Raw genomic sequence first — 57,212 nt, 5'->3', positions numbered from 1 at the left:
GCGCCATTGCTGCCGACCGTGGGCCAGACAGGCGTGCGGCCCTGAGGCGGCAGCCCGAGGCGGAAATGGATCGCAGCCGCGCCAAAGCGCGAGACGTCGCCCGCCAGCGTCACGCGCAGAAAGCCGCAGTCGAGCGGCTCGACGCGCTCGACCCGCATCAGCCGGGCGTTGGCGGGCAGGCCGCTTCGTTCACGGTCCTGCCAGCGCAGCGCCTGTGCGGCCTCCGGGGCGAAGGCGGCGGCATGGTAGATCACGCTGTCGCGCAGGGTCTGGAGGTGATCCTCGCGCTCGGCGCTCAGGGTGATGATACAGCCCTCGGGATCGGCAGCGAAGGCCATCTCGCCGTAGACCGTGCCCAGACGCAGCGCGCAGGGATCGTCGGACCGCAGGGTCAGCCCGTGCTCTTCGGCTTGGTCAAGGATCGCGCGGCGCAGCGCATCCAGAGCGACGCCGGGCAGACGGGCGGTGTCCTGTCGGGTCATGTCAGTCTCCTCTGGCGGGGGTATGGCCGTGGCGCCCCACGGGGATCATCATCGGCTTGCCTGTCACCGGATCGGGCACCACGCGGGCCGTGAGCCCGAACACCGCTTGCAGCATGTCCTCGGTGAGTATCTCCTGAGGCGGACCGGCGGCGTGGATGCGCCCCGAGGCCACCGCGATCAGACGGTCGGCGTAGCGGGCCGCGAGATTGAGATCGTGCAGCACCATGATGACGCTCGTCTGCCTCTTGCGGTTAAGGTCGGTCAGCAGGTCGAGCACCTCGATCTGGTGGTTGATGTCGAGAAAGGTCGTCGGCTCGTCGAGCAGCAGGATGTCGGTTCGCTGCGCCAGCGCCATCGCGATCCAGACCCGCTGGCGCTGGCCACCCGAGAGGTCCTCGACCATCCGCTCCGCCAGCGCGGTCGTGGCTGTCATCACCAGCGCCTCTGTCACGGCGGCCTGATCCTGCGGCGTCCAGCGCCCGAACATCCCTTGATGCGGATGCCGCCCGCGCGAGACCAGCTCCAGAACGGTGATGCCTTCCGGCGCAATGGGGCTTTGCGGCAGCAGCCCGAGCCGTTGCGCCAGCAGGCGCGGGGGCAGGCGGTGAATGTCATCGCCGTCTAGCAGCACCTTGCCGGCGCGTGGGGGGAGCAGGCGCGACAGGGCGCGAAGCAGGGTGGATTTGCCGCAGGCATTGGCGCCAACGATGGCGGTGATCCGCCCTTGCGGGAGCGACAGGCTCAGCCCGTCGAGCACGGCGGCCTCGCCGTACCCTACGGTAAGTCCTTGGGCTTGAAGGGATTTGGTCAAAGAGAGCCTCCGGCGCGGTTGTCGCGGATGATGAGCAGAAGAAGGTAAGGCGCGCCAAGCACGCCTGTGACGATGCCCACGGGGTAGCGTGCGGGCAACAGCACCTGCCCGGCGAAATCCGCCACCAGCACCAGCGCGGCCCCGGTCAGCGCGGCGGGGATCAGCAGGCCGCCGTCCCGGCGCAGCAACCGCGCGGCGATGGGGCCGGAGAGGAAGGCGACAAAGGCCACCGGCCCCGCGGCCGCCGTGGCGAAGGCGACAAGCGCCACAGCCGCGCAGACCGTGACAAGCCGCGTGACGCCCGTCCGCACGCCAAGCCCTGCGGCCATGTCGTCGCCCATGCGCAGCGCTTCGAGGTCGCGCTGGACCAGCAGCAGCGCCCCGCCGCAGATCAGCAGGGCGATGGCCAGCGGCAGGGCTGCGCCAAGCTGCGCCCCGTTGAGAGATCCCGTCATCCAGCGCAGCGCCTCCTGCAGGGACCAGCTCGGCGCCTGCGTCAGCAGATAGGCCACAACGCTCTGCAGCATGGCCGAGACGCCGATCCCGACGAGGATCAGCCTTGCCCCCGCAACGCCCCCACGCCACGCCAGCGCGTAGATGAGCAGGGCCACGCCCAGCCCCGCGAGGACGGCAACGAGCGAGACTGCGGCGCCAGACATGCCCAGCATCACGATGCAGAAGACCGCCGCCGCCGAGGCGCCGGAGCTGATGCCGATGATGTCGGGGCTGGCAAGCGGATTGCGCAGCAGGGTCTGAAAGGCTACGCCGCCCATCCCGAAGCAGGCCCCCGCCAGCGCCCCGAGCACCGCCCGCGGCAGGCGCAGCACCGAGACGGTGAAATCCTGCGCCGCTCCGGTGAGCGCGGCAAACACGCGGGGCAGGGGCGTCACGCTCTGCCCGACGCTCAGGGTCAGCAGCGCAAGCGCAAGCCCCAGTAGCGTCAGCAGGCCAACGCGGAGGCGGCGGGCGCGGCGACTGCGCAGACGGATCGCGGCGAGGCTCATAGCGCGGCCACCCGGCGGCGGCGCACGATCCAGATGAACACGGGCGCGCCGACAAAGGCGGTGACGATGCCCACATCCAGCTCGCCGGGGCGCGCCACCACCCGCCCCGCGACATCCGCCAGCAGCAGGAGCGCCGCGCCCATGAGCATCGAGGCGGGCAGGATGCGCCGGTAGTCGACGCCGAAGACCAGCCGCGCTAGGTGCGGCACCACGAGCCCGACAAAGCCGATCGGTCCGCAGACAGCGGTTGCCCCGCCGCAGAGCGTCACCGCCCCGAGCGCGGCGATGCTACGCGCCTTCCAGACCGTCGTGCCAAGGCTTGTCGCCGTGTCCTCGCCAAGCGCCAGCAGGTTGAGATTCTGCGCCGAGGCCAGCGCCAGAAGCGCCCCTGCGCCGAGAAAGGGCAGAACCGGGGTGATGCGATCCCACGTGGCACCGCCGACGCCGCCCACCAGCCAGCTTTGCACCAATCCCGCGATGTCACCGCGCGGCAGCACCACCGCTGTCGTCAGAGAGGCCAGCGCCGCCGAGAGGGCCGCGCCTGCCAGAGCCAGCTTGAGCGGCGTCGCCCCGCCCGCGCCCAGCGAGGCGATGATCCAGACCGCCACTGCGGACACGGAGGCGCCAAGGATCGACGCGACGATATAGCCCTGCGCACTGTCCATGCCGATCGTCGCCAGCGCCACCACGACCGCCAGCGCCGCGCCGGCATTGACGCCCAGGATCCCCGGATCGGCCAGCGGATTGCGGGTCAGACCTTGCATCACCGCACCCGCCAGCCCCAGCGCTGCGCCCGCCAGCGCCGCCAGCGCGCTGCGCGGAATGCGGCTGGCCACCGCTGCCTGCCCCATCGTCTCGACGGTGCCGGTCAGGGCGCGCAGATCGTCCAGCCCGGTCAGGCGTGCCCCGACCCCAAGCGACAGCAGCCCGGCCAGCGCCAGCAGCAACAGCAGACCCAGCAGGCGCATCAGGAGGCCTTTGCCGCCGCCTCGGCCAACAGCGCGACGTAGTCTTCAAGCACATAGGGAATGCCAAGCGGCGTCGGGTGCGCCGCCGTGCCCAGCGGATCGTTGCGCAGCAAAACCACCGAGCCGCGCGCGATCGCGGGCATCCGCTCCGTCAGCACGTAGCTTTCCAGCTGGCCCAGCAGCGCGTCGGTCCCATAGGTGATCACGATGTCCACATCGTCGAGCAGGTCGATCTGTTCGGCGCTGACCTCGCCGGCAAAGCGCCCGGACTGCGAAAGCTCGGTGACAATGCGGGGCGATTGCAGCCCCAGATCCTTCAGAAAGGCAACGCGGGTGTCGTTGTCGGTGTAGAACGGAACCCGGCTGAGATCAGTCGGGTCGAGATGGGTGACGAAGATCGCCCGTTTTCCCTTGAGGACCGGATACTTGCTGACCTCGCGGGCGATCTGCGTCTCGAGATCTGCGATCAATGCCTCGCCTTCGGCCTCCATGCCCATCCCGGCGCTGTTCATGCGGATGTTCTCGCGCCAGCCGGTGGTCCAGGGCAGGTGCGGGAAGGCGACGGTGGGCGCGATCTGGCTGAGGATGGCGAAGTCGTCCGCCGAAAGCCCCGAATGCGCCGCAAGGATCACATCCGGCCGTGTCGACGCCACGGCCTCGAAGTCGATGCCGTCACCCTCGTCGAAGAGCACGGGGCGCGGGCCACCGAGTGCGTCGAGCCGCGCCGAAACCCACGGCAGCAGCCCGTCGCCGTCGTCATCGCCGAAATTCGCGGCCGCCATGCCGACCGGCACCACGCCGAGCGCCAGAGGCACCTCGTGGTTGGACCAGTTCACCGTCGCGACCCGCTCGGGAGGGCGCTCGATGACCGTCGTGCCAAGCGCGTGTTCGATCCGGATCGGATAGCCGCCCTGTGCCCGCGCGGCAGGGGCAAGCAGCGCGCCAAGCGCAAGCGTCAAGGCATAGCGGCGTGTGAACATGCTGTTTCCTTCATTGTTGGGTCTGCAAGGGGCCTAAGCGCGCCGCGCCGGGGCGGTCAACCGGGGGTGCGGGGGCAGGGGCGTCATGTTCTGACGGTTTTCATCAGGAATAGACAAAAACCGCAGAATTGTTCAAGACGCAGAAAGCCGCCTGTTGCTAAGCGCCCCGGGACAAGGGCGTCGCCGCCGCGCGCCAGTCGGGTCCTTTTGCGGTCCGACACGCGGTGGCGATCCCTTTCGCGAGCCATCCGCCCTTGCCGGAAAGCCAACACGCCGGGCCTTGCCCGGCCTCATGTCATGCAGGGAGCACGCATCACCGTGACCGCACCTATCGCCGCGCCATCGCGCCTTTCCATCCTTCTGACCGGCTGCGCCTCCATCGCGCTTCTGTCGCTGCCGGCCCATGCGCAGGAGAGTGTCTCGCTCGGAACGATCTTCCTCGAAACCGCCAGCGACGGCAGCGACGACGACGAGACCATCGTGGCCGACCAGATCTCGAGCGGCAGCGGCCTGCCGAGCGATGTTTTGGACAGCTCGGCCAGCGTGTCGGTGATCACCTCGAAAGAAATCGAGCGGCGCGGCGCCACCAGCACCGAGCAGGTGCTGCAATATACCGCCGGCGTGTCGACCGATTTCTATGGCCGGGATGACCGTTACGACTTCTTCAAGATCCGGGCCTACGACGCCACCACCTATCGCGATGGCATGCTGATCGGCGATGCGTTCGGTGGCATTCGCGAAGAGGTCTATGCCTTTGATCGCGTGGAGGTTCTGAAAGGGGCCAATTCGACCGCCTTCGGCCTTGCCGATCCCGGCGGCGCGGTGAACTTCATCACCAAGACCCCGACAGGCGAGCGTCTGCGCGAAATCTACGGCGCGGTGGGCAGCTTCGAGCACAGGGAGCTTGGCTTCGACCTGGGCGACACCTTCGCGCAGAACAGCGATTTCTCGTGGCGGCTGACCGGCAAGATCCAGGACAGCGCCGCCGAGACGGACGACTCCAATGATGACGAGAGCTTCCTCATGGGCGGGCTTTCCTGGCGCCCGACCGACCGTACCACGGTCAGCCTGGTCTACGATCACCTCTATCGAGACGGCTACCCGAACTCCTCGGGCTATCCCGCGACGGGCGACGATTTCGACCGCGATCTGTTCCTCGGTGAGCCGGACTTCAACTATCTCGACACCGACCGCGATACGCTCACCCTGAAGGCCGAGCATGATTTCGGAGGCGGGTTGGAGCTCGGCGCGTCGCTGCGCTTTGCCGAAGGCACGGGCGGGTTTGGCTACGTCTTTCTGGGCGATGTGACCTCGCTGCCCGACACCACCGTATCGCGCTACTACTTCGCCAATGACGCCGACTTCGCCAATTTCGTGGGTGATGCGCACCTGATGTACGAGACAAGCTTCGGCACCGTGTCGAGCCGGACAATGGGCGGCGTGGAATACCGCGACAACCATCGTCACAACACCCTGTGGTATACTCGGGCCGCGGATATCGACTGGGAAGATCCGGTCTATACCGGCGGGCTGGATCTGGACAGCACCGATCCCTATCAGGAGACCACCACCAACACCAAGGTCAAGTCGGTCTATCTTCAGCAGGAGTTCACCCGCGACCAGTTCATTCTGCAGGCCGGTCTGCGTCGCGACTGGATCGATCAGGAGGTGCGCGACCATCTGAGCGGTGTGACGACATCCGGCGAGAGCATGGAAGACACCATGCGCCTTGGGCTGACCTACAAAATCACGCCGAACCTCTCGGTCTTCGGCTCCTACGCCGAGTCCGTCGTGCCTGCCGGGCTCGGGGTCGAGCCCGAACGTGGCGAGCAATACGAGCTGGGTGTGAAATACCGCCCCGAGGGCTTCCGAGGGCTGCTTTCGGCGTCGATCTACGACCTGAGCAAATACAACGAGACGATCACCAACGCCGACACACTGCTGCAGGAAGTGCGGGGCGAGTCGCGTGTGCAGGGGATCGACCTCGAAGCCAAGGCCGAGATCACCGAGCGCCTGTCGATGACCGCCGCGTACAGCTACATCGAGTCCGAGATCGTCGAGTCGAACCTCGGCGACAACGACGGCAACGAGCTGGCCTCGACGCCGAAGCGTTCCGGATCTGTCTGGGTCGACTATCTGGTGCCGGGGCAGGGGTCCTTCGGGGATCTGAGCCTTGGGCTGGGTACGCGCTACACCGGCGAATACTGGCGCTCGGATGCCAATAGCTCGAAGACGGACTCGGCGTGGATCTGGGATGCCGCCATCGGCTACGAAATCGCGGAAGGCACCGAGATGCAGCTGAACGTGAGCAACCTGTTCGATGAAAAGCACATCGCCCAGGGCGGCTTTTCGACCGATTACTACAATGCCGGTCGCGAGATTTCCCTGACCCTGCGCCATAGCTGGTAAGGTCCTCAAGAGAGCAAGGCCCGTCTGCCAGCTGCGTGCGGGCCTTACGGTTCGGCAGGGCTATGCCTGCCAGACTGCCTCGTGATCGACGACCACGAAAGCGGGGTTTACCGGGCCAGGGCCTCGCGCCGCCACGCGGACGGCGTCGTCCCGGCGTGGCGCCGGAACACGCGGGTCAGGTGGCCCTGATCGGCGAAGTCGAAGCGCGCGGCAATCTCCGCAATCGTCAGATCCTCTCGCATGAGGCATTCCTTCACCGCAGAAATGCGCTGTTCCTGCTGCCATTGCAGCGGGGTCTTGCCGGTGGTGCGTTTGAACGCGTGGCTGAACCAGCCTTCCGAAAGCCCGACCTCCTGCGCCAGCTCGGCATTGCTCGCCTTGCCGCCACGCCTTTCAAGGAAGGCGCGCAGGCGGCGCATCTGCCAAGGCGTCAGTCCGCCCTGACGGCCCGTCTCCTCCTCTGCATCGACAGCCGGGGCCACCAGCCCCGTGACAAGCGCAACCGCAAGGCTTTCGGCGAAGGCGGGCGCGCGGGAGGGCGAACCGATCTCGCCCGCCAGCGCCTGCGCCAGTGCCGCCAGAGGCCCCACATCCTGAACCTCGGCTTGCCGCTGCAGCGCCTCAGCGGCCACGTCATGGCCCAGCAGCGGCGACAGCCGGTCAAGCAGCCAGCGCCCGTCGAGGTGCAGATCCAGATGGGAAAAACTGTGCGCCGCGTTGAAGCTTGTCCACATCGGAACGCCAGCGGGAACGTAGAGCGCCCTCAGCATCGGGCGCCATGCCGCCGGGTCGATCTCGCTTTGCTCTGCCAAACGGATGATGCCCGAAACGTCATTGAAAAACAGCATTACGCGCGGATCCGGGGCGCGGTAGTAGCCCGTGGCGCCTGATGTCGCGCGGGCCTCCCAATGAACCGCGCACATGCGCTCGAACGACCGCCAGCGAACCGGCGCCGTGCGCGAGATGCCGTCGGTCCGGCAGATCATTGAATGCATGAAGCCCAAGAGACCACACCTGATGTCGCTCGACAGAAGATCGCTTCGCAGGCTGCGTGGCTGGAGGCGGAGCTTATAACGCTCCGCCGGTGCCCACAAGCCGGCCATCTCCCGACGGGCCGGCAGGACGTTGCCCGAGGCGCTCGGCAAGGCCTCTCGCGCGGGTCTGCGGCTGCCGCCTCCGCGCACGTCACGTAGCTGACTGCGAAACCCATATTCATACGGCGCAGACACCCGCCCAGCGGAGGGTTGATCGGTGTTGGAGCCAAACCACCCAAGACCTCGCATTCATCGTGTGACAATCAGACGGAAGCAGCCCCTCGTGCGCCCGGCGGGTCTGAGCTGACACGACTTGGCTGGCTACTCGGCGCTCTGGCCGGTCAGCCAACGGGAGAACGTGCTCATCGCTGGCGTGGATGGGCGGTCGGACGGCCAGGCAAGGTAGTAACGTCCGACCGAAACGGCGACCCCGAACGGCTGTGCCAAGCGACCTTGGGCGATGTAGCTCTCGAACATCGAGATCGGCAGCAGCGCCACGCCTGCGCCCGAGGCGGCCAGTTCCGCCAGTGCGATCGAGCTGTCGAAGACCGGCCCGGTGACGGGCGGGCAGGGCACGCCCGCGGCCTCGAACCAGCCCGGCCATTCGGCGCTTCGGTAGCTGCGCAGGAGCGTGACCTGCCCGAGGTCCGAAGGATGCAGGAGACGTGACGCGAGGCGCGGCGCGCAGAGTGGCGCCATCGGTGCGTCTGCCAGCGGGATCGCCTCGTGTCCGGTCCAGCCTCCGGTGCCGAAGCGGATCGCCATGTCGAGCCCTTCGCGCAGGATCTCCACGCGGTTGTTGTTGGTCGAGATCCTGAGGTCGATCTCGGGATGGGCCTGCCGGAACGCCTCGAGCCGCGGCATCAGCCAGCCCATCGCGAAGGTCGTGTTGACGCCGACCTTCAGCACCTCGATGTCGCGCCGCCCGCCGAGACGGTCGAGCACCCGCGCCATCGCGTCGAAGCCATGCTCGAGCACGGGGAAGAGCAGGCGGCCCTCGTCGGTCGGCACCAGCCCCTGCGAGGTTCTCAGGAACAGGGTCGCGCCAAGCAGGTCCTCGAGCCGCGCGATCTGGTGGCTGACGGCAGCCTGGGTGACGCGCAGTTCGATCGCCGCCTTGGTAAAGCTGCCCTGGCGCATGGCGACTTCGAACACGCGCAGGGCATTGAGCGGCAGGTCGGGGCGGTCCATGGCAATACTTCAGTTAATGGCTGGCCATAAGATTTGTCGTTTGATGGCTTATATCAAGCCGAAATATACAGTCCGCATGACATCATGTGATGTCGCATCCCCAGCGCCACTGGCGCAGATCCTGAAAGGAATGGTCCCATGCGGTTCCCCGCTTTCGTCCTGTCGCGTGTCGCGACAGGGCTCACTCTCGGCCTGTTCATGGCCACGGCCTCCCTCGCCGAAACGCCTGTCGAGGCGCTCTCAAACACCGTCGCGCGGATCGAGGAGCAGCTCGGCGCCCGCGTCGGCGTCTCGCTTGTGGAGACTGGCTCGGGGTGGTCCTGGTCGCACCGCGAGGACGAGCGTTTCCTCATGAACAGCACGGTCAAGGTGCCGGTCTGCGGCGCCATCCTGGCGCGGTGGGACGCGGGCACGCTGTCGCTCTCCGATGCGCTGCCGGTGCGCGAGGCCGACCTCGTGCCCTATGCGCCGGTCACAGAGACGCGGGTCGGTGGCAGCATGACCCTCGACGCGCTGTGCCGCGCGGCGATCGACCAAAGCGACAACGTGGCGGCGAACCTCCTGATCGGGCATCTCGGCGGGCCGGAGGCGGTGACGCAGTTCTTCCGCAGCGTCGGCGATATTACCAGTCGCGTTGACCGCATCGAGCCCAAGCTGAACGACTTCGCCCCGGGAGACGAACGGGACACCACCAGCCCGGCCGCCATGTCCGACACGCTGCGGGTGCTGCTGCTGGGCGATGCGCTGTCTCCGGAGGCGCGCGGGCAGCTGGCGGAGTGGATGCGTCATGGCGGCGTGACCGGCGCATTGCTGCGCGCCGAGGCCGAGGACGACTGGCTGATCCTCGACAAGTCGGGCAGCGGAAGCCACACGCGCAACCTCGTCGCGGTGATCCAGCCTGACGGCGAGGCGCCTTGGATCGCGACGATGTTCATCTCGGATACGGACGCGGCCTTCGAGCTCCGCAACGACGCGCTGAAGGATCTGGGCCGGGCGGTGGCCGCTGTCATTCGCGAGTGACGTCTCTCAGGCGTGGCGTTCGCTCCGACACTTGGTGAGCGTCGGGGCATGCGCGGCGCGAGATCACGCGCTTGCGTAGCCGACAGCGCCGGTGGAGTGGCTAGCGATGCCGGGTCTGCCGGGGCCGCTCCATCACCTTTCCCAGAGCGACGCTGGAAGTCTGCACCATCGCGTTGGCGCTGGTCTTCAGGCAGCACCGGTCGGACCATCGCGCCAGGTGCTGCATCACAGCTAGGGCCAGAACGAAAGGCCTTCGCTGCGCTGGCCATGCGATCACACAGCCAAGATGGAAGCCGACAATCAGGGCGGGCCAAGATTGAGGGTTGTTCTGCATCGACAAATGACGGAACCGAGCCCTTTTGCGACACTCGCGGCGCCATTGGCGAGTGTCACCCGTCGGAAGAAGATGGGACGCAGCCCATGGTCTATGGGCTGCGTCGGGCGCCTTACTGCATCGCGCTGTCGAGGAAATCCGCCACGACGTTTGACATGTCGAAGGACGCCCCACCCTGCACCGGCGGGTATTCCGCAAGCGTCTGCAGGTGCTGGCCCATGAGCACGCTCATCGGCTGCATCATCCAGGACACCTTCTGCATCAGGTGACCGTAGGCGTCGGTGCTGCTGTAGCTCTCGAAGGGGTCCATGCGGATGTTGAACACCAGCGGCGCGGTGCGCGCCTGCAGGCTGTCGTAATAGTCCTCCTTGGTGGAGAAGTGGAACTTCCACGGACCCATGCGGACAGCGGTCAGCTTGCTCTCGTAGTAGTGGAAGATGTGCGTGCGGCGCGAGGCCTCCTCTTCGCCCATCCAGTACGGCAGATTGTTCACCCCGTCGATATACTGCTGCTTCTCTTCCATGACCTCGGCAGCCACGTCCTCGATCCCGGCGGCGGCAGCCAGCGAGGTGAACATGTCCTGGTGGCCCTGGATGCCGTTGCGGATCTCACCCTCGGGCAGATGCCCGGGCCAGCGGATCATCGACGGCACGCGCACGCCGCCCTCGTAGGTGGTCATCTTCTCGCCGCGGAACGGCGTTGTGCCACCATGTGGCCAGGAATTGTGCTCGGGCCCGTTGTCGGTCGAGTACCAGACGATGGTGTTGTCGGCGAGGCCCTGCTCGTCGAGCCAATCGAGGACCATGCCGATGTCGTGGTCGTGTTGCAGCATTCCCGAGCCGTAGAGGTCGGCCTCCGAGGTGTATTCCTCGGCGGCATAGCGCCATTCGTCGTTGAGCCGTGTGTAAAGGTGCATCCGGCTGGTGTTGAGCCAGACGAAGAAGGGCTCACCCGCTTCCTTGGCCGCGGACATGAAGTCGATCGCCAGCGGCAGCACCTCTTCCTCGTCGAACATCTTCATCCGCTCTTGGGTGAGCGGGCCGGTGTCCTCGATGGTCTGCATGCCGACCTTGCCGAAGCGCGGCTGCTCGGTAGGATCGTCGGTTTCGGACGCGAAGGAGTGGATCACACCGCGCGTGCCGAACTGGGCTTCATACTCCTCCAGAGAGCCCGAGAACGCCTCACCGAAACGCTGGTAGTCGCGCTGCTCGGCCTCTTCCTGGGTGTTGAGGTGGTAAAGGTTGCCGAAGAACTCGTCGAAGCCATGTACCGTCGGCAGGTGCTCGTTGCGGTCACCAAGGTGGTTCTTGCCGAAATGCCCGGTGCGGTAGCCGATCTGCTTGAGCTCTTCTGCGAGCGTGGGCGAGGCGGCCTGCAGGCCAAGGGCCGAGCCCGGCTGACCCACCGTCGTCATGCCCGACCGGATCGGGTATTGCCCGGTGATGAATGCGGCGCGGCCTGCGGTGCAGCTCGGCTGCGCGTAGTGATCGGTAAAGCGGATGCCCTCCATGGCGATCCGGTCGATATTGGGCGTGGTGTAGCCCATGGTGCCCATGCCGTAGGACGACAGGTTCGACCAGCCAATGTCATCGCCCCAGATCACCAGGATATTGGGTTTCTCGGGCTGGTCCTGCGCGACGACCGGGCCCGCAAGGCCCAGAACCGCCAGCGGAATCGCCAGAAGATATGATCGAGACATCACTTCTCTCCAATTCTTTAATTGCTTGGAATCAAACTTGTGTCCCGAGGGTAGCACAATTTTGGCGTGTGTCGCTCGGGCCAATCTTATAAGGGGAATTTTTGGCATCGTCCGCCGAAGTCCATCCAAGAACATTGGAAATGCGCTGCAAGGGAAAGGCCGGCGGGGATTTCTGAATCAGCAGCGTGCGCGGACCATGATGCGATAGTCCTTGCCGTTCTGGAACATTTCGATCCTGCGCAGCCCGTCTACCACCATGCGATGCGTGGCCTCTCGGGCGAGGAGCAAGGTGTCGCATGTCATGCTGTTGTGGTCGTCCATGACTTCGATCCTTCCGCCATCGACGCAGGTAGTTCGCTCTGATGTTTTGGCGGTCATTCAAGCCTCCCGGCGTTTACTGGACTGGAGCTGTTCGACCGTTCGCTGCGGTCTGCGACCCCTCGGTCGAAGCGCAGCGGATGTCCGGTTCGAGCCCTCAATCGTCATTGAAGCTGGTGGCACTGCGGCTTACTCTCATCCCGTCACAGACGGAGATTTATGCACAGAGGCTTGGATTGACCCGCATCTAGCGGCATCGCTCGGCACGCGGATGCCGACCCTTTTTGCATGATTTCTTTGGAGTTCTCATGAAGAACGCAAATGTGGTGATCCGGCCCTTCGACGCGGCAACGGATCTGGAAAGACTGTCGACCATATGGTTCGCCGCCTCGCTGAAGGCGCACCCCTTCATCGGTGAAACAAGGCTGACGGAACAGCGCAGGCTGATCGAGGAGACGTATCTGCCAGAGGCGGAGACCTCCGTGGCTTGCCTTGACGGAGACGCTGTTGGCTTCATCAGCCTTTTGGACTGTTTCATCGGCGGGATCTTCATCGCGCCGGGCTGGCAAGGCCACGGGATCGGGCGCAGGCTTATCGCCGACGCCCTGGCCCGGAAGGGCGAACTGTCCCTCGAGGTCTATACCGCGAATGAGCAAGCCGTCCGCTTCTACAGGAGGCTCGGATTTCAGGAGGTGTCCCGGCGCGCGGTCGATGATTTTGGCTTCCCGTTCCCGAATGCCTCCCTCCGGATCAAGGCCTGAGACTAGGGCTGGCAGGGCCATTCCCTGCCAGCCCACCTGCGCGACGGTCGGGATCGCGCGCGTCTTGGCCCCTCAGAGCCGGTCCAGCGCGGTCGTGACCGTATCGGCGAGCACGTCAGCAGGCTGTGTGCCGTCAAGCCTTAGAACCGGAGCGGTTTGCGCTTCAAGCCAGCGCTCATGCTGCGCGAGATTGCGCCCTGTGAACGACGGATCATCGTAGCGAGAGGCCCAGTCACGAAATGCCAGATGGCCTTCATGCATGTCGCCACCCGGCAGGATCCGATCACCATGTCTTTGTGCCTCCCGGTGCTCCAGACGGCGCATCCGTATCGTCGTCGGAGTATACAGAAAGGCGATGATCTCGACATGCTCGATCAGGCGATCCCCCCAGCCGATGAAGGAGCCTGACAGAACCCAGCCGTCGGTCCGGGATTGCCTCTCCTGGATCAGGCGGACCCGATCTTCCGGTGGGCGCTTCGTCGTGAATGGGGGATCTGTCGGCAGCCAGTAGAAGCCGTCGACATCCAGCAGCGGCACGCGCAGGCGCGCCGACAGCGTGGCCCCGAGCGTCGAGACGCCCGAGCAGGATGCTCCTATCAGATATAGTCTTGGCATGTCAGATCGCTGTTCCTATTCACACCCGAGAGCGCAATGGCGGTGCGCGTCGCCGTCTACAATATCCGCGTCGTCCCGCTGTGCTGCCACTCAGACGCGCCGCGATTGGCGGTTCCGAGTGGTCAACAGACGTAGATCAAGCGCTAGGCTGCAGCTCGACCGGGTTGGTGGCTCAAAAGAAGAAGCAGCCCAAAGACAATCATACCGCTTCCGGATGCGCGCTGAAACCAATGGAGCTTCGTTGAAGCGAAGGCCACCGCAAAGCGCCCGACCGTCGCATAGATCAGGATTGCGATGGCTTCGAGTGCTATTGGGGGCTGTATGCTGTCCTCCGGAAGAGCGCCCCGGCGCACCTTTGGGCGTTTGCCTGTTTCTCGAGGCAGGCAGCGCGCTCCGGTGTCCGATTGCAAAAGGAGATGCGTCAGAAGCCCTGGACCCGCGTCTTAAAGACTGGCGTGTCCGAGGCGGCTGGCGCGCCGCTTGCGCTTGAGAGCGGTGCCACACCCCGGGCGCCGCGTCTTGATGTTCTGAGAGCATTTCGAGCGCGCCTCACCTTTGGAAGGGGGGATGCGATTGATTCAGAAGCACGCTTCCGCCTTCCTCGCGGGCAGTTGATCTGGGCGAGATTTCGGCGACGGTCGCCGCAGGCGCTCTTCGTCCTATTTGGCAGAGAAAGCCGCCGCCCCCCCCTACCATCGCGCGGGTGGCGCCTCACCTGACGACCAAATGCGGGAGAATACCCATGTCCACCACCGGCCAACAGCTTTTCACGACACTCGACCCCGATGGCACGCTGACCGTTGCGCTCGAGGAGGTCACCACCCCCGATCCTACCGGCGCCCAAGTGCTGGTGAAGATGGAGGCCGCGCCGATCAACCCCTCCGACCTCGCCATCCTCGTGGGCGCCGCGGATATCGAGACGGCGGAGTTCACGCCGGGCAAGTTCGTGGCGAAGGTGCCCGAGCCTGCCAATGCCGGCTCGAAAGCGCGGCACGGGCTGAAGCTGCCTGCCGGGAACGAAGGGGCGGGCACGGTCATTGCCGCCGGCGACGACCCGGCCGCGCAGGCGCTGATCGGTCAGCGCGTTTCCTGCGTGCCGGGCAATGCCTACAGCCAGTATTGCCTTGCCGACGCCGCCATGTGCCTGCCGCTGGGGGAGCACTCGGCGGAGGAGGGCGCCAGCGCCTTCGTCAATCCGATGACCGCGCTCGGGTTCGTGGAGACGGCCAAGCGCGAGGGGCAGGAGTCGATCCTGCACACGGTCGGGGCCTCGAACCTCGGGCAGATGCTGACGCGCATCTGCCTCGAGGACGGCATGGGGCTGGTGAACATCGTGCGGAAAGCCGATCAGGCCGAACTGCTGCGCGACATCGGGTCGACCCACGTCGTGAACTCCGCCGACGACGACTTCATGGCGCAGCTCACCAAGGCGATCGACGACACCGGGGCCTTCTGCGGCTTCGACCCGATCGGCGGGGGCAAGTCGGTCGACACGGCCTTCCGCGCGATGGAGCAGGTCGCGGTCAGCCGCATGGACGAATACTCGCGCTACGGCTCGAACCAGCCCAAGCGGATGTACATCTACGGCCGCCTCGACACCAACGAGACGGTGCTGACGCCCGCCTACGGGTTCGGCTGGACCCTGTCGGGCTGGCTGCTGTTCCCGTTCCTGCAATCTGCCGGCAGCGAGACGGTCGCCCGCATGCGCGCGCGGGTGCGCGACAACCTGACCACGACCTTTGCCAGCCACTACAAGACACGGGTCACTCTCGAAGAGATGCTCACCCGCGAGGCGGTCAGCGACTTTAGCCAGATGAAGACCGGCGAGAAGTACCTCGTGACGCCATGGGGGTGAGGGGCGCCTGAAGACGCGCCGTCGATCGACCCAACGCGACGGTCGTTTTTGGATGGCGTTCGAAACGGGGGCAGGAACGGGGGGCAGGGCTGATTGCGACCGATCCGCCGGTTTGGTCCGGCGCCCTGTCTGTCGCCGTGTCTGATCTTCGAGCTGACCTGACCGATTGAAGTCTGCCTTCAGGCCATGTGGTTGGCGGTCGTCCGGCGGCTCGGAGAGGTCCTGAGGCAGCTCAGAGCCGGCACTGGCAAAACCACCGCCAAGTCTGGGGCCCATAGCTGCGCGTCACGCGCAGCTATGGGCTGCAACGGGTTCGCGCTGGCGCAGCCCTAGCGTCCGACGATCAGGGTAGCCGTGCAAGGGACGTGTCCCAGACAGAGAGAAAGTCCCTCTTCTTCAAAACATCCAGAAACGTCAGCAAAGCTGGCGTCAGCTTTATCGGGAGGAAGGTGCCGCGCTTCTCCGCGATCATTCGCTCGATTTCCTTATGGGCTGGGGCGCTGGGCCGGATCGGAATGAGCGGCGTCTGCTCCGCGATGGCGCTTTGCCCCGTTTCGGAGAGAAGATAGGTGACAAAGCTTGCTGCAAGCTCCGGCTGCCTCGATGCGGCCGGAACAAATGCCGTGCGTGTCATCACGAGATTGTAGTCCTCGAAGAAATGCAGACCGAGCTGCGGCATGTCCGCGATGAGGCTGCTGGCATAGGACCCGATCGTATTCACCGCAAACGCCAACTCGCCTCTCGCCACCGCGTCCACCATTCGCGACGTGCAGCAATAGATGCGCAGACCGGCGCGCCCGAGAACCTCGATCAATCGTTGCGCCTGTGGCCCTTGCAGGCTGTCTTGTGAGGCATAGAGATATCCCACGCCCGACGCTCGCAGATCGTAGCTGCCGATCCGCCCTCTCAGACGGCTTTCATTGGCGCGCACGAACGTTGCGAGATCGCGATGGTTTGCGGGGAGCTCGCTCGCCGAAATCGCCCGCCTGTCATAGACCACGGCGGCCGGCTCGAAGGTGAAGCCAAAGAGTTCCGAGCGCCATGTGCCCCATTCCGGCGGCATGGCGTCTGCCGGGAGGAAAACCCGTTGCGCGAGGCCGCGGTTCACAAGATCCACTTGCAGGTCCATCGCCGAGGATATCACGACATCCGGCATCTCTTCGGGCGTGCTGTCGAGTATTCTCTCGTAGAGGTCGATGGTTTGAAATTCGACATACTCGACCGTGGCGCCGGGGGTGGTGGCAATGAAAGCGTCGATCAGAGGCTGCATGGCCGGGGTGTCGGTGGCGCTGTAGATGCGCAGGGTCTGCGCCTGGGCCTCTGGCCCGGTGAAACCCAGCCCAAGGATCAGCAGGAGGGCCACCGCGAGGCGCCTGAAAATCAGCGTGACGTTCAACCCGCCAAGCGACGACCGCCCGAGGCGCAGCTCCGCGTCGTGGCCCTCGGCGACCGCTTTGACGATGGACAGGCCGAGACCCGACCCTCTGGTCTTGGTCGACAGGGATGTGAAACGCTCGGTGGCCTGCGCCAAGTCCTCGTCGGCAATACCCGGTCCGGCGTCATCGACACTCAGGCGCACCTGTTCGTCGGCCTCGTCCAGCGTGATCGTCACGGTGTTGTCCGTAGGGCCATGTCGCACGGCGTTCTCGATCAGATTGCGCAGCGCCTCGCGGATCGACAAGGCATCGCCGTGGATCACGTCCCGTCCCGGCGCGATGCCTTCGTCCTCGAAGGACAGGGCGATCTTGCGCATCCGGCTGTCCTTGAGACTTTCGGCGAGGGTGTCCCGGACCAGCGCCCGCAGCGCCACCGGGTGCATACTGGCCTGGTCCGATCGGTGGATCACCATCGCATTTGCCAAGAGCTGGTTGGTCAGCCGCACCGTGCGCGCGGCCTGTCTGTCAGCCCTGTCGACCCGGGCGCGCATCGCGTCGAAATCCTCGGCATCGACCGCCAGCGCCAGGTGTCCTTGCAGCGCGGAAAGCGAGGTGCGGGTCTGATGGGCAACGTCGGCGATAAAGGTCTCGGTGAGGGAGCGGCTCTGATCGAGCCGGGTGATGAAACCGTTGATCGCGTCGAAAAGCCCGCGAATTTCGCGCGGCGGTGCGCCTTCGACCGGTGAGAGATCATTCGGGGCGCGCAGCCTCAGGTCGCCCGCGATCTGCCGCAGGGGGGACAGTGACGTGCGGATTGCGACCCAAACGAAGCCGAGCCCGATCAGAGACAGCGCCCCCAGCCCGATCAGGCCGCTGAGAAAGAAGGACCATTGTTGCGAGGCGCGCTCCTCGACCGTCTGTCCAACCTTCACCGCCACCCATTCCGCCCCCGTCGGGGCATTCAGACGTCTGCCCTGCATGACGAAGCGAAACGCGGCGCCTTGGTAATCGGAATCGTAGAACACAGGCTCGGCGGACAATTCGTCATTCGTCGGAAAGGGGAGGTCTTCGTTGCCGGTGATGTCCGCCTTTCCGGGGACGAACACCCGGTACTGAACGCGGTCGACAGGGTTCAATGAAAGGATTTCCAATGCCGAATAGGGCATGTCCACCGTCGGTCCGTCTGGTCCGATCGAGACCCGTTCCAGGATCGACAGCGCTGCGCCCGCGAGCAGGAGGTCGTGCGTCCGGTTCGCCGCCGAGCGGGCATAGGTCCAGAGCAGGATCGAGATCAGGATGAGCAGGATCGCGAACCCCGCAGCCATGCTGAACAGCAGTCGTCGTTGCAGCGAATGGCCGGGCCGTTCAGTCATCGTCCGAGACATAGGCCATATAGCCCAGACCCCGCGCGGTCTTGATCACCAGATGGGTGCCCTCCAGCTTTTTCCGCAGCCGCGTCACGAGCTGCTCGACGGCGTTCATGCTCGGCGTTTCTTCGAAGGTATAGAGGCGGTCGGCCACTTCTTCCTTGGTCAGCATACGGCCAAGGTTGTCGATCATGATCTCCAGCAACTGCACTTCCCGCGCGCGCAGTTGCGCGTCCTGACCGTTGATCTTCGCGAGTTTGGCGGCGCGGTCGAAACTGAAGGCACCGACGGTAAAAAGGTTGCTGGCGCTGCCCGAACGCCGCCGTGCCAGAACGCGGCAGCGGGCGGACAATTCACGGAAATCAACCGGCTTGATCATGTAGTCATCCGCGCCCGCATCGAGGCCGAGCACGCGGTCGTCGATCTGGCTGCGCGCCGTGAGGATGATCACGGGGGTCTGGTCGGACCGCGCCCGAAGCGAGCGCAGCACGTCATAGCCGCTGCGTCCGGGCAGGTTCACGTCCAGCAGAATGATATCGAAATTGATGTGGCGCAGCAGCTCGTTGGCTTCGTTGCCGTCGCTTTCGCGATCAACGGAATGTCCCTCGGCCCGAAGACGATCCACGATCGTCTCGGCCAGTTCGTCATTATCTTCCACCAGAAGAATGCGCATTGCCCACAGATATCAGAGCGGCAATGAGCCGGGAAGATGGAGAAACGGCGCCACACCTCAGGTCAGCGTCCTGTCAGCTTCGCGTCAGGGTTGGATCAGCAAGCCTCTCTATAGATGTCTGACCCCGGGGGGACCCGGAGACATTGTTCAGGGAGGAACACCAATGAAATTCACTCGCTTTGGCGCGGCCATCATCGTGGCCGCCGGTTTTGCGGCATCCGCATCCGCGCAGGTCCAGATCGACAATCCCGAATGCGTGGCCCCGGCAAACCCCGGTGGTGGCTTCGATCTGACTTGCCGTGTGGCGCAGACCGGTCTCGACCCGCATATCGATGCGCCGGTTCAGGTCACCTTCATGCCCGGCGGCATCGGGGCAGTGGCCTACAACCTCTTCAATTCGACCCGCACCGATGACGGCTCCGCCATCGTCGCGTTCTCGACGGGCTCGCTGCTGAACATCGTCACCGGCAAATACGGCGCCTTCACCGAGAAGGACGTCCGCTGGGTCGGCACTGCTGGCGCCGATTTCGGTGCCGTGGTGGTGCGTGCCGACAGCGACTATACCGATCTGTCGCAGCTGATGAGCGACTTTTCCGCCGATCCCGCTTCGGTCGTCGTGGGCGCGGGCGGTTCCGTCGGCTCGCAGGACTGGATGAAGGGCGCGCTCTTGCTGCGCGAAGCCGGAGCAAAGCCGATGGACATGCGCTATGTCGCGTTCGATGGTGGCGGCGATGCGATTGCGGCCCTGCTGGGCGGTTCGATCGAGGTCTACATGGGCGATGTGGGTGAAATGGTGCCGCACATTGAATCCGGCCAGATGCGCATCCTCGCCGTGATGTCGCCCGACCGTCTGGAGGCCCCGTTTGCCGAGATCCCGACCGCGATCGAACAAGGCTTCGACGTGGAATGGACCATCCTGCGCGGCTTCTACATGGGCGGCGAGGTGTCCGACGAAGACTACCAGAAGTGGGTCGATGCCTTCGAGGCCGCCTATGCAACGCCGGAGTTCGCCGCGATCCAGAAAGAGCGTGGCCTGCTGCCGATGAACCTTGCCGGTGAAGCCCTTCAGAGCTCCATCGAAGAGCGGGTCGAGAACCTTCGCACCATCGCCAAAGAGGCCGGGCTGATCAACTGATCGCCACTCCTGCTACGGCCCGCACCTATCATCGGTGCGGGCCGTCTTTCTTCATGCCACGCCCCAGACGTTGAGGAGGCCACAATGGTCGACCGAATTTTTGCCGGGGTCCTGCTGGTCGTAACGCTTGCCTATGCGGTCATCGCGTTCACCGCCATCAGCGCGCCCTTCCAGTATGACCCGCTTGGCCCCGAAAGCTGGCCGCGCATCCTGTCGCTTGTCGCGATTGCCTGCCTGCTGGTGATCCTGTGGAAACCCGACACCGAAGAGATGGGCGTCACCCGTCAGACCTGGTTTCGTCTGGGCGCCACGGTGATCATGCTGGTTGCCTATTCCGAACTCTACGAGCCGCTCGGCTTCATCCTTGCCACGATCCTCTTTGGCACCACGCTCTGCGCGATGCTGGGAGCGGGCATCTGGCGCTCGGCGCTCTTCGGCGTCGCCGCCGGGGTGCTGGGCTATCTGCTCTGCGCCACGCTGCTCGAGCTCAACCTGCCCGACGGTGAGCTCTACGAGGCGATCGTCGACACGTTTCAAGAGGAAAGCTCCTGATGGAAACCGTTCTTACCGGCCTTGCCACGGGCTTTGGCGTGGCGCTCGACCCGTTCAACCTCTTTCTCGTTCTTGCGGGCTGTTTCGCCGGCACCCTGATTGGCGCCCTTCCGGGGCTTGGTCCGATCAACGGCGTGGCCATCCTGCTGCCCATCGCCTACGGGCTGGGGTTCGGTCCTGAATCGGCGCTGATCCTGCTGGCCGGCATCTACTATGGCGCGGAGTACGGCGGGCGGATCTCCTCGATCCTGCTCAATGTTCCGGGCGATGCGGGCGCGGTGATGACCACGCTTGACGGCAATCCAATGGCCCGTGCCGGGCTGGCTGGGCGTGCTCTCGCGCTGTCTGCCATCGCCTCGTTCATCGGCGGCACCTTCGCGGTGATCCTGATGTCGCTGTTCGCGCCGACCCTGGCGTCCTTCGCGGTAACATTCTCGCCCGCCGACTATGTGGCACTGATGGTCTTTGCCTTCGCCTCGCTGGCCTCTCTGGTCGGCAAAAGCACGGTCAAGACGCTGCTCGGGGCCACCATTGGCCTGATGCTGGCGACCATCGGGATCGATGCCAATACCGGCGTGCCGCGCTATACGTTCGGACTGCCGGACATTCTGGCGGGGATCGACTTCCTGATCGTGGTGGTGGGGCTGTTCGGCATGGCCGAGTTGCTGACACTCGTCGAGCATCAGGTTTCGGGCAAGCTCAAGGCCCTTCCGGTGGACAAGAGCTTCGTGCGCATGGCCGATCTGGCGAAATGCAAGTGGACCATCGTGCGGGCCTCGGTCATCGGCTTCTTCATCGGCATCCTGCCCGGCACCGGCGCCTCCGTGGCCTCTGCCGTCGCCTATGGCACCGAGAAGAGGATTTCGGACACCGACAAGACCTTCGGCACCGGCGATGTGCGCGGGCTGGCAGCGCCCGAAGCCGCCAACAACGCGGCCGCCGGCGGTGCGATGGTGCCGATGCTGACCCTCGGCATTCCGGGGTCCGGCACCACGGCCATCCTGCTTGGCGCGCTGTTGATGTTCAACATTCAACCCGGTCCGATGATGTTCGTGCAGCGTCCCGAGGTCGCATGGGGTCTGATCGCCTCGATGTATATCGGCAACGTGGCACTGCTGGTCATCAACCTGCCGCTCGTGGGGCTGTTTGCGCGGATGTTGACGATCCCGCAGCATTACCTGACACCGCTGATCGCCATCCTCGCCTTCATCGGCATCTACACCATCGTGGGCAACCCCTTTGACCTGCTTCTGATCACCGGCCTTGGCGTGTTCGGCTGGTTCCTGCGAAAGCTCGACTTCTCGCTGGCGCCGGTCATCCTTGGCTTCGTGCTTGGCAGCCTGTTCGAGAACAACCTGCGCCGGGCGCTGTCGATCTCGGGCGGGGACTGGTCGATCCTGGTCGCGGACTACAAGAGCATCGTGCTTTATGTCCTCGCGCTTCTGGTGGTGATTGCCCCGATCTGGCTGTCCCGGCGGGCGCGCAAAATGGAAGGCGATGGCAATTCGAAAGCGATCTGACGACGTGTTGCTCGATCTGAAATCCTACCTGCCGACCATTCTGGCAGGACTTGCGGGGGCGGCCTTGGCCGCCCTCGCGGGCATTCCGGCAGGGGCGTTGATCGGCAGCACCCTTGCCGTCGCCGGTGTCTCTGCCCTTGGCCTCAAGGTCGGCCTGCCGAACGGGCTGCGCGACCTTGCCTTTGCGACGATTGGCGTGTCGCTCGGATCAAGCGTGACCGAAGACGTCTTTGGCCAGATCAGCACATGGGGCATCAGCCTGTCGATCCTCATCCTGTCGCTGGTGGTCACGGTCCTCACCGGACGACTCCTCCTGACCCGGATCTTCGGGCTGGACGCGCAGACGGCAACGCTGGCCAGTTCGCCCGGCACCATGTCAAACGCCGTGGCGATTGCCGCAGAAGGCACCGGGGACGCGACAGCGGTGATGTTTCTCCAGCTGATGCGTCTTCTCGCGCTGGTCATCCTCGTTCCCCCACTGGCCGTGGCGTTTGACACGTCGGAGGTCGCTTCGGCGCTGACCCCGGCCAACATGGACCTTCTGGCGCTCGTCAGCTTGCTGGCCGCCGCTGTGCTGCTGGGACTGATCGGGAGCCGGCTGGGCCTGCCCGCGGCGAGCTTGCTCTCGGGCATGGCTGTCAGCGCCGCCGCCCACGCTGGAGGGCTCGTGCAGGGGGCGACACCGCCATGGGTCATTTTCATCGCCTTTGCCCTCACCGGTGCGGTGCTGGGATCGCGGATGAGCCGCGTGACCCTCGGTCAAATCCGGAGCTACTTTCTTGCTGGCCTGTCCACGGTGGCGACGGCTCTCATTGTTTCGCTCGTCTTCGCCCTGATCGCGGTCGAGCTTACGGCGCTCTCCTTCAGCCAGATCTGGATTGCCTATGCGCCCGGCGGGGTCGAGGCCATGGCCGCGATTGGCCTGTCTCTGGGGTTAGACCCGGCCTACGTGGCCGTGCATCACCTCGTGCGGATTTTTGCCTTGATCCTCATCGTCCCGGTCGCTCTGAAACTGTAGGATCGCAGCGCTCCACGGCGTCGCCGCGGAGCGCGCTCCGACCCGCGCAGATGGCCGTTCCCCTGTCGCGAGCCGCCGCGACCCACCAGAAAGGCGCGCGCGTGCGTCTCCTTGCCCGCGATGCTGCCTCCGGCTCACCCGTCGGAGCCGCCCTTCTCAGAGCGGGTCACTCGGTACCTGACCGCATCTCAATGATTGTGCCGGGGCGGCTTCGTGGCGATGCGGTGGAAGCCCTTGGCCGAGCGCATCACCGCCCCTTCGCTGAGCTGCGTCGTCTCGCGCCGGTAGATCTTCTGCCACGGTGTCTGCTCGCTGGGGATGGCCGGGGGCGTCTCGCGCCGGCGCCGGGCGATCTCGTCCTCGTCGACCATCATGTCGCAGCGCCCGGTGTTGAGGTCGATCCGGATCGTGTCGCCGCTGCGCAGCCACGCGAGGCCGCCGCCCTCGGCGCTTTCCGGCGAGGCGTGCACGATCGAGGGGCTGTCCGCGGTGCCCGACTGACGCCCGTCGCCGATGGTCGGCAGGCTGGTGATGCCCGCCCGGATCAACCGGTCGGGCGGCTGCATGTTCACCACCTCCGCAGAGCCGGGCCAGCCGAGCGGACCGGCGCCGCGGATCACGAGGATCGAGCGTTCGTCGATGTCGAGCGCCGGGTCGTTGATCCGGGCGTGGTAGTCCTCGGACCCATCGAACACCACTGCGCGGCCCTCGAAGCAGTTCTCGTGGCCCGGGTCCGACAGGAACCGCCGCCGGAAGTCTTCCGAAATCACCGAGGTCTTCATGATCGCGAAGTCGAAAAGGTTGCCGGCAAGGACACGGAAGCCCGCACGCTCCATCAACGGCGAACCATAGGGGCGGATGACGTCGCGGTCCTTCGCCTCGCGGCCCGCGAGGTTCTCGCCGATGGTCCCTCCCGTGACGGTCCTGCAGTCGGTCTGAAGTTCGCCGGCCTGCATAAGCTCCCACATGATCGCAGGCACGCCGCCCGCGCGGTGGAAACGCTCCGACAGGAATCGTCCGGCGGGCTGCACGTCGGCGAGCAGGGGGATATCGTAGCCGTAGGTCTGCCAGTCATCCGGGTCAAGCTCCACGCCTGCAGCATCGGCGATGGCGGCGAGGTGGGGCTGCGCGTTGGTCGAGCCCCCGATGGCCGCGTTCACCCGCACCGCGTTCAGCATCGCCTCGCGGGTGAGGATCTGCGAGGGGCGCAGGTCCTCGTCCACCAGTTCGACGGCGCGCTTGCCGGTGCGATAGGCCATCTGGCCGCGCTCGCGGTAGGCGGCCGGGATGGAGGCGCACCCGGTGAGCGACAGGCCCATGGCCTCGGCGAGGGCATTCAACGTCGATGCCGTGCCCATCGTGTTGCAGTGTCCGATGGAGGGCGCGGAGTCGAGCGCGGCCTCCAGAAACTCCGCGCGGTCGATCTCTCCCGCGGCGTAGCGCCGCCGGGATTGCCAGATCACCGTGCCGGAGCCCGCCAGCCGCCCTTCATGCACGGAATCGAGCATCGCCCCGCCAGAGAGGACGATGGCGGGGATATCGACCGTGGCCGCGGCCATGATCGCCGCGGGGGTGGTCTTGTCGCAGCCGGTGGTCAGCACGACGCCGTCGATGGGATAGCCGTGCAGAAGCTCGACCAGCCCGAGATAGGCGAGGTTGCGGTCGAGCGCCGCCGTGGGGCGGCGGCAGTTCTCGAAGATCGGATGGGTGGGAAACTCGATGGGAATGCCGCCGGCATCGCGGATGCCGTCGCGCACCCGCTTGGCCAGTTCGATATGGTGGCGGTTGCACGGCGAGAGATCGCTGCCCGATTGCGCGATGCCGATGATCGGCCGGCCCTCGGAGAGCTCCTCGGGGGTGAGCCCGCTGTTCATGAAGCGCTCGAGATAGAGCGCTGTCATATCGGCGTGGTCGGGATTGTCGAACCAGTCCTGGCTCCGCAGGCGGCGTTTGGTCATTGCAGGATCCCCCGTGCCGCGAGATTGCCCATCAAGGCGCGCGTGCCGAAGGTCCAGGGCGCGACGGCATCGCACGGGCGGACCCGGTTGATCAGGCGGCCGAGCTGGGGCGAGGAGACCGAGACCACGTCGTCCGTCTTGTGCGTGAAGCCCATGCCTGCGTCTCCCCGGTTCTTGGTGGGCGCGAACATCGTGCCGAGGTAGAGCATCGCGCCGTCTGGGTACTGGTGTGTCGCATTCAGCAGCTGCGCCGCGAGATCGGCGGGCTGGCGGGAGATCTGGCTCATGTCGGAGTGGTCCGACAGCGTGAAGCCGTCGTCGCCGGTGATCTCGAGGCCGACCCGCAGGCTGCCCAGATCGTCCAGACCGAACCCACCGTCGAAGAGCCGGATGAAGGGACCGATGGCGGCGGCGGCGTTGTTGTCCTTGGCCTTGCCGAGCAGCAGGGCGGAGCGGCCCTCGAAATCGCGCAGATTCACATCGTTGCCGAGCGTCGCGCCGCGGATCTCGCCGCGCGAGTCGATCGCCAGCACCACCTCGGGCTCGGGGTTGTTCCAGTGCGAGCCGGGATGCACGCCGATCTCGGCGCCGCAGCCCACGGCCGACATCGGCTGCGCCTTGGTGAAGATCTCGGCATCGGGGCCGATGCCAACCTCGAGATATTGCGACCAGAGACCGGCCTTCTTGAGATGCGCCTTCACCTCCGCTGCCTTGTCCGATCCCGGGACCAGCCCGCGCAGGTTGCCGCCGAGAAGGTCGGCCAGCTCGGTGCGGATCGCGTCGGCCTGGGCCGGGTCACCCTTGGCGCGCTCCTCGATCACCCGTTCGATCATCGAGCCTGCAAAGGTCACGCCCGCCGCCTTGACCGCCTGCAGGTCGCAGGGGGCCAGCAGCCGCCCCGCGGTTCCAGTGCCGTCGCCCCGATCGAGGAAGCTGTCGAGCGGGCCGAGAGAGGGGCCGCCCTCCTGAAGAGCCTCGGCAAGATCGTCGATCTCCAGCAGGTCGGCCATGGTCGGGGCGATGTGGCTGAGGTCCAGCACCTCGCCTGCGCGCACCAGCACGGGGCAGGGGCCGCTCGCCGTCTTCGACCAGACCCGACCGACGAGGAGGGCACCGTCGCCCTCGGGCAGGATGTCGTGCGCGCTCAGCGCGAGTGGCGTGTTCTGTGTCATTCCGTGACCTTTCTTCCGCGTCCGTAATTCAGCAACAGTCCGATGAGGGCCGTGCCGTCATGATCCACCACAGCGCCTTGGGCGTCTGCGTGATCGACCGCACGGAATTGCGCAGCACGATCAGCACGGTGCCCGGGACCGTGCCTGAGCGAGTTCCCGGTCGTCCGAGGTGCCGCCAGGGCCGCGCAGCGTGGCGCCGTCGTCGCCCATGGCCCTCAGCCCGGAGAAGATGACCCCGCCCCGTCGCTGGCCCATGTCACGCTGGCCCTCGTCCCACGAAGGAAAGCGCTCGGGCGCGGCGCCGGGGCTCGACACGACCTCTGGGCCGGCGTGTAGCGCGCTGCTGCCCGGGGAGGTCGCTGTCGCGAGCAACGTCTTCAGGGTCATGTTCTCCTCCCAGAAAATCTGGATCTCCGATGTCCGGCCGGCTCTCCTCCGGCGCGCGCCCCGTGGTGGTGGTGCGTCAGGTCTTGCCGTCCGGGGCGGGGGCCTCTTCGGTAAAGGTCGCGAGACCTCTCCGGAGATGCGTCCGCATGAGGTACTGGTAGGCAAGGTGGTCCGCCTCCTCGATCGCGTGCAGGATGCCTTCGTGTTCCCGGTAGGTTTCGCCCTCGATGATGCGGCGCGTCTTGCCGCGCTGCATGATCCGCAGGATCACCGGCTTCATGATGCCGTAAACGTCGAGGATCGACCGGTTGCCGGTCAGCGAGATCAGCTCGATATGGAACTGGTAATCGAACTCCGACGCCTCGACGACGCTGCGGGCCTGCACCATCTGCCGGTTGATCTCCCGCAGCTTTGCAAGGACCTCCGGCGTGACCGCGTCGAAGATCGCCAGCGCCGTGCCGATCTCGATCAGCTCGCGGAAGCCCTGGATGTCGTCGAAGGTCCGGCGCGAGATCTCGGCCACGTTGAACGAGAAAATGTCGAGCGCACGGTTCATCCGTTCGTCGATGATCGTCGCGCCGACCTTGGGGCGCACGTCGACGATGCCGTAGGCCTTCAGCATCCGCATCGCCTCGCGCACCGTGTTGCGGCTGGTGGCGAAGCGGTCGCAGAGCTCGCGCTCGGTCGGGAGCTTGTCGCCGACCGTCAGCCCGTCGGTGTCGATCAGCTCCCGGATCTGGGCCACGACCTGATCTACCGCCGATCCCTGTCCGGGTATGTCGAAAGTGTCGTCCAACTGTTTCGCCTCATGTGGTTCCGCCAATGTCCTCATATCAACCACGTTGCGATGGGCGGAAAGAACAGGATCGTTGCCAGCACCACCAGTTGCAGCGCGATAAAGGGCAGAAGCGCGGTGTAGATGTGCTTGAGCGTGATCTCCTTCGGCGCCACGCTCTTGAGATAGAATGCGGCTGGGCCGAAGGGCGGCGTCAGGTACGAGACCTGCATGTTCACCGCGAAGAGGATGCCGAACCAGATCGGGTCGTAGCCAAGCTGCACCACGATGGGTACGAAGATCGGCAGGGTGAGCAGGGCGATGCCGATCCAGTCGAGGAACATGCCCAGCACCAGCAGGATCAGCATCATCACCATGATGATGACCACCGGCGCGGCGTCGATCCCGAGGATGGCCTGCGCGACGAAGCGGTTGCCGCCCATCAGGTTGTAGACCCCGACCAGCACCGCCGCGGCGATGCCGATCCAGATGATCATGCCGCAGGTCTCGAGCGTGTGCACGAGACTGTCCTGAATAATCTTCGCCGTCAGCTCGCGCCGCATCAGGGCGATGATCATCACCGCCGACACGCCCATCGCCGCGGCCTCGGTGATCGAGGCGATGCCGCCATAGATCGACCCCAACACCACGAAGACGATGAAGAGCGGGGCCGCGAGCGAACGAAGGGCCGAGAAAAGCGACTCCTGCGCCGCGTCTTCGCGCGACATCGGCGGGCCGAGATCGGGGTTCCTCCAGCAGAGGAACAGGACGTAGGCCACGTAGAAGCCCAGAAGCAGCAGGGCCGGGGTGATCGCCGCGACGAACAGGTCGGCGATCGAGGTGTTGGCCACCAGCCCGTAGATGATCAGCACGATCGAGGGCGGCATCATGGTGCCCAGGGACCCGCCGGCGCAGACCACCCCGATGGAGAGGTTGCGGTCATAGCCGAGCCGCAGCATCTGGGGCAGCGCGAGGATGCCGAGCAGGACGATTTCGCCGCCGATCACGCCCGACATCGCGGCCATCAGGATCGCCACGATCAGGGTCTGCACGGCCACGCCGCCGGGCAGCCGTCCGGCGAGGATGCGCATCCCGTTGAACAGCGAGCGGGCGATGCCTGAGCGGTCGAGCAGCGCGGCCATCAGGATGAACATCGGGATCGCGACGAGCGAGTATTCGGTAATGAAGCCGAAGATGCGGGCCGTCACCAGCGGCAAGGCCATCGGGCCGAACCAGCCGAAGGTGAAGACCAGTGCCACGAGCCCCGTGACCCATGCGAGCGGCTGGCCGGTCAGCAGCAGGACGAAGATCGCGATGACGAGGAGATAGGAGCCGGCCTCGATGCCGAGTGCGCTGAGATCCATGCTCATTCCCCTCCGCCCGGTGTCGAGGAGGTGTCGCGGCGGATCGCGCCGATCAGATGGCCCACCGTCTGCACGAACATCGTCACCACGCAGATCAGCACCAGCAGCTTCAGCAGGGCCGGCGTCGGCGGGTTCCACGACGTGCCGGTGCCCTCGAGATGCAGCGCGCCGGCGGGGGTGAACCACGACTTCCCGACCATCACCCAGCTCGCGTAGGCGAGGCCTGCGAAGAACACGAGCGCGATCACGGAGTTGACGATGTCCAGAACCCGCCGCTTGCGGGGGGCGACCGCGTCGTAGATCATCCTCACCCGGATGTGCTTGTCACGTGCGAGGGCGACCGGGCCACCGATCAGGAAGACGGCGGCGATCAGGAAGGTGGTGGTCTCGTGCGCCCAGAAGGTCGGGCTGTCGAAGGCGTAGCGGGCGATCACTTCGATCACGGTGATGAGGAACGCCGCGAAGATGGCCCAGGCGAGCACCTTCGAGGAGGTCGTGATGGCCCGGTCCAGTCCCGTGCGGATTTCGGCGTCGTCCTGCTCGGTCTCGTTTATGATGTCGCGCTCATCGGCCATTTTCGGCTCTCCCGCTGCCTGTCAGTGCTGCGCCCGGCGACGGATCCGCCGGGCGCAGTGGGTTCGGATGTGGGGGCTCAGAGCAGGTTGCGGCCCTGCAGATAGGCGATGACCGCGTCGTAATAGCGCTGGGTCATCTCGGTCTTGGGCGCCCAGTTCTGCCATTCCTGCTGCGCGATGCGACGGAACTTCGCACGCTCGTCTCCGGACCAGTTGATGATCTCGATATCCGGGTTTTCCTTCGCCTCCTTCACCGCGGCGGCATCGAGCTCGCGCACCGAGAAGATGTGGTTGAAGCTGAACTGCTTGACCGAAGCGGTGAGGATCTCCTGCAGGTCCTCGGGCAGCTCGTCCCAGACCGACTTGTTCATCGACACGTCGATCATCGGCAGGGAGTGGAAGCCGGGGTAGAGCGGGTAGTTCGCGATGTCGTTCATCCCGAGCGACTGGTTGGTGGCGAAGACGGTGTTGTCCGCCGCGTCCACCACGCCCTTGTCGAGCGCCGAGAAGATCTCGGAGCCGGGCAGCGACACCGGGGCCGCGCCGGCCTTCGAGAAGATCTCGTAAACCATGCCTTCGGGCGCCCGCAGCTTGACGCCCTTCAAGTCCTCCACCGTGCGGATCGGAACGCGTGAGACGAAGGCCTCGGGCTCTGTTGCCGCGGCGCCGATGAACTTGACGCCATAGGGTTCGACCAGCTCGGCATAGAGCTCGTTGCCGCCGCCGCTTTCCATGAAGCCGAGGAACTCGAACGGATCGCTCCACGCACCGACGAGGTTGCCCATCATCGCAAAGGCCGGATCCTTGCCCGAGAAGTAGCTGGGGTCGGTCAGGTGCCCCTGCAGGATGCCCGCGCCGACGGCGTCTAGCGTATCGGTGTGCGGGACGACCGAGCCGATCGGCAGGATCTCGATCTCGATCCGACCGCCGGACAGCTTGCCGACCTCGTCCGCCCATTTCTGCTTGTTCACGTAGCCCGGTTCGCCTGCCGTTTCAGAGGTCTGGAACGTCCAGTTGTAATCGGCCGCCATGGCCGCTCCGGCGAGGCTGATGGCCGAAACGGTCAGCGCCGCCAGCGCGGAAAGCCGCTTTGCAAAAGTCATGTTGTCCTCCCTAGGAACGATGCCCGGTCCATCTCCTCCAGAGAACCGGGAGAGGCGCTTCGGCCTCTTTGGTTGGACAAATAGCGCATAGGATGCGTTAAAGATCAACATTCACTTTTCGGGGGCGTTGCGGAATCTGTGCTTCTTATTGGACTAATTGGAGGAATTCTGCAGGTGGAGCGTGAATAGGTGCGATTTTACGGACGAAACTCCGTGTCGCTGTCCTTCTTGGTATGACAAATTGCCTCCGTTGTCGTTGCGGGTACTCAGCCGCCTCCGCCTCATTTGTCGCCCGAGCCGTCTGGGCTTTGACGAGGGCGTTGAGCGCGCCTGACAGAAGGGTCCCGCTCGTGATGACACTCGCCGCAAGTGGGAGGCGGGCCATCTGCGACCGCGCGTCTCCGCTCTCCTGACGCGCCCGGTATTGAGCGGGCCTCGCGCCGGCGCGCCGTCCGTCTTTATGCGTTTCTAATGCCAAGACGCCGAGTTCCGCATGGCGCCATTACGGGCTCCGGATCCAGATACAGCGGGACAATTCTGTCTCTGGAGGGTCCAAGACATGGGCTTCGAACTCGTCCTCGGCGGCCTCGTCGCCATGGCGCTTCTCGTCTATCTGCTGGCCGTGCTGATGCGGCCCGAGCGGTTCTGAGGGCGCATCATGGCAAGGCAACCGACACAATCCATCTTCGCCGCCGAACTCGTCGGCCCGGCATTGCGGCAGAGCGTCGCGAAGCTGCATCCCCGCGTACTCGTCCGCAACCCGGTGATGTTCACGACGGCGGCGGTCGCGCTCCTCGCGACGGTGCTGCTCCTGCGCACGGTGCTCACCCGTGGCGACGTCCTCTTCGAGGTGCAGATCGCCTTCTGGCTCTGGCTCACGGTGCTCTTCGGCAACTTCGCCGAGGCGCTGGCCGAGGGGCGCGGCAAGGCGCAGGCGGCGGCGCTTCGGTCGACGAAGGCCGAACTGCGCGGCAAGCGCGTCCGGGGCGATAGCACGAAGGAGGTGGCGGCCAGCGAGCTGCGCAAGGACGACATCGTGCTCGTCGAAACGGGCGACCTGATCCCCGCCGACGGGGAGGTGATCGAGGGCGTGGCGTCGGTGAACGAGGCGGCGATCACCGGCGAGAGCGCCCCGGTGATCCGTGAGGCGGGCGGCGACCGCTCAGCCGTGACCGCCGGCACGCGCGTCATCTCCGACTGGATCAAGGTCAGGGTCACGGCCGAGCCGGGGACGGGCTTTCTCGACCGGATGATCGCGCTCGTGGAGGGGGCGAGCCGGTCGAAGACACCGAACGAGATCGCGCTCACGGTTCTGCTCACCGGCCTCACGCTGATCTTCCTGGTTGCCGTCGGGACGCTGCCCGCCTTCGCCGCCTATGCTGGAGGCGCGATTGCCGTCCCTGTTCTGATCGCGCTTTTCGTGGCGCTGATCCCCACGACGATCTCGGCGCTGCTCTCGGCCATCGGCATCGCGGGCATGGACCGGCTGATCCGCTTCAACGTCCTCGCGAAGTCGGGCCGCGCGGTGGAGGCCGCGGGCGATATCGACACGCTGCTTCTGGACAAGACCGGGACGATCACGCTCGGCGACCGGCAGGCCACCGAGTTCCTGCCGCTCTCGGGCATCCGCGAGGCCGAGCTCGTCGAGGCGGCGCGGCTGTCGTCGCTTGGCGACGAGACGCCGGAAGGCCGCTCGATCCTCGCGCTTGCCGGACGTGGCGACGCGGCCCCCAGCGGCGCGGAGGTGGTCGGCTTCACGGCCCAGACCCGCGTGAGCGGTCTGGATATCGGGGCGCGCAAGGTCCGCAAGGGCGCGGTCGATGCCGTGCTGAAGCTGCACGCCTTCGAGCCTGCGGCGGTGCGCGAGATAAGGTCGCTGACTGACAGGATCGCGCGGGCGGGCGGCACGCCCCTCGCGGTGGCCGACGGCACGCGCCTTCTGGGCGCAATCCACCTCAAGGACATCGTGAAGTCCGGGATCAAGGAGCGCTTCGCCGAACTGCGGCGCATGGGCATCCGCACGGTGATGATCACGGGTGACAACCCGCTGACCGCGGCGGCGATCGCGGCGGAGGCCGGTGTGGACGATTTCCTCGCCGAGGCGACGCCGGAGGACAAGCTCGCGCTGATCCGCAAGGAGCAGGGCGGCGGCAAGCTGGTGGCGATGTGCGGCGACGGCACCAATGACGCGCCGGCGCTGGCGCAGTCCGACGTCGGCGTCGCGATGAACACCGGCACGCAGGCGGCGCGCGAGGCCGGCAACATGGTCGACCTCGACAACAACCCCACCAAGCTCATCGAGATCGTCGGCATCGGCAAGCAGCTCCTGATGACCCGGGGTGCGCTCACCACGTTCTCGATCTCCAACGACGTGGCGAAGTACTTCGCGATCCTTCCGGCGATCTTCGTGGCCCTCTACCCGGGCCTCGGGGCGCTCAACGTCATGGGGCTTGCCAGCCCCGAAAGCGCGATCCTGTCGGCGTTGATCTTCAACGCCCTGATCATCCCGCTGCTGGTGCCGCTGGCGCTGCGAGGCGTTGCCTACCGCCCGCAGAGCGCTGCCCGCCAACTCACCCGCAACCTCGGCATTTACGGCCTTGGCGGCCTGATCGCGCCCTTCGCGGGCATCAAGGTGATCGACCTGGCCGTGTCTGGCCTCGGCCTCGCCTGACAGGAGACCTCGGATGATCTTTCTCACCTACGCACTCGGGATCCTCGTGTTCGCCGCCCTGATCGGCGCAGTGACACGGGCTTTCAAGGACTGACGCCATGGACCACGTCTCTGTCATTCTCCTCATCGTCGGCGGCACGGCCCTGCTGTCCCTGCCGCTCGGCGCCTACATGAAATGGGCGATGGACCCCGCGCCGGGACAGGCCATGCGCTGGACCGGGCTGTTCCGGACGCTCGGCGGGAGTTCCGCCGAGCAGGACTGGAAGCGCTATCTGGTCACGCTGCTCGTGTTCAACGTGATCATGTTCACCGGGACCTTCGCGATCCTTGCAATGCAGCAGTGGCTGCCGCTCAATCCCGACGGGCAGGGCGCGCTCGACCCGACGCTGGTGTTCAACACGGCCGCGTCCTTCACCACGAACACCAACCTGCAGCACTACTCCGGCGAGGCCTCGATGAGCTACCTCAGCCAGCTCGCGGGGCTGATGTGGCTGCAGTTCGTCTCCGCCGCGACCGGCATCGCCGCGCTGGCGGCTCTGGCGCGCGGGATCGCGGGGCGGCCGGCCTTCGGCAACTTCCTCGTCGACGTCCAGCGGGCGAGCGTCCTCGTCCTGCTGCCGCTGGCAGTGGTAGGGGCGCTCCTGCTGGTGCTCGGCGGCGTGCCGATGACGTTGCAGGGGGCCGCCGAGGCGACGACGCTCGATGGAGCGATGCAGACCATCGCGCGGGGGCCGGTCGCAGCCTTCGTGACCATCAAGCAGCTCGGGACCAACGGCGGCGGTTTCTTCGGACCCAATTCGACCCACCCGCTCGAGAACCCCAGTTTCTGGACCAACATCGTTGAAATGAGTGCGGTGATCCTGATCCCGATGGCCTGCGTGTGGATGTTCGGCCGGATCGTCGGGCGGACGAAGCACGCCGCGGTGATCTTTGCGGTGATGGCGGCTTTTCTCATTGTGAAGCTGGCAGGGGCCATCGCCTTCGAGAGCGCCCCCACCGCCGCCTTCGCCGAGCTGCCGGTGTCGGACGCGACCGGCAACCTCGAGGGCAAGGAGCTGCGCCTCGGCGCCACGACAGGCCCGCTCTGGGCGGTGCTGACCACGTCGACCTCGAACGGCTCGGTCGGTGCGATGCACGACAGCTTCAACCCGCTCACCGGCCTGATGCCGATGGCAGGCATGTGGCTCAACGCCACCTTCGGCGGTGCCGGCGTCGGCATGATCAACATGTTCCTCTACATCGTCGTGGCGGTGTTCGTGGCGGGCATGATGGTCGGGCGCACGCCCGAGTATCTCGGCCACAGGATCGAGGCCAAGGAGGTGCGCTTCGCCGTGCTTGCGCTCTTTGCCCACGCCGTGCTGATCCTCGGCGGCACCGCGCTCTTCGCTGCGACGCCGCTCGGACAGACGACGGTGCAGGACCCCGGCGCGCATGGTTTTTCCGAGATCCTCTACGAGTTCTCCTCGGCGGCGGCCAACAACGGCTCGGGGTTCGAGGGGCTTGGCGACGGGTCGGGGCCCTGGAACATCGCCACCGGCCTCGTGATGCTGCTCGGGCGCTACCTGCCGATCATCCTACCCTTCGCCATCGTCGGCAGCCTCATGGCCAAGACGCGCGCGACCGAGAGCGCCGGCACGCTCGGGGTGGAGGACGCCACCTTCGGCACCATGCTGGGGCTGACCGTCGTGATCTTCGGCGCGCTCACCTTCCTCCCGGCGGCGGCGCTCGGGCCGCTTGCCGAACATTTCTCGCTGCCTTGAGCGGATGACACAGGAGACATGCACATGTCAGACGTGATTTCCGGCCTGCGCGTCGCTGCCGCGACCATGGCCCTCTGCGTGGCGGGCTACACCGCCCTCGTCCTCGGGGTCGCGCAGGCCGTGACCCCGGCCACCGCCAACGGCTCCCTCGTGACTAACGCGGCAGGCGAGATCGTCGGCAGCCGTCTGATCGCCCAGGCGTTCACGGCGCCCGAGGATTTCTGGCCGCGGCCCTCGGCGGTGGCCTACGACGCCGCGGGCGCCGGCGGCTCGAACCTCTCGCCGGCGAACCCGGAGCTGACCGAACGCGCCACGGCCCTGATCGCCGCCCATGGCGGCGCCACCCCGGAGAGACCGATCCCGGCGGACCTCGTCACCGCCTCCGGCGCTGGGCTCGACCCGCACATCTCGCTCGAAGGCGCGCTTTTCCAGGCGGAGCGGGTGGCCGAAGCCCGCGGGGTCGAGATTTCGGCGGTCACCTCCCTCGTCCGGGCCATGGCTTATGCGCCCGGAGGCGTCTTCACCAAAGGCCGCATCGTCAACGTGCTCGAGCTCAATCTCGCGCTCGACACGGAACTGGCGGCGCCGCCGGTCTCGGAATAAGCTGTTCACATGACAGAAGAAACGCGCCCCTCCCCGGATGCTCTCCTCCGCGAAGCGGAACGGGAGGGGCGTGGCACGCTGAAGATCTTTCTCGGCGCCGCACCCGGCGTCGGGAAAACCTACGAGATGCTGCTCGAAGGCGCCGAAAAGCGCGCGGCGGGGCGCGACGTGGTCATCGGGATCGTCGAGACCCACGGGCGCAAGGAGACCGAAGCCTGCGTCGCGTCGCTTCCGGTGATTCCCCGCAGGGGGCTGCTCTACAAGGGGCAGATGCTGACCGAGATGGACATCGACGCCGTCCTCGAGCGGCGCCCGGAGATCGCGCTGGTCGACGAGCTTGCCCACACCAACGCGCCCGGCAGCCGCCACCCCAAGCGCTGGCAGGACATCGAGGAACTGCTCGCCGCCGGCATCGACGTGATGACCACGGTGAACATCCAGCATGTCGAGAGCCTGAACGACGTGGTGGGGTCCTTCACCCATGTCCGCGTGCGCGAAACGGTGCCCGACAAGGTCTTCGAGCACGCCGAGATCGAGCTGATCGACCTGCCGCCCGAGGATCTGATCGTCCGGCTCGAGGCGGGCAAGGTCTACGTTCCCGAGCAGGCGGCGCAGGCGCTCGACCACTTCTTTTCCAAGGGCAACCTGCTGGCGCTGCGCGAACTCGCGCTGCGCCACGCCGCGCAATATGTCGATGCCCGGATCAAGGAACATCAGGGGGTCACCGGCCGGGACGGCTATGGCGGCGGGCAGCGGGTGCTGGTGGCAATCTCCGAGGCGGCAGGCGGCGAGCAGGTGGTCCGGGCCGCGAAGCGGCTCGCGGACGCGCTGCGGGCGCCGTTGATCGCGCTTTACGTCGAGACGCCGTCGGCCGCCCGGCTCAGCGATGCGGAGAAGACCCGGCTCGCGCGCACGCTGGCCCTGGCCTCGTCGCTCGACGCCGCGCTGCAGTCGGTGCCCGCGACCTCCGTCGCCGAAGCCGTCATCGCGCAGTGCCGCGAGACGCGGGCGACGCAGCTTGTGATCGGAAGTTCGCGCCACGCCGGTCGGGGCATTTTTCCGGTCCGCCGGTCGATCGTGAAAGCCCTGATCGACAGGACCAACGGCGTCGCCGTGCATGTCGTGCCGCTGGCGGCGGAGTGTCGGGCCGATGATTGGCGGCGCTACCTGCCCAGAGCCCCGTTCACAGGGGATATCGTGGCGCTCGGAGCGGTGGCGGCCACGACCCTCGCGCTCTTCGTCGCAGAAGGCTGGGTCGGTCGTGGCCCGATCGACATGCTCTACCTCGTGCCGGTGATCGCAAGCGCGAGCTTCTTCGGCTTCCGCTCGGGGCTTGTGGCGGGCATCGCCGCCGGCATCGCCTACAACTTCTTCTTTCTGCAGCGCGTCTACACCTTCATCATCTACGGCCCCGCGAACCTCATTACGGCGATCCTGCTGGTGATCGTCGCGATCATCACCGGCCAGCTCGCCGCGCAGGCGCGGGCGGCAGCGGCCTTCGCGATGCGCAGCGCGCGCGAGAACGCAGCGCTCGCCCGGTTCGCAACACGCCTCGGGGCCGCGTCCGACACCTCCGAGACGGCGCAGATCGTCTGCGACGAGGTCCGCTCCATTCTCGCCGTGCAGACGATGATCCTGCACGGGTCGGGCGAGGGCGTGAAGATCACCGCCTCGGGACAGACGCGGCCCGAGCTCAGCCCGGTGGACAGGGCGGCTGCCGAGTGGGCCTTCGAGCATGGCGAGGCCGCGGGGCGCGGCACCAACACGCTGACCGCGAGCGACTGGCAGTTCCGCCCGCTCAAGACCGCGCTCGGCACGCTGGCGGTGCTCGGGCTGCGCAGCCCGTCCGGGCGCGTCGCCGTCCCGACGGAGCGGGCGGCGCTCGCGGAGAGCCTGATCGATCAGGCCGCGCTCGCGCATGAGCGGCTCAAGCTCGAGACCGACATGCGCGAGATGGAGGTGGTGCGCCAGCGCGACAGCCTGCGCGCCGCGCTTCTGGCCTCGCTCAGCCACGATCTCAGGACGCCGCTGACCGGCGTGACAGCCGCCGCCGCGGCGCTGTCGGCCAGTGGCGAGGATGCCGAGCTGGTCGAGACGGTGCGCAGCGAGGCGCGTCGGCTGAACCGGTTCCTCTCGGACCTGCTCGACCTGACCCGGATCGAGGAGGGCGCGGTCACGCCCGATCTGCAGCCCATCGACCTGACCGACGCGATCACCTCGGCCATCGCGGACCTCGCTTCGGCGCTGGACGGGCGCCGGCTCGAGACATCGATCGACCCGACCCTCCCGCTCGTGCGGGCCGACGCCGTGTTGCTGCACCACGCCATCCTGAACCTCGTCGACAACGCGTTGAGATACGCGCCGGACGACCAGCCGATCGAGGTGGTCGCGCGCATGGGCCGGCGCGGTCCGGTGATCGACGTGCTCGATTGCGGCCCCGGCATCCCGCCGGGCAGCGAGCAGCGCATCTTCGACCGGTTCGCACGCGGCGAGAGCTCGGACCGCACCGGCGGCTCGGGGCTTGGCCTCGCCATCGTCAAGGGGTTCTGTCAGGCGATGGGGTTCACCGTCGAGGCCGCGCGGCGACAGCGCGGCGGCTCGCGGTTCACCATCCGGATGCCGCCCGAAACGATCGTTCAGGTCTCGATGGAGGACATTGCGTGAGCCACCATATCCTGATCGTCGACGACGAGATGCCGATCCGCAGGCTGCTTCGCGTGTCGACCGAGCGCAGCGGCTATGTGACCGAGGAGGCCGCGAGCGCCGCGGCGGCGCTTCAGGCGCTTGCCCGCGCGACGCCGCGGCTCGTGCTGCTCGACCTCGGCCTGCCCGACCGCGACGGTCTCGAACTGATCGGTCCGTTCCGCGACAAGGGGGTGGCGATCATCGTGCTCACCGCCCGCGAGGGCTCGAGCGAGAAGGTCGCGGCGCTCGACCTTGGGGCCGACGACTACGTCACCAAGCCTTTCGACAGCGAAGAGCTTCTGGCGCGCATACGCTCCTGCCTGCGCCGCGCCGATCGCAGCGCCGGTGTGCGGCGGCGGGTCGGGGTCGGCCCGGTCGAGATCGATCTCGACGCGCACAGCGTGCGCAAAAGCGGGGCCGAGATGAAGCTCACCCCCAAGGAGTTCTCGCTGCTGGCGGAACTGGCCGCTCATCCGGGCAAGGTGCTGACCCACACGCATCTCCTGCGCGCGGTCTGGGGGCCGGCGCACACCGACAACGTCGAATATCTGAGGGTCACCGTCAGATCGCTGCGCAAGAAGCTCGAGGACGACCCCTCGCTCCCGACGCTGATCCTGAACGAGCCGGGGGTGGGGTACCGCCTGTGCGAGCCGAGTGCGCCGGGCGGCAGCGCGGCGTCTGGCTGACGCTGCGACTGAGCTGCCGTCTATCGCTTGGAGAGACGCCCCTCGACGCTTTCTGGGCGAGGCGGGGTGAGCCGTCAGGGGCGCGCCCGCCGCATGTGTCACAGGCGCGATGCTGCCTTTCCCCAGGCGGTGCTGGGGCGGAGGTAGCGGCGGTCGCGCGCCGCCCCTCATTTGTCACCGTGGCGAGGTCGCCTTTTCGCGCGCGGTGTTCGGATAGCCGTACCGGGGGTCAGAGCGGTCCTTCGATGTTCGTAACGCCGCCTCGCGCATGACGCCGCCGGGGCAGTTCCAGCCGCCGGGTGCTTATCCCGGAAAGGCCGTCAGGCGGAGGATCACTCCGGCGCAAGGTCCTCGACGAGGACGAACCGCTCCCAGACGATCTGCATGTTCGGGGCGAACCCGCCATTCCTCTCGAAATAGCCGCGATGCCCCGCGCGCCACTCCTCGAGACTGTCATCCTCGCCTTCTGCGAGCGCCATCTCCTCGGTCACCTCATCGAACCGGCACTGGATCAGCTCGACGGTCTCGATCACCAGCGCCGGCGTGTCGTCCCAGTTGAGACAGATATCGCGCCTGCCGATCTCGGGGGCGGGCTCTCCGTTGTCGAAGTCCCGCAGCGCGCTGCAGGTCGCCACCTTCTTTCCACGCTGCACGAGGGACACCAATGCGCTGGACAAAGCGGGACCGTCGCCAAACTTGAACGTCTGCGCCGAAGGGTAGCGGAGTTTCAGCGCTTTCAGGGTCTCTTTCATCTCACCGGTTCCTTGCCCGAGCTTGCGAATGCCACATCGCACGAATGCGTAGGCAAATTATAGGCTTATGCCGACCCTGGCCAGCCGCGTTTCCCCCGACCGCATCAGCGCAATAGAGGCAGGCTGCCGCACAGTCGGTCGACCGCCTTTCGCGGCCCGGCCAGCAAGATCGCCTGTGGCGCGTGGCCGGCCAGCGGCGCGGCGGCGATGCGGGCGGTATAATCGGCATAGTCCCGCGCCTCGAAGGCCGCGCGCATGTAGGCCAGCCGCAGCGGAAGGTCGGCAGCCGCGGCGAAGAGCGCCGGAAGCTCGGTCGCGGGGGCGCCAAGGACGGGTAGGGCGACGGTCGTGATGCCCGCGAGCACCTCACCGTCCTGCGTGGGGGTGTCGGCGCCGATCAGATCCGGGCGCAATCGCCCAAGGCTCATTCCGAGAATGGCGGCGAAATTGGTCTTCAGGCCGGTCGGCAGGGTTTCATCGAGAATGATGACGGGTTTCAGAGACATAACAGGTTCCTTTCGGCCCCTGCCATGCCATGCCGCGTGTCGGCGGGATTGGACGAAATTGACCTCAGTGCCGGATCAGGGCGCCGGGCGTCACACCGTAATGGCGGCGAAACTGCCGGATCAGATGCGGCTGATCGCAGAATCCGGCCGCGACGGCAGCCTCGGCGGCGGGGGTGCCGTCCAGCAACAGGCGCCGCGCGAGATCCACGCGGCTGCGCAGCACATGCCCGTGCGGCGTGAGGCCGGTGGCACGGGTGGTGCTCCGGATCAGGTAGGAGGGGTTCAGCCCGACTTCGCCCGCCAGATCCGAGAGGCTCAGCGTATCGCCCGCAGCTACACCGGCCTCGATCTGGTCCAGCAGGTTGCGAATGGCGGTGGGCTCGCGGCCCGGCTGGCGCAACTCCGCGCGGCCGTACTGGGCGAAGGCCTGCGCCAGCACCTCGTGCACGGCCTCCTCGGCCATCAGTCGGCGGTCGGTTGCGCTGGGCTGGTTGAGGCTCCGGGCCAGCCGCTCGAGCGCCTTGGTCAGCGTCAGGCCGCGATCCTGCGGGGCGATCTCGGCAAAGCCACGCAGGTCCCGCAGACCCAGAACCGCCCGCACCGCCGCCTCGGAGGCGTAGAGCATGTTGTACCGCACCCGACCGGCGGAGGCGTGGCCGGTATGGGGCTCTTCGGGGTTCATCAAGGATAGCGAGCCGGCGGGCAGCACCATGCGCTCGCCGCGGCACAGATAGCCGCCCGCGCCCTCGGCGATCGCACCGATGGCAAAGCCCTCATGCGCGTGGCGGGCGAAGGTCTGGGTGCTGAATGCGGCCTCGAACAGCTCGATGCCGTGGAACCAGCCCAGATGGTGATAGCGGTTGCGCTGCATGACGCGGCCATATCACCGCGGCATCCGTGCCGTGAAGAGGTCACCGGCCCTCGGAGCGGAAGGTCGCTGCGCGGTCGTGGGCGAAAGCGACCGGCTGGCTGACCGATACCCCTCAGCCTGCACCGGCGCGCGTCCGATCAGGGCGACGGGCGCATCGCGATGACCTGCCGGACCTGCTCGATCAGCCAGCGCAGCGCCGGATCCGTGCGCCGGCGTTTCGCAAAGATCGCGACGAAGCGGATCGTGGGCGTCGCGACGGGCGCCGCCGTCACCTCCAGACCGGCGCCGGTGTTCTGCAGGCACCGCCGTGCCACGGTCAGGATCAGGTCGGTGCCGCGAACGACCTGCGGCGCCACGGTCCAGTGCGGCAGGACCAAGGCGATGCGGCGATGCCTGCGATGAGCGCGCAGATGCAGATCGAGCTCGGTCGCCGCCTCGCCATGAACCGCCGCGAGGACATGGGGCGCGGCCCAGTAGCGCTCTTCGGTCAGGCCGTCATAGGGCTGCGGCTGGGCCGATGGGTCAAGGAGACAGGCATAGTCGTCCTCGAACAGGGTCTCTGCCACGCAGCGGGAGGACAGATCGGGGAAGACGCCGAAGGCCATGTCGATCTCGCCATCGGCCACCGCGCTGCTCATGCCTTCGCGGCTTTTCTGCGTGACCACGAGGTCGATGCCGGGCGCCTCCGCGCGCAGGCGCCGCATCAGCTCCGGAAGCAGCAGCGCGGTGCCGAAGTCGGACATGGCGAGGCGGAAGACATGTCGTTCGTGCGGATCGAACCCCTCGGGCGCCAGCACGGTGCGGATCTGCGCCAGCGCCTCGGCCAGCGGGGTCGACAGCTCGAGCGCCCGCAAGGTCGGCTCCATCTCGCGCCTGCGGCGGTGGAACAGGGGATCGTCGAGCAGGATCCGCAGCCGCGCGAGCGCATGGCTCACCGCGGGCTGGCTCATGTTTAGCCGCTCGGCGGCCCGCGACAGATGCCGCTCGGCCAGAAGCGCGTCGAGCACAACGAGCAGGTTGAGGTCGATGGCACGCAAATTATTCATGACGTGCATATTACGGCGATGAAGTCGAATTTCAAATGCGCCGCGCGATGGGCCACAGGAAGGGAAAAACCGAAAGGATCCTGTCATGCCGTTTCTTCCCCTCGTCATCATCGCCGCCCTCGCCGGAGCCGCCGTGCCCTTTCAGGGCGGCGCCAATGCGGCGCTCGGGCGCGCGCTTGGTCATCCACTCTGGGCGACGCTCACGTCGCTCGCGATGAGTGCGCTGTGCATCCTGCCCGTCCTGCTCATCCTGCGCGTGCCGCTGCCGACCCTTGGGGGCCTAGCGGGGCAACCGAAATGGATCTGGATCGGCGGTGTGGCCGGCGTGGTCTACGTGACCGCCGCGCTTCTTCTGATGCCGAAGCTGGGGGCGGCGAGCTTCATGATCGCCGTGATCGCGGGGCAGGTGGTCGGGGCGCTGCTGATCGACTGGACGGGCGGTGTCGGGCTGGCGGCGCGGCCGGTGGACGCGACGCGGCTGGCCGGGACGGCGCTGGTGCTTCTGGGCGCGGTCGTGGTGCAGTGGCCAGCGGTGTCGCGGTGAGCGCTCGCGCCTTGGGCGTCACAACCCGGGGTGCGGGGCAGGGTGCGAACCGGCTGCGACGATTGCCGACGATGGGCATCCAAACAAAGCGTCTGCCGGCCCCACGGGCCGACCAAAGGCGAACCGCCGCCCCGGAAAGGGGGCGGCGGCTGTCGTTTGATCAGGACGCAAGCATCCCGTGCGGGTCGAGCACGAACTTCTTCGCAACGCCGCTGTCGAAGCTCTTGTAGCCTTCGGCCGCCTGATCCAGCGGGATGATCGTCGCGTTGACGATGTCCGCGATCGGCAGTCGGTCGTGCAGGATCGCCTGCATGAGCTGGCGGTTGTACTTCAGCACCGGCGTCTGACCGGTATGGAAGCTCTGCGCCTTGGCCCAGCCGAGGCCGAACCGCATCGACAGGTTGCCGTGTTTCGCCGCATCGTCCTCCGCGCCGGGATCCTCGGTCACGTAGAGACCGGGAATGCCGATGCCGCCCGCCACGCGGGTGATCTCCATCATCTGGTTCAGAACGATGGCCGGTTGCTCTCCGCCCGAATGGCCGCGCGCCTCGAAGCCCACCGCGTCGATCGCCGCATCGACCTCGGGCGAGCCGGTGATCTCGGCGATCATCTCGGGCAGGTTGTCGCCCTTGGAGAGGTCGACCGGGGTGAAGCCGACCTTGGCGGCATGGTCGAGACGCTCCTTGTTGAAGTCGCCGATCATCACCACCGCGGCGCCGAGGATGCGCGCCGAGGCCGCCGCAGCCAGCCCGACGGGGCCCGCGCCCGCGACATAGACCACGGAGCCCACGCCGACGCCGGCCTGCAGCGCGCCGTGAAACCCGGTGGGCAGAATGTCCGACAGCATGGTCAGGTCGCGGATCTTGGCCATCGCCTGATCCCGGTCCGGGAACTTCAGCAGGTTGAAGTCGGCATAGGGCACGGTGACATAGCGGGCCTGACCGCCGATCCAGCCGCCCATGTCGACATAGCCATAGGCGCCGCCGGCGCGCTCGGGGTTCACCGTCAGGCACACGCCCGTGTCGCCCTCGCGGCAGCACCGGCAGCGGCCGCAGGCCACATTGAAGGGCACGGAGACGACATCCCCGACCTCCAGCATCTCCACGTCTGAGCCGGTCTCGATCACCTCGCCGGTGATTTCATGGCCCAGCACGAGGCCCGGCTCGGCGGTGGTGCGACCGCGCACCATGTGCTGGTCGGAGCCACAGATATTGGTCGAAATGACCTTGAGGATGACTGCGTGCTCCAGCTTGCGCCCGTCCGGGGCCTGGAGTTTCGGATCGTCGATCTTCTGAACCTCGACGGATCCCGGGCCAGTGTAAACCACACCGATATTGCTCATGTGCGTCTCCTCCATAGATCTTGCACAGGCGAGGCACCGCATGTCGGCATACCAAGGGATGCAGGGCCTCATCCGGAGGACGATATCTGCGCCGGGGCGGATCACATGGCGGGAAGCGACATCGCCACGCGCACCAGCGACAGGACGATTTTCCGTTTGGTCCGAGCGCGCGGCCCGGGGCGGCCTGTCTTGTGTCGGGAGCAGGGGAAGTGGTCAGCGCTTGGCGAGGCTTGCCGCAGGGGGCGAAGGCTTCGTCTGGAGAAGAGGGACGGTGTCGCTGCGCCGTTCTCCACAGTCCGCTTGGCGGGACGGAGCGGACGCCGGCATTTAGCGGGTATGGCCCGTCCGTTTTCCTACTGCGAAGGCTGGCCTATGCCCGTCTTGCCGAGAGCGGCCTGCCGGATGTCCGTCGGGTTTGGCGCACGTCAGAAACGAACGGATCGTGACGAGCGATATCGATCGGCGCCGCTGGATTTCGCTCCGAGCCCGGACCTGCGGGAAAGCGACAACGAAAACGACGAGTGCCCGGAGACGTCGATATCGACGCCTCCGGGACTTGGGTGCCTCAGGGGGGAGGACACGCACGTGTCGGCCACCGGGGCCGCCGACACTTGCCTAGGGATGCCGGATCAGAAGAACCCGAGTTTGTTGGGGTTGTAGCTGACCAGCATGTTCTTGGTTTGCTGGTAGTGATCGAGCATCATCTTGTGGTTCTCGCGTCCGATGCCCGACTGCTTGTAGCCGCCAAAGGCCGCGTGGGCCGGGTAGGCGTGGTAGTTGTTCACCCAGACGCGGCCCGCCTCGATCTCGCGGCCGAAGCGGTAGGCGCGGGTGCCGTCACGGGTCCAGACACCGGCGCCAAGGCCATACATCGTGTCATTGGCAATCGCGAGCGCCTCTTCCTCGTCCTTGAAGGTCGTGACCGACACGACCGGTCCGAAGATTTCCTCCTGGAAGACCCGCATCTTGTTGTGGCCCTTCAGGATCGTCGGCTGGATGTAGTAGCCGCCGGAGATGTCGCCGTCGAAGCGCGCTTCGGAGCCGCCGGTCAGAACCTCGGCGCCTTCCTCGACCCCGATGGTCAGGTAGGATTTGATCTTCGCCTGCTGCTCCGCCGAGGCCTGCGCGCCGACCATGGTGTTGATGTCGCGCGGGTCGCCCTGAACGATGGCTTCGACGCGCTTGATGCAGCGGGCGATGAACTCCTCGTAGATGTCTTCCTGGATCAGCGCACGCGACGGGCAGGTGCAGACTTCACCCTGGTTGAAGGCGAACAGGACGAAGCCTTCGACGGCCTTGTCGAGATACGCATCATCCGCAGCCATCACGTCGGAGAAGAAGATGTTGGGGGATTTGCCGCCCAGTTCCAGCGTCACCGGGATCAGGTTCTTGGTGGCGGCCTTCATGATGATGCGCCCGGTCTCGGTCGAGCCGGTGAAGGCGATCTTGGCGATGCGCGAGCTTTCCGCCAGCGGACCGCCGACCTCTGCGCCCATGCCGTTGACGATGTTGAGCACACCATCGGGCAGAAGATCGGCAATGCACTCCATCAGGACCATGATCGCCGCGGGCGTCTGTTCGGCGGGCTTCAGCACGATGCAGTTGCCGGCGGCCAGGGCAGGGGCGAGCTTCCATGCCGCCATCAGGATCGAGAAGTTCCACGGGATGATCTGACCGACCACGCCGAGCGGTTCGTGGAAGTGATAGGCGACGGTGTCGTTGTCGATCTCCGACATGCTGCCTTCCTGCGCCCGCAGGACCCCGGCGAAATAGCGGAAGTGATCGACGGCAAGCGGGATGTCGGCGGCGGTGGTCTCGCGGATCGGCTTGCCGTTGTCCCAGGTCTCGGCGGTGGCGATCAGCTCGAGGTTCTCCTCGATCCGGTCGGCGATCTTGAGCAGGATGTTCGAGCGTTCGGCGGCGCTGGTCTTGCCCCAGGCATCCTTGGCGGCATGAGCGGCGTCGAGGGCCAGTTCCACGTCTTCGGCGGTCGAGCGGGCGATGTCGCAGACCTTGGCGCCGGTGATCGGTGTGACGTTGTCGAAATACTGACCTTTCACCGGGGCGACGTATTTGCCGCCGATGAAGTTGTCGTAACGAAGCTTGAAGGGCGAGGTGTAGTCGCCGGCAACTTGCGTCATCTCATTCATGGTAAGTCTCCTCCATATCTACCGGTCCTCCACCGGGAATGGAGACAGGATGACAATGAGAGGGGGCGCTGTCTGCCGGGCGGACCCGGCCAATGCGCGGCGGTTGTCTCAGGAGTGAGACAGGTGGGGCCCGCTATTCGCCGATGCCGAGCCGTTTCATCCGCCGATAGAGCGTCGCACGCCCCACACCGAGATCGCGCGCCGCTTGGGAGACGTTGCCTCCGCTCCGCGAGAGGGCGCGAATCACGGTGGCACGTTCGGCCTTCTCGAACCCGGTCGGTCCGTCATCGCGGCCAATCAGGTCCGACGCCGGCACGGCCCGCACCGGCCCCGCGGTGCCGAGACCGAAGCTCACGCGCGCGCCCCGCGTCGCCCCGATGACGAGGTCATCGCGATCCACGGCCAGCAGCATGGCCTGGTCCGTGTCGTCGTCGTCAGCCACGATGATGCGCGCGTCGGCAAAGGCCGCCCGGAAGCAATCGGTCTCGATCTGGCGCGCGGTATGGGCCACCTGTGCGGCGATCAGCCGGTTGATCGCCTCGGTCTGGTCGGCCCGGGCGGACGACACGTCGAGCGCGCCGATCAGATTGCCCTCCGGCCCGAAGACCGGCGCATCGATGCAGCTCATGTTGGTATTGCGCGCGTGAAAATGCTGATCGCGGTGAATGATCACACGCCGGTTGTCGGCGATGCAGGTGCCGATGCCGTTGGTGCCCTCGGAGGCTTCGGACCAGTCCGATCCCGGCGCCAGGCCCCAGGCGTCGAACACCGACCGGTCCGCATCCGACACCCGCACATCCAGCACGACGCCGTCCACATCGGTGAGCAGCACGCCACAGCCGGAGCTGCCGACAAGCTGGTACAGGTGGTCGAGCTTGGGGGATGCGATGCGACGGATGTTCTCGGCCCGTTCGCGTCGCTCGGCAAATTCGGTGTCGGAAACGCGCTGCACCCCTTCGCACCGTCCCGGGTCCAGCCCGTGATGATCGAAGGACCGCCGCCAAGAGGCCGCAAGCCGGGACCGCGCCGCAGCGCCCGGGTCCTTCGCGGTCTCCACCACGCGCTCGATATGAGGTTTGCCGTGCTTCATCGCAACCTCCCCCTGAGCGGTGCATATACCGGCATTTCGCACGTCTGGGAAGGTTCCCGATCATTGCCGCAGGCGGGGGGCGAGGGGTTGGCCAGTGACCGCCCCACGCCTGTCGGCGGGGGCGGCTGTCACCGGACACGCGGCTGGTCGGGGTCATGCCGCGGCCCGGCGACAAGTCCACGACCCCGGGCCGGAGATCGTGGAGGCCGAGGGAGAGGGCCTGACGGCCTCAGCTCATTCGTAGGTCGGCAGACCCGCCTCTTCGAGGGTGTCGCGGCGCATCTCGAGCCACCGCTCGGTCTTTTCGCCGGCGGGCACGTCGGCCACCTTTTCCCAGGCCGAGGCGAGGAGGTCCTGCCGCGCGAGCAGCTTGTCATTGTTCGCCTGCGCCGCGTCGCTCCAGAGCCCCTGTTCCTTCCAGAACCGGATGGCCCCTTCGTGGTAGGGCAGCACCCACTCGAAATCCTGTCGATCCGGGGCCCATCCGATCATCGCAGGCTCGATCTTGACGTAGGCGTCGAACTGCTCGTTGATCGCCTTGGTCAGGTTGTAGGCCAGATCGGCGTCCTGATCGGGGTAGCCGACGACGACCGGGAAGGGGAAGCCGGCGCAGGCGACGGGGTTCTCTTCCGACAGGTTGGGCCCGAGCGTCCCGCGGCGCGGCGAGAACTGCGGCTTGATCGCCTGAAGCCGCGCCCAGCCCTCGGTGTCGGATTCCGGCAGCGACAGCCAGTCCAGCCCGGCGGGCGAGGCCGCTGCCTGCTGGGCAAGGCTGGTGGTGGTGATCGTGGTGATGGCGTCGACCTGACCGTTGATCAGGGCTTCCCACGAGGCGCCGAAGCTTGCGACCTCGACCGGCTCGACGTCCTCCCAGCCGAGACCGCCGAAGGCGAGAAAGCCCGCGACGTTGCTCTGCAGGGCAGGGGCGCCGACGACCATGGCCACGCGCTTGCCGCGCAGATCCTCGACCGTCTCGATGCCCGCGTCGCCCCGCAGCGCGAGGGTGAAGCAGTTGTCGGAGTTCGAGCCGATGAGCATCCGCAGCGGTTGCGGTCCGATCTCTGGCGCCGCGAAGGCCTCGGTGCCTTCCGCCGCGTTGAACGATTCCGAGCCCACGATGCCGAACTGGACACGTCCCTGCCGGACCGGGATCAGCCGCGCCACGTCGGAGGTCGCCGGCAGCACGCGCAGCGAGGTGTCATAGGCATTTCCCAGCGCCGTGCCGAGCGCGACGGCCTGGTTGTAGGACGCAGCGCCCACGTCATAGGACGTGACGGCGAGGGTGTTCGGAAGCTCTGCTTCCTGCGCCATCAGCGCCGAGCTGGGCACCACCGTGAGAAGCGTGGCGGCCGCAAGGCCGAGCATATGTGTTGCGGTCATTGTGTTTCCTCCCTGAAATGCGTCACGTCGCGGTCGCGACCTGACACCGACCTCGATCCGCCGGAGAAGCAGGTCAGACACGGTATGGATGCGCAGGGTCGGACTTTCCGTCAGTCGCCGAGCCGACCCGGTGGACCGGGCAAGCGCCGTCGATCCCGGCCGGTAGACCGAGTGCGTGAACGAAACGCCCCGGCGCGTCGCCGTGGCCTTGTCTCATTCCGGACGTGTGTTCCGAACCCCTCCGCTTCCTGCGCGCCTCCATGCGCAGTGTCTGAACCCATCCTCCGGTGGGTCGCCCCGAGCTTAAGGGCAGGGCGGCGATCGCCGATCAGCGAAAGTCGCTCATTCCGACAGGCGGAATGCTCCGGTGGGCAGTCGCCGTAGACCCCTTCGCGGCGCGCGGTCAGCCCGAGGTGGTCTGGTTCAGCCGCGTGAGGTCTTTCGAGATCTCCCGGGAGGCATCCTTCAGGACCGGCCCGTAGGTCTCGCAGGCGCTGCGCAGCGACGGAAAGGCAGAGATGAAGTAGGTCAGCCCGAGGCTGGCGACCACGCGGTCGTGCTCGTTGTAGATCGGCACGGCGATGGTGTTGGAATTGCGCGGCTGCGCGTCGGGCGACCTGACCGCGTAGCCCTGTTCGCGCGTGACCGCGATCAGGCGGTCCACGGCCTCCGGACTTTGGGCGAGCCGGTCTTCCGGATCGTCGGAATTGCGCAGCATCCGGACGATCAGATCGCGCTCCTCGGCGGGCGTGAAGGCGAGATAGGCCAGCCCCATGCCGCGCGTCAGCAGGGGCAGGCGCATGTTCACGGTCTTGTGGAAGGGCGACACCGAACTGTCGGGCACGGTGCTGAACCGGACCACGACCGCGTCGCGGTCCAGCAGCGAGATCGAGACCGGCCACTGGTACTTGCGCGTCACCGCGATGGCCCAGGGGCGCCCGGCTTCGACGACCATCGGCTCCTTGTGATAGCCCGAGCTGAGGGAGGAGACCAACGCGCTGAGCTGGTAGCCGCCGATTCGGGGATCGTTCTCGACGAACCCGGCATGTTCCAGCGTCTGCAGGATCCGCACGATCGTGGGTTTGGGCAGACCGGTCCGGGCATGAAGATGCCGCACGGTCGTGTAGGGCTGCATGTTCATTTCCTGCAGCACCCGCATGGCGCGCTCAATCGACCTGATCGTCATTCTGTCCCCATCCCCTTCGCGCCCCGCGCATTTCGCTGGGCGAAATAGTCCTGAGCGCAGTTTGTCCCAAGCGCAGGTCGACTTCTAGGGTCCGTGGGCCGGACGATGACGGACGCCCGGGGCCGGGATCCGCGGGATCTCTGTCCATGGCCCGGTGCCGCCATCGCCGAGAGCGGCAGGGTCGATCCTGCTGCCGCGAAGGGAAGAGGGACCATGACGAACAAACATATGCGGCTTGTCGAAACCCGGGGCACGGGCGGTCCGGAGGTTCTGCACATCGTCGAGGGGCCACGCCCAAGCCCCAAGCGGGGCGAGGTGTCGATCCGGGTCGTCGCTGCCGGGGTCAACCGGCCCGACGTGCAGCAGCGCCGCGGGCTCTATCCGCCGCCGCCCGAGGCCTCGCCCATCCTGGGCCTCGATGTCGCGGGCTATGTCGAAGAGATCGGCCCCGACGTGCAGGGCCTTGCGGTCGGCGATGCGGTCTGTGCCCTCGTCAACGGCGGCGGCTATGCCGAGCTCTGCTGCGTGCCCGCGGTCCAGTGTATGCCGGTGCCGCTCGGGTTCAGCTTCATCGAGGCGGCCTCGCTGCCCGAGGCCTATTTCACCGCCTGGAACAACCTCATCTGGCTCGGCCGCCTTGCGGAGGGCGAGACCGTTCTCATTCAGGGTGGCACGTCCGGCGTGGGGATGGCGGGGATCCAGATGGCCCGCCAGCTCAGCAAGGCGACGGTGCTTGCGACCGCCGGCAGCGACGAGAAGCTGCAGGTCTGCCGCGACATCGGTGCCCATGCCGCGATCAGCTACAAGGGCCCGTGGGACGAGGAGGTGCGGCGCTGCACCGACGGCGCGGGCGTCGATGTGGTGCTCGATGCGCAGGCCGGGGACTATACCCAACGCCAGCTCGACCTGCTGAAACCCGACGGGCGCCTCGTCTTCATCGCCAGCCATCAGGGGCCGACGGCAGAGGTCAACATCCGCGCCATCGTGAGGCGGCGGCTGACACTGACCGGCTCGACGCTGCGGCCCCGACCGTCCGACTACAAGGGCCGGATCGCGTCGGATCTGGTGGAACGGGTCTGGCCGCTGCTCGAGGACGGGCGGATCGTCACCCGCATCCATCAGGTCTTCGCTTTCGACGACGTCCGGTCCGCGCATGAGGTGCTCGACCGCAATGACCAGATCGGCAAGGTCGTGCTGGCGGTGGACACCGCGCAGGCCGAACAGCGACCGCGCCCGCAACAGGAGACCATCCCGCAATGATCACGGTTGAACAGCCCGCCGACATGGCGGCCCATGCAGGCCAGCGGATCGGCCATTCGGACTGGATGCGGATCGATCAGGAGGCGATCAGCGCCTTCGCGCGCCTGACCGGGGACGATCACTGGATCCACGTAGACCCGGAGCGGGCCAGCCGCGATATGCCGGGCGGCCGCACCATCGCGCACGGGCTGCACATGGTGTCCCTGATGCCGCGCCTGCAGCGCGAGATCTACGCCATCCGCAAGCGCGGTCGCGGGCTGAACTACGGATACGACAAGATCCGCTTCGTCGCGCCGGTGCAGGTCGACAGCCGCATCCGGCTGGCGCTGACCGTGGTCGAGGCCGCGCCCCATGCCCGCGGCACGCGGCTGGTCTGCGATGCGACCATCGAGGTCGAGGGGATGGACAGGCCCGCCGTCGTCGCCCGGCATATCCTGCTTCTCGAGAACGGCTGACGGAGACCGCCATGACGCACACGGACACGGACGAAGGCCGCCTCCTCGCAACCCTCCTGCAGCACGGGCTGACCCGACCGGACGCCACCGCGCTGGTCTGCGGATCGCAGGTGCTGAGCTGGGGCGAACTGCGCCGACAGGTGCTTGCCACGGCAGGGGCCATTGCCGCCGGCCGCGACGGGCCGGTGGGGCGCATCGCGCTGCTGGGCAGCGCCGATGCCGGGCTGGTGGTCGCCTATCTCGCGGTGGTGGCGGCGGGCGGCTGCGCTGTGCCGCTGCCGGTCTCGGCCCATCCCGATGCGCTGATGACCATGCTGCGCGACTGCGAGCCGGAGCTGATCTTCGTGCAGGACGGATACCGCTCGCTGCTGAGCGAGGGCCATCCCGGCGCGGTCGTGGAGATCGGCGCCGAGGGCATCGCGCCCGAGTTCACCGATCAAGCTCAGCCGCTGCAGGACGCGATGGTGCCTGCGGGGGACGCACCCTTCAACATCATCTACAGCTCGGGCACGACGGGCAGGGCCAAAGGGATCGTGCACTCTCACGCGATGCGCTGGCGGCAGGCCGCGCGGGCGCTGTTCGGCATGGATGCGGAGAGCACGCTCCTGCTGGCGACACCGCTCTATTCCAACACCACGCTGATGCCGATGCTGGCGGCGCTGTTCCACGGCTCCCGCGTCATCATGATGCCCAAGTTCGACGCGGAGGGCTATCTCGACCTGGCCGAGCGCGAGCGCGTGACCCACACGATGCTGGTGCCCGTCCAGTACCGTCGCATCCTGTCGGTGCCCGGCTTTGCCCAGCGCGATCTGTCCAGCTTCCGGCTCAAGCAGAGCACCGGCGCGCCTTTGCCCGCCGCCGACAAGCGCGAGATCCTCGACACTTGGCCGGGCCGGTTCCTCGAGGTCTACGGCCTGACCGAGGGGGGCTGCACCTGCATCCTCGACCTGTCGGCCTTCCCGGACAAGGCCCACACCGTCGGGCGCCCCGCCGCGGGAAACGAGATCCGCGTCGTCGACGAGGACGGGCGCGATCTTCCGCCGGGCGCGCGCGGTGAGATCATCGGCCGCTCGGTCACGATGATGTCGGGGTATTTCCGCAACGCCGAGGCGGACCGGGCGATCTATTGGACCGACACCGACGGAACGGTCTATCACCGGACCGGAGACATCGGCATGTTCGACGACGACGGCTTTCTGGTGCTGCTGGATCGCAAGAAGGACATGATCATCTCGGGCGGGTTCAACATCTACGCCTCCGACCTCGAGGAGAAGCTGCTGGGCCATCCCGATGTCGCCGAGGCCGCGGTGATCGGCATCCCGAGCGCCAAGTGGGGCGAGACGCCCCTCGGCCTCGTCGTCTGCCGCGAGGGGACAAGCCCGGACGTGCAGCAGTTGCTCGACTGGACGAACGGACAGGTCGGGCGGATGCAGCGCCTGTCGGCGATCGAGATCCGCGCCGAGCTGCCGCGCAACAATGCCGGCAAACTCCTCAAGCCGGAACTGCGCAAACCCTACTGGCCGGCGGACGCGTAACACGGCGCCCCACTGGGGGATCGCCGGGGCAGGGCGTGGCATGTCTGCGGCCTGCACTGGTATCCTGAGGCATCGCCCGCGGGAGCGGAAAGACCCCGGACCCAGCACCGCCCGGCAGCGCTCTATTGATGTCGGGCTGCGGTGTGTTTGTCGGAACCTGTTACTCGGCCGGACGGGTGGGCACCTGGCCCAGCGGGATCAGCGTCATCACCGTCTCGTCTTCCTGATTGCTGACCGTCACCTTGGTGCGCACGACCCCGTATTCGGGGCGGGTCTTGTGCAGCCCGGTCGACACGACCTCCCGCGTGACCTTCAGCCGGTCGCCGGGGCGGACGGGGCGCCGCCCGGCAACACGCCTTTGCCGCCGGGCGCTGGTATCTCCGTCGAGCCTTCTTACTCGGCCGGACGGGTGGGCACCTGACCCAGCGAGATCAGCGTCATCACCGTCTCGTCTTCCTGATTGCCGACCGTCACCTTGGTGCGCACGACCCCGTATTCGGGGCGGGTCTTGTGCAGCTCGGTCGACACGACCTCGCGCGTGACCTTCAGCCGGTCACCGGGGCGGACGGGACGCCGCCAGCGCAGCTCGTCGATGCCCATCCCGACCATCGGGGTCTTGCCGTAGCCGCCCGCCTCAACGAACAGCCGCATCGACAGGGCCGCGATCTGCCAGCCGCTGGCGATGACGCCGCCAAAGCGCCCGGCCGCCGCCGCTTCGGGATCGGTGTGCATCGGTTGCGGGTCGTTCTCCCGCGCGTAGCGGATGATGTCGTCCTCGGTCAGCTCGACGGCTCTGCTCTCCCAGGTTTCGCCGATGTTGAAGTCCTCGAAATATCGCCGCACGGGTCGTCCTTTCCTCTCATTTGCGCTGCCCTTCGGCAGGGGCGGCCGCCCCTCGGCGCCAACGCGCCGGGCCGCCACGGATGTCTCGTCTGACCGATCATTGCGGCGGCCTGCCGGCCGACGACACCTCCCACACCGGGCATTCCGCCTGCCGGAATGTTCCCCGCGACATGTTGAGATGACCCCGCCCCGAGGACAATCAAGGTGCACTTCGCGAGCGAAGACTCTGACACAAGGGAAGGACGGAACTCTCATGAGCACGGAAACACGACGCGCCCGGGTGCGGGAGATGATCGCAGGGATCGACGAGACGCGGGTCGACGCCCTCATGCAGGGCGCCGTCGACCTGCACGTCCATTCCGGCCCCTCCATCATGGACCGGCAGGTGGACCATTTTCAGGCCGTCGAGCAGGCCGCCGAAGCGGGCATGAAGGGCATCCTGTTCAAGGATCACCACTACTCGGTGTCGCCGATCATCCCGATCATGGAGCGGATGCTCGGAGACCTCGGCGTGTCGATGTTCGGCGGCCTCGTGCTGAACAACTCCACCGGCGGGTTCAACCCTGCGGTGGTGGATTCGATCCTCAAGCATGGCGCCCGGCTGATCTGGATGCCGACGGCGCATTCGGCCAACCACATCCGGACCAATTTCCGCAAGTCGCGGCTGGCCTCGAACGTGCAGCTGCGCGCGCCGAAGCTGCTGACGGTTCTCGACGACAACGGCAACATCAAGGACGAGGTCAAGGAAATCCTCGACAGCATCGCCGAGTTCGACGCGATCCTGTCCTCGGGCCACCTGCACGTGTGGGAAATCTGGAAGCTGTTCGAGGAAGCCAAGGCGCGGGGCGTCAAGCGGCTCATCGTCAACCACCCGATGTACGGCCTGCACTTCACCCATGACGACATCCGCGAGATCGCGCAGACCTACAACGCGCTGATCGAGCAGTCGGCCTGCCTGTATATCGACAGCCGGTTTAACGTCTTCGAACCCGAGGATCTGGCCGCCGACATTCGCGCCGCCGGCGTCGAGCACAGCTCGATCGGGTCGGATCTGGGGCAGGTGGACAACCCCACGCCGGTCGAGGGGATGCGTCAGGCGATTGCACTTTGCCTCGCTCTGGGCTTCACGGATGACGAAGTGCGGCTGCTGGTGCGGGACAACCCCTCGCGACTGGTGGACATCCCCCTGACCTGAGGGTCGGGGGCCGGAGCGTATGACGAGGCAGCGGGAGGACAACATGGAAAAGACAGAGACCAACAAGACCCCGGCGGATGAGCTGGCGGAGATTGGCGAATTCACCCTGCGCTCGCCGGGCGGCGCCGGAAAGTGGCTGGTGCGCATCGCGACGGTGATCATCCTCGCGCTGGCGGTGAACCAGACGTTCAACCTGCAGCTTCTGGTCGGTTACACGCTGGTGGACCTGCGGTTCTACTACGCGATCCTCGCGCTGTCGCTGGGCATCGGTTTCCTCGTCTATCCGGCGTCGGGGGGCACGAACGACCACCGTGTCCCCTGGTACGACTGGGGCTTTGCCGCAGCCGCGCTGGGCGTGTGCGCCTATTTCTTCGCCAACGCGATGAACATCAGCCTGCGGGGGTGGGAGATGGCGCCCCCCGAGACCGCCGTGTGGTTCTCGTTCGCCCTGTGGATTCTCGTGCTCGAGGCCGGACGGCGGGCCGGCGGCCTGCCGCTGGCGATCATCGTTGGGCTGATGTCGCTCTATCCGCTCTATACCGAGTATCTTCCGGCGGCCATCGCGGGCTTCCCCTCGCCGCCCTCCTATACCGCGGCCTATCATGCGATGGGCTCGGAGAGCATTCTGGGCATTCCGCTGCGGACCTTCGCCAGCCTGATCATCGGCTTCATCGTCTTCGGGGCCGCCCTGCAGCAGACCGGGGCAGGGGCGTTCTTCATGAACCTCTCCTTCGCGCTTCTGGGCCGGGTGCGCGGCGGGCCGGCCAAGGTGGCGATCTTCTCGTCCGGCCTGATGGGCTCGATGAGCGGCAGCGTCATCACCAACGTGCTGACCACCGGGGTGATGACCATCCCCGCCATGCGCCGGATCGGCATCCGCGGCACCTTTGCCGCCGGGGTCGAGACCTGCGCCTCGACCGGGGGCACGCTGATGCCGCCGGTGATGGGGGCGACCGCCTTCGTCATGGCCAGCTTCATGAACGTGCCCTACGGCACCGTCGCGCTGGCGGCGATCATTCCCTCGGCGCTCTATTTCTTCGGCCTGTTCGTGCAGATCGATGCCATGGCCGGGCGCGAGAACATCAAGGGCCTGCCGGCCGAGGAACTGCCCTCGGTCTGGAAGACCTTCAAGGAGGGCTGGTACTACATCTTCGTCTTCGGCCTGCTGATCTACATGCTGCTGGTGATGCGGCGCGAGGCGCTGGCGCCCTATTACGCCACGCCGCTGCTGATCCTCCTGAACCAGCTTCTGTCCAAGAAGCACCGGTGGGGCTGGCGGGAGCTCGGGGCCTTCATCGACAGTCTCGGCACGCTGTTCGCCAATCTCGTGGCGATCCTCGCGGCGGTCGGCATGATCGTGGGCGCGCTGTCGATGACGGGTGTCGCCGCGACGCTGGTCAACGACCTGCTGCGCATCGCGGACGGCTCGGCGATCTTCCTGCTGGTGATGGGCGCGCTGACCGGCCTGATCCTCGGCGTCGGCATGACCTCGACCGCGGCCTACATCTTCCTCGCCATCCTGCTCGCGCCGGCGCTGATCGAGGTGGGGCTGAACCCGATGGCCGTGCACATGTTCATCTTCTACTGGGGGATGCTGTCCTTCATCACCCCGCCGGTGGCCTTGGGCGCCTTTGCCGCGGCCTCGATCGCGCGCACGCCGCCGATGCAGACCGGGTTCGAGGCGATGCGGATCGGGTCGGTGATCTACTTCATTCCGTTCTTCTTCGCCTTCCAGCCCGCGCTGGTTCTGGAGGGAACGGTGGCGCAGATCGTGATCTCGACCTCGCTTGCCTTTGCGGGCACGGCCCTTTTCGCCTGCGCCGTGCAGGGCTACGTTCCCTTCGTGGGTCCGCTGTTCGAGCGCCGGCCCTATGCCTTCCCGCTGCGGCTGCTGCTGTTCTCCTCGGCGATCCTGATCGCCCTGCCGGCCACCATCGTGCCCGGCTGGAGCGATCTGGACCTCGTGGGCGTGGCCCTGGTGGTCGCGCTGCCGATCCTGGTCTTCGCCTTCTGGCAGAACCGCCGTCAGGTCCCGGCATCGCTGTCCTGAGGAGCAAGACACCGGCGCACGGGACAGCCGTGCGCCGCAGGGGAGCGGAACACTCCAGACCTGACCACGAAGGCCCCACCTGCCGCACCAACAGGCGAGGCCTTTTCGTGTCACCGGCAATATGGCGGGAAGATATTGCGAGGGCG

General features: G+C 66.6%; 50 protein-coding genes (1 of these 50 running past the window's edge). 20 read left to right on the top strand and 30 right to left on the bottom strand.

Annotated elements, in window-relative coordinates; all coding sequences use genetic code 11:
- The 5 genes in view from LCM15_RS20885 to LCM15_RS20865 are tightly spaced (at most 1 nt apart) and all read right to left on the bottom strand, a layout consistent with a single transcriptional unit that may run on beyond the window.
- Positions 1-482: the start of a siderophore-interacting protein gene (locus tag LCM15_RS20885; RefSeq protein WP_224859767.1), read on the bottom strand. Its footprint begins 520 nt before the window's first position; the window shows 482 of its 1,002 coding nt (coding positions 1-482); the start codon lies at positions 480-482; its stop codon lies off the left edge, out of view.
- Between the two features lies 1 nt (position 483).
- Entirely contained in the window at positions 484-1,293 is an 810-nt protein-coding gene (locus LCM15_RS20880) for an ABC transporter ATP-binding protein (protein ID WP_224859766.1), read from the bottom strand.
- Positions 1,290-2,297 carry a FecCD family ABC transporter permease gene (locus LCM15_RS20875; RefSeq protein ID WP_224859765.1) on the bottom strand — a complete coding sequence of 336 codons (1,008 nt, stop codon included), beginning with the start codon at positions 2,295-2,297 and terminating at the stop codon, positions 1,290-1,292. Before LCM15_RS20875 ends, LCM15_RS20880 begins: the two co-directional genes overlap by 4 nt.
- Positions 2,294-3,265 (bottom strand): FecCD family ABC transporter permease, encoded by a 972-nt coding sequence (locus LCM15_RS20870; RefSeq protein ID WP_224859764.1) that lies wholly within the window; start codon positions 3,263-3,265, stop codon positions 2,294-2,296. The genes LCM15_RS20875 and LCM15_RS20870 overlap by 4 nt, the downstream gene beginning before the upstream one ends.
- The gene (locus tag LCM15_RS20865; protein ID WP_224859763.1) at positions 3,265-4,245 is read right to left on the bottom strand and encodes an iron-siderophore ABC transporter substrate-binding protein; all 981 of its coding nucleotides are present in this window, start codon (positions 4,243-4,245) and stop codon (positions 3,265-3,267) included. Before LCM15_RS20865 ends, LCM15_RS20870 begins: the two co-directional genes overlap by 1 nt.
- 318 nt (positions 4,246-4,563) lie before the next feature.
- Between LCM15_RS20865 and LCM15_RS20860 the strand changes: the two genes are divergently transcribed.
- Positions 4,564-6,654 carry a TonB-dependent receptor gene (locus LCM15_RS20860; RefSeq protein WP_224859762.1) on the top strand — a complete coding sequence of 697 codons (2,091 nt, stop codon included), beginning with the start codon at positions 4,564-4,566 and terminating at the stop codon, positions 6,652-6,654.
- Positions 6,655-6,761: 107 nt separating this feature from the next.
- Here LCM15_RS20860 and LCM15_RS20855 read toward each other — a convergent pair whose 3' ends face one another.
- Together LCM15_RS20855 and LCM15_RS20850 are read right to left on the bottom strand one after the other, a co-directional pair.
- Positions 6,762-7,799 (bottom strand): helix-turn-helix domain-containing protein, encoded by a 1,038-nt coding sequence (locus tag LCM15_RS20855; RefSeq protein ID WP_224859761.1) that lies wholly within the window; start codon positions 7,797-7,799, stop codon positions 6,762-6,764.
- Positions 7,800-8,009: 210 nt separating this feature from the next.
- Positions 8,010-8,879 carry a LysR family transcriptional regulator gene (locus LCM15_RS20850; protein WP_224859760.1) on the bottom strand — a complete coding sequence of 290 codons (870 nt, stop codon included), beginning with the start codon at positions 8,877-8,879 and terminating at the stop codon, positions 8,010-8,012.
- A 138-nt stretch (positions 8,880-9,017) separates the two neighbouring features.
- Between LCM15_RS20850 and blaRCP the strand changes: the two genes are divergently transcribed.
- Positions 9,018-9,899 (top strand): RCP family class A beta-lactamase, encoded by an 882-nt coding sequence (gene blaRCP / locus LCM15_RS20845; RefSeq protein ID WP_224859759.1) that lies wholly within the window; start codon positions 9,018-9,020, stop codon positions 9,897-9,899.
- A 446-nt stretch (positions 9,900-10,345) separates the two neighbouring features.
- Here blaRCP and LCM15_RS20840 read toward each other — a convergent pair whose 3' ends face one another.
- The gene (locus LCM15_RS20840; protein WP_224859758.1) at positions 10,346-11,932 is read right to left on the bottom strand and encodes an arylsulfatase; all 1,587 of its coding nucleotides are present in this window, start codon (positions 11,930-11,932) and stop codon (positions 10,346-10,348) included.
- Between the two features lie 177 nt (positions 11,933-12,109).
- Positions 12,110-12,310 carry a hypothetical protein gene (locus LCM15_RS20835; RefSeq protein ID WP_224859757.1) on the bottom strand — a complete coding sequence of 67 codons (201 nt, stop codon included), beginning with the start codon at positions 12,308-12,310 and terminating at the stop codon, positions 12,110-12,112.
- A gap of 248 nt (positions 12,311-12,558) precedes the next feature.
- On the opposite strand from LCM15_RS20835, the gene LCM15_RS20830 reads away from it, so the two are divergent.
- Complete coding sequence (locus LCM15_RS20830) at positions 12,559-13,011, top strand: GNAT family N-acetyltransferase (RefSeq protein WP_224859756.1); 453 nt, start codon at positions 12,559-12,561, stop codon at positions 13,009-13,011.
- Positions 13,012-13,083: 72 nt separating this feature from the next.
- Here LCM15_RS20830 and LCM15_RS20825 read toward each other — a convergent pair whose 3' ends face one another.
- Complete coding sequence (locus tag LCM15_RS20825) at positions 13,084-13,626, bottom strand: adenylate kinase (protein ID WP_224859755.1); 543 nt, start codon at positions 13,624-13,626, stop codon at positions 13,084-13,086.
- A gap of 742 nt (positions 13,627-14,368) precedes the next feature.
- Here LCM15_RS20825 and LCM15_RS20820 point away from each other — a divergent pair.
- Positions 14,369-15,481, top strand: a complete 1,113-nt coding sequence (locus tag LCM15_RS20820) for a zinc-binding dehydrogenase (RefSeq protein WP_224859754.1) — start codon at positions 14,369-14,371, stop codon at positions 15,479-15,481.
- A gap of 343 nt (positions 15,482-15,824) precedes the next feature.
- On the opposite strand, the gene LCM15_RS20815 is transcribed toward LCM15_RS20820, so the two are convergent.
- Positions 15,825-18,230, bottom strand: a complete 2,406-nt coding sequence (locus tag LCM15_RS20815) for an extracellular solute-binding protein (RefSeq protein ID WP_224859753.1) — start codon at positions 18,228-18,230, stop codon at positions 15,825-15,827.
- Positions 18,223-18,897, bottom strand: a complete 675-nt coding sequence (locus LCM15_RS20810) for a response regulator transcription factor (RefSeq protein WP_224859752.1) — start codon at positions 18,895-18,897, stop codon at positions 18,223-18,225. Before LCM15_RS20810 ends, LCM15_RS20815 begins: the two co-directional genes overlap by 8 nt.
- 163 nt (positions 18,898-19,060) lie before the next feature.
- Here LCM15_RS20810 and LCM15_RS20805 point away from each other — a divergent pair, with 163 nt between their 5' ends.
- The 4 genes from LCM15_RS20805 to LCM15_RS20790 all read left to right on the top strand — a co-directional run bounded on the left by LCM15_RS20805 (position 19,061) and on the right by LCM15_RS20790 (position 23,122).
- Positions 19,061-20,032, top strand: a complete 972-nt coding sequence (locus LCM15_RS20805) for a Bug family tripartite tricarboxylate transporter substrate binding protein (protein WP_224859751.1) — start codon at positions 19,061-19,063, stop codon at positions 20,030-20,032.
- Positions 20,033-20,116: 84 nt separating this feature from the next.
- Positions 20,117-20,584 carry a tripartite tricarboxylate transporter TctB family protein gene (locus LCM15_RS20800; RefSeq protein ID WP_224859750.1) on the top strand — a complete coding sequence of 156 codons (468 nt, stop codon included), beginning with the start codon at positions 20,117-20,119 and terminating at the stop codon, positions 20,582-20,584.
- Complete coding sequence (locus LCM15_RS20795) at positions 20,584-22,104, top strand: tripartite tricarboxylate transporter permease (protein ID WP_224859749.1); 1,521 nt, start codon at positions 20,584-20,586, stop codon at positions 22,102-22,104. Before LCM15_RS20800 ends, LCM15_RS20795 begins: the two co-directional genes overlap by 1 nt.
- Positions 22,105-22,108: 4 nt before the next feature.
- Positions 22,109-23,122: an AbrB family transcriptional regulator gene (locus LCM15_RS20790; protein WP_224859748.1), complete on the top strand. Its 1,014-nt coding sequence runs from the start codon at positions 22,109-22,111 to the stop codon at positions 23,120-23,122.
- Positions 23,123-23,310: 188 nt separating this feature from the next.
- Here the strand turns inward: LCM15_RS20790 and LCM15_RS20785 are convergent, their stop codons facing one another.
- From LCM15_RS20785 to LCM15_RS20755, 7 genes are all read right to left on the bottom strand, one after another.
- A complete protein-coding gene (locus tag LCM15_RS20785; RefSeq protein WP_224859747.1) occupies positions 23,311-25,080 on the bottom strand; it encodes an IlvD/Edd family dehydratase in 1,770 nt (589 codons plus the stop codon).
- Positions 25,077-26,252 (bottom strand): fumarylacetoacetate hydrolase family protein, encoded by a 1,176-nt coding sequence (locus LCM15_RS20780; protein WP_224859746.1) that lies wholly within the window; start codon positions 26,250-26,252, stop codon positions 25,077-25,079. The genes LCM15_RS20785 and LCM15_RS20780 overlap by 4 nt, the downstream gene beginning before the upstream one ends.
- A 120-nt stretch (positions 26,253-26,372) precedes the next feature.
- Positions 26,373-26,639 (bottom strand): hypothetical protein, encoded by a 267-nt coding sequence (locus LCM15_RS20775; protein WP_224859745.1) that lies wholly within the window; start codon positions 26,637-26,639, stop codon positions 26,373-26,375.
- 76 nt (positions 26,640-26,715) lie between these two features.
- Entirely contained in the window at positions 26,716-27,435 is a 720-nt protein-coding gene (locus tag LCM15_RS20770; protein ID WP_224859744.1) for a FadR/GntR family transcriptional regulator, read from the bottom strand.
- Between the two features lie 32 nt (positions 27,436-27,467).
- Positions 27,468-28,778, bottom strand: coding sequence for a TRAP transporter large permease (locus LCM15_RS20765; RefSeq protein WP_224859743.1), 1,311 nt, complete (start codon positions 28,776-28,778; stop codon positions 27,468-27,470).
- A gap of 2 nt (positions 28,779-28,780) precedes the next feature.
- Positions 28,781-29,353 carry a TRAP transporter small permease subunit gene (locus LCM15_RS20760; protein ID WP_224859742.1) on the bottom strand — a complete coding sequence of 191 codons (573 nt, stop codon included), beginning with the start codon at positions 29,351-29,353 and terminating at the stop codon, positions 28,781-28,783.
- A 77-nt stretch (positions 29,354-29,430) separates the two neighbouring features.
- Positions 29,431-30,456, bottom strand: coding sequence for a TRAP transporter substrate-binding protein (locus LCM15_RS20755; RefSeq protein WP_224859741.1), 1,026 nt, complete (start codon positions 30,454-30,456; stop codon positions 29,431-29,433).
- A 559-nt stretch (positions 30,457-31,015) separates the two neighbouring features.
- Between LCM15_RS20755 and kdpF the strand changes: the two genes are divergently transcribed.
- The 6 genes from kdpF (at position 31,016) to LCM15_RS20725 (ending at position 38,861) form a co-directional block, all read left to right on the top strand.
- Positions 31,016-31,105 carry a K(+)-transporting ATPase subunit F gene (gene kdpF, locus LCM15_RS20750; protein WP_224859740.1) on the top strand — a complete coding sequence of 30 codons (90 nt, stop codon included), beginning with the start codon at positions 31,016-31,018 and terminating at the stop codon, positions 31,103-31,105.
- Between the two features lie 9 nt (positions 31,106-31,114).
- Positions 31,115-33,127 carry a potassium-transporting ATPase subunit KdpB gene (gene kdpB / locus LCM15_RS20745; protein ID WP_224859739.1) on the top strand — a complete coding sequence of 671 codons (2,013 nt, stop codon included), beginning with the start codon at positions 31,115-31,117 and terminating at the stop codon, positions 33,125-33,127.
- 98 nt (positions 33,128-33,225) lie between these two features.
- Positions 33,226-34,887 carry a potassium-transporting ATPase subunit KdpA gene (gene kdpA / locus LCM15_RS20740; protein ID WP_224859738.1) on the top strand — a complete coding sequence of 554 codons (1,662 nt, stop codon included), beginning with the start codon at positions 33,226-33,228 and terminating at the stop codon, positions 34,885-34,887.
- A gap of 24 nt (positions 34,888-34,911) precedes the next feature.
- The gene (locus LCM15_RS20735; RefSeq protein WP_224859737.1) at positions 34,912-35,490 is read left to right on the top strand and encodes a potassium-transporting ATPase subunit C; all 579 of its coding nucleotides are present in this window, start codon (positions 34,912-34,914) and stop codon (positions 35,488-35,490) included.
- A 9-nt stretch (positions 35,491-35,499) separates the two neighbouring features.
- Positions 35,500-38,154, top strand: a complete 2,655-nt coding sequence (locus tag LCM15_RS20730; protein ID WP_224859736.1) for a sensor histidine kinase — start codon at positions 35,500-35,502, stop codon at positions 38,152-38,154.
- Positions 38,151-38,861 carry a response regulator gene (locus LCM15_RS20725; protein ID WP_224859735.1) on the top strand — a complete coding sequence of 237 codons (711 nt, stop codon included), beginning with the start codon at positions 38,151-38,153 and terminating at the stop codon, positions 38,859-38,861. The genes LCM15_RS20730 and LCM15_RS20725 overlap by 4 nt, the downstream gene beginning before the upstream one ends.
- Positions 38,862-39,193: 332 nt before the next feature.
- Here LCM15_RS20725 and LCM15_RS20720 read toward each other — a convergent pair whose 3' ends face one another.
- From LCM15_RS20720 to LCM15_RS20705, 4 genes are all read right to left on the bottom strand, one after another.
- Entirely contained in the window at positions 39,194-39,613 is a 420-nt protein-coding gene (locus LCM15_RS20720; RefSeq protein WP_224859734.1) for an ASCH domain-containing protein, read from the bottom strand.
- Between the two features lie 104 nt (positions 39,614-39,717).
- Entirely contained in the window at positions 39,718-40,119 is a 402-nt protein-coding gene (locus LCM15_RS20715; protein WP_224859733.1) for a DUF2000 domain-containing protein, read from the bottom strand.
- Positions 40,120-40,183: 64 nt separating this feature from the next.
- The gene (locus LCM15_RS20710; RefSeq protein WP_224859732.1) at positions 40,184-40,990 is read right to left on the bottom strand and encodes an AraC family transcriptional regulator; all 807 of its coding nucleotides are present in this window, start codon (positions 40,988-40,990) and stop codon (positions 40,184-40,186) included.
- 137 nt (positions 40,991-41,127) lie between these two features.
- Positions 41,128-42,036: a LysR substrate-binding domain-containing protein gene (locus tag LCM15_RS20705; RefSeq protein WP_224859731.1), complete on the bottom strand. Its 909-nt coding sequence runs from the start codon at positions 42,034-42,036 to the stop codon at positions 41,128-41,130.
- Between the two features lie 85 nt (positions 42,037-42,121).
- Between LCM15_RS20705 and LCM15_RS20700 the strand changes: the two genes are divergently transcribed.
- The gene (locus LCM15_RS20700; RefSeq protein ID WP_224859730.1) at positions 42,122-42,580 is read left to right on the top strand and encodes a DMT family transporter; all 459 of its coding nucleotides are present in this window, start codon (positions 42,122-42,124) and stop codon (positions 42,578-42,580) included.
- 160 nt (positions 42,581-42,740) lie between these two features.
- Here LCM15_RS20700 and fdhA read toward each other — a convergent pair whose 3' ends face one another.
- From fdhA to LCM15_RS20675, 5 genes are all read right to left on the bottom strand, one after another.
- Positions 42,741-43,922, bottom strand: coding sequence for a formaldehyde dehydrogenase, glutathione-independent (gene fdhA, locus LCM15_RS20695; protein ID WP_224859729.1), 1,182 nt, complete (start codon positions 43,920-43,922; stop codon positions 42,741-42,743).
- A gap of 629 nt (positions 43,923-44,551) precedes the next feature.
- Positions 44,552-46,072 carry an aldehyde dehydrogenase gene (adh, locus tag LCM15_RS20690; protein WP_224859728.1) on the bottom strand — a complete coding sequence of 507 codons (1,521 nt, stop codon included), beginning with the start codon at positions 46,070-46,072 and terminating at the stop codon, positions 44,552-44,554.
- 133 nt (positions 46,073-46,205) lie between these two features.
- Positions 46,206-47,162 (bottom strand): GAF domain-containing protein, encoded by a 957-nt coding sequence (locus LCM15_RS20685; RefSeq protein ID WP_224859727.1) that lies wholly within the window; start codon positions 47,160-47,162, stop codon positions 46,206-46,208.
- A 234-nt stretch (positions 47,163-47,396) separates the two neighbouring features.
- Entirely contained in the window at positions 47,397-48,542 is a 1,146-nt protein-coding gene (locus LCM15_RS20680) for a TAXI family TRAP transporter solute-binding subunit (protein ID WP_224859726.1), read from the bottom strand.
- A gap of 403 nt (positions 48,543-48,945) precedes the next feature.
- Complete coding sequence (locus tag LCM15_RS20675; protein WP_224859725.1) at positions 48,946-49,728, bottom strand: helix-turn-helix domain-containing protein; 783 nt, start codon at positions 49,726-49,728, stop codon at positions 48,946-48,948.
- 213 nt (positions 49,729-49,941) lie between these two features.
- Here LCM15_RS20675 and LCM15_RS20670 point away from each other — a divergent pair, with 213 nt between their 5' ends.
- From LCM15_RS20670 to LCM15_RS20660, 3 genes are read left to right on the top strand one after another with little or no spacing between them, the layout of a single operon-like run.
- Complete coding sequence (locus tag LCM15_RS20670; protein WP_224859724.1) at positions 49,942-50,988, top strand: NAD(P)H-quinone oxidoreductase; 1,047 nt, start codon at positions 49,942-49,944, stop codon at positions 50,986-50,988.
- Positions 50,985-51,443: a MaoC family dehydratase gene (locus tag LCM15_RS20665; RefSeq protein ID WP_224859723.1), complete on the top strand. Its 459-nt coding sequence runs from the start codon at positions 50,985-50,987 to the stop codon at positions 51,441-51,443. Before LCM15_RS20670 ends, LCM15_RS20665 begins: the two co-directional genes overlap by 4 nt.
- 11 nt (positions 51,444-51,454) lie before the next feature.
- Positions 51,455-52,978, top strand: a complete 1,524-nt coding sequence (locus LCM15_RS20660) for a class I adenylate-forming enzyme family protein (protein ID WP_224859722.1) — start codon at positions 51,455-51,457, stop codon at positions 52,976-52,978.
- Positions 52,979-53,138: 160 nt separating this feature from the next.
- On the opposite strand, the gene LCM15_RS22805 is transcribed toward LCM15_RS20660, so the two are convergent.
- Complete coding sequence (locus LCM15_RS22805; RefSeq protein WP_263619746.1) at positions 53,139-53,273, bottom strand: hypothetical protein; 135 nt, start codon at positions 53,271-53,273, stop codon at positions 53,139-53,141.
- Positions 53,274-53,371: 98 nt separating this feature from the next.
- Positions 53,372-53,821 (bottom strand): MaoC family dehydratase, encoded by a 450-nt coding sequence (locus tag LCM15_RS22855; RefSeq protein WP_224859721.1) that lies wholly within the window; start codon positions 53,819-53,821, stop codon positions 53,372-53,374.
- A gap of 253 nt (positions 53,822-54,074) precedes the next feature.
- Between LCM15_RS22855 and LCM15_RS20650 the strand changes: the two genes are divergently transcribed.
- Positions 54,075-55,016: a DUF6282 family protein gene (locus LCM15_RS20650; protein ID WP_224859720.1), complete on the top strand. Its 942-nt coding sequence runs from the start codon at positions 54,075-54,077 to the stop codon at positions 55,014-55,016.
- Between the two features lie 43 nt (positions 55,017-55,059).
- The gene (locus LCM15_RS20645; RefSeq protein WP_224859719.1) at positions 55,060-57,066 is read left to right on the top strand and encodes a TRAP transporter permease; all 2,007 of its coding nucleotides are present in this window, start codon (positions 55,060-55,062) and stop codon (positions 57,064-57,066) included.
- The last annotated feature ends 146 nt before the right edge of the window (positions 57,067-57,212 follow it).

The organism is Salipiger bermudensis (assembly GCF_020171625.1).
GTDB classification, from domain to species: Bacteria; Pseudomonadota; Alphaproteobacteria; order Rhodobacterales; family Rhodobacteraceae; genus Salipiger; species Salipiger bermudensis_B.
Note: the sequence above shows the minus strand (reverse complement) of the source record. Positions and strands in the feature narration are given on the sequence as shown.

Bases quoted from the DNA above. Each gene is read 5' to 3' on its own strand.
- LCM15_RS20875 (WP_224859765.1), bottom strand. From the start codon at position 2,297: ATGAGCCTCGCCGCGATCCGTCTGCGCAGTCGCCGCGCCCGCCGCCTC.
- LCM15_RS20820 (WP_224859754.1), top strand. From the start codon at position 14,369: ATGTCCACCACCGGCCAACAGCTTTTCACGACACTCGACCCCGATGGC.
- LCM15_RS20815 (WP_224859753.1), bottom strand. From the start codon at position 18,230: ATGACTGAACGGCCCGGCCATTCGCTGCAACGACGACTGCTGTTCAGC.
- fdhA (WP_224859729.1), bottom strand. From the start codon at position 43,922: ATGAGCAATATCGGTGTGGTTTACACTGGCCCGGGATCCGTCGAGGTT.
- LCM15_RS20800 (WP_224859750.1), top strand. From the start codon at position 20,117: ATGGTCGACCGAATTTTTGCCGGGGTCCTGCTGGTCGTAACGCTTGCC.
- kdpF (WP_224859740.1), top strand. From the start codon at position 31,016: ATGGGCTTCGAACTCGTCCTCGGCGGCCTCGTCGCCATGGCGCTTCTC.
- LCM15_RS20710 (WP_224859732.1), bottom strand. From the start codon at position 40,990: ATGCAGCGCAACCGCTATCACCATCTGGGCTGGTTCCACGGCATCGAG.
- LCM15_RS20660 (WP_224859722.1), top strand. From the start codon at position 51,455: ATGACGCACACGGACACGGACGAAGGCCGCCTCCTCGCAACCCTCCTG.
- LCM15_RS20755 (WP_224859741.1), bottom strand. From the start codon at position 30,456: ATGACTTTTGCAAAGCGGCTTTCCGCGCTGGCGGCGCTGACCGTTTCG.
- LCM15_RS20810 (WP_224859752.1), bottom strand. From the start codon at position 18,897: ATGCGCATTCTTCTGGTGGAAGATAATGACGAACTGGCCGAGACGATC.
- LCM15_RS20825 (WP_224859755.1), bottom strand. From the start codon at position 13,626: ATGCCAAGACTATATCTGATAGGAGCATCCTGCTCGGGCGTCTCGACG.
- LCM15_RS20830 (WP_224859756.1), top strand. From the start codon at position 12,559: ATGAAGAACGCAAATGTGGTGATCCGGCCCTTCGACGCGGCAACGGAT.
- LCM15_RS20840 (WP_224859758.1), bottom strand. From the start codon at position 11,932: ATGTCTCGATCATATCTTCTGGCGATTCCGCTGGCGGTTCTGGGCCTT.
- LCM15_RS20805 (WP_224859751.1), top strand. From the start codon at position 19,061: ATGAAATTCACTCGCTTTGGCGCGGCCATCATCGTGGCCGCCGGTTTT.
- LCM15_RS20705 (WP_224859731.1), bottom strand. From the start codon at position 42,036: ATGAATAATTTGCGTGCCATCGACCTCAACCTGCTCGTTGTGCTCGAC.
- LCM15_RS20670 (WP_224859724.1), top strand. From the start codon at position 49,942: ATGACGAACAAACATATGCGGCTTGTCGAAACCCGGGGCACGGGCGGT.
- LCM15_RS20685 (WP_224859727.1), bottom strand. From the start codon at position 47,162: ATGAAGCACGGCAAACCTCATATCGAGCGCGTGGTGGAGACCGCGAAG.
- LCM15_RS20645 (WP_224859719.1), top strand. From the start codon at position 55,060: ATGGAAAAGACAGAGACCAACAAGACCCCGGCGGATGAGCTGGCGGAG.
- LCM15_RS20780 (WP_224859746.1), bottom strand. From the start codon at position 26,252: ATGACACAGAACACGCCACTCGCGCTGAGCGCGCACGACATCCTGCCC.
- LCM15_RS20715 (WP_224859733.1), bottom strand. From the start codon at position 40,119: ATGTCTCTGAAACCCGTCATCATTCTCGATGAAACCCTGCCGACCGGC.
- LCM15_RS20735 (WP_224859737.1), top strand. From the start codon at position 34,912: ATGTCAGACGTGATTTCCGGCCTGCGCGTCGCTGCCGCGACCATGGCC.
- LCM15_RS20700 (WP_224859730.1), top strand. From the start codon at position 42,122: ATGCCGTTTCTTCCCCTCGTCATCATCGCCGCCCTCGCCGGAGCCGCC.
- LCM15_RS20765 (WP_224859743.1), bottom strand. From the start codon at position 28,778: ATGGATCTCAGCGCACTCGGCATCGAGGCCGGCTCCTATCTCCTCGTC.
- LCM15_RS20675 (WP_224859725.1), bottom strand. From the start codon at position 49,728: ATGACGATCAGGTCGATTGAGCGCGCCATGCGGGTGCTGCAGGAAATG.
- adh (WP_224859728.1), bottom strand. From the start codon at position 46,072: ATGAATGAGATGACGCAAGTTGCCGGCGACTACACCTCGCCCTTCAAG.
- LCM15_RS20650 (WP_224859720.1), top strand. From the start codon at position 54,075: ATGAGCACGGAAACACGACGCGCCCGGGTGCGGGAGATGATCGCAGGG.
- LCM15_RS20795 (WP_224859749.1), top strand. From the start codon at position 20,584: ATGGAAACCGTTCTTACCGGCCTTGCCACGGGCTTTGGCGTGGCGCTC.
- LCM15_RS20870 (WP_224859764.1), bottom strand. From the start codon at position 3,265: ATGCGCCTGCTGGGTCTGCTGTTGCTGCTGGCGCTGGCCGGGCTGCTG.
- LCM15_RS20720 (WP_224859734.1), bottom strand. From the start codon at position 39,613: ATGAAAGAGACCCTGAAAGCGCTGAAACTCCGCTACCCTTCGGCGCAG.
- kdpA (WP_224859738.1), top strand. From the start codon at position 33,226: ATGGACCACGTCTCTGTCATTCTCCTCATCGTCGGCGGCACGGCCCTG.
- LCM15_RS20760 (WP_224859742.1), bottom strand. From the start codon at position 29,353: ATGGCCGATGAGCGCGACATCATAAACGAGACCGAGCAGGACGACGCC.
- LCM15_RS20730 (WP_224859736.1), top strand. From the start codon at position 35,500: ATGACAGAAGAAACGCGCCCCTCCCCGGATGCTCTCCTCCGCGAAGCG.
- LCM15_RS20850 (WP_224859760.1), bottom strand. From the start codon at position 8,879: ATGGACCGCCCCGACCTGCCGCTCAATGCCCTGCGCGTGTTCGAAGTC.
- LCM15_RS20835 (WP_224859757.1), bottom strand. From the start codon at position 12,310: ATGACCGCCAAAACATCAGAGCGAACTACCTGCGTCGATGGCGGAAGG.
- kdpB (WP_224859739.1), top strand. From the start codon at position 31,115: ATGGCAAGGCAACCGACACAATCCATCTTCGCCGCCGAACTCGTCGGC.
- LCM15_RS20865 (WP_224859763.1), bottom strand. From the start codon at position 4,245: ATGTTCACACGCCGCTATGCCTTGACGCTTGCGCTTGGCGCGCTGCTT.
- LCM15_RS20785 (WP_224859747.1), bottom strand. From the start codon at position 25,080: ATGACCAAACGCCGCCTGCGGAGCCAGGACTGGTTCGACAATCCCGAC.
- LCM15_RS20665 (WP_224859723.1), top strand. From the start codon at position 50,985: ATGATCACGGTTGAACAGCCCGCCGACATGGCGGCCCATGCAGGCCAG.
- LCM15_RS20775 (WP_224859745.1), bottom strand. From the start codon at position 26,639: ATGACCCTGAAGACGTTGCTCGCGACAGCGACCTCCCCGGGCAGCAGC.
- LCM15_RS20680 (WP_224859726.1), bottom strand. From the start codon at position 48,542: ATGACCGCAACACATATGCTCGGCCTTGCGGCCGCCACGCTTCTCACG.
- blaRCP (WP_224859759.1), top strand. From the start codon at position 9,018: ATGCGGTTCCCCGCTTTCGTCCTGTCGCGTGTCGCGACAGGGCTCACT.